Below are 50,616 nucleotides of genomic sequence, written 5' to 3' on the forward strand. Positions count from 1 at the left end.
TTCGCCCAGAACGAGCTGGTCAGCAAGTGTCACGACATCCAGACCGCGGACGCGGTGGACGCCGACGAGCAGCGCGAGCTGGAGGCCCGCGCCGCCGGGCTGAAAGCGGCCAACACCTGGCACGCATCGCGGGCGATTCAGGAGGCGCGCGAGGCCTGCGGGGGCGCGGGTTACATGGCCGAGAACCGGTTGGTCGCGCTGCGCGGCGACACCGACGTCTTCACCACGTTCGAGGGCGACAACCACGTACTGACGCAGTTGGTGGCCAAGGAGCTGCTGACGGCCTACGCCGATGACATCCGCAGCATGAGCCCCGTCGAATGGGTGCGCTTCGCCGCCAACACCGTCGGCGAGCGCGTCGTCAAACGGACTGCGGCAGAGACGATTATCCAAACGATCGTGGATGCCCGGCAGGACAGCGAGGAAGAGGGCAGCCTCTTCAACCGCGGCACGCAGATCAAGATGTTCGAGGACCGCGAGGAATATCTGCTGGCGTCCGTGGCCCGTCGGCTGCAGGCAAAATCCAAGGAGATGTCGGAGTTCGACGCGTTCAACGCGGTGCAGGACCACGTTTTACACGCGGCGTCCGCACACATCGACCGGGTGGTGCTCGAGGCGTTCGTCGCCGGCATCGATGCCTGCCCGCACGAGGAAACCCGCGAACTGCTCGGCATCCTCTGCGATCTGTACGCGCTTTCGGTCATCGAAGACGACAAGGCGTGGTACATCGAGCATCGGTACCTGTCCACCGAGCGGGCCAAGGCAGTTACCCGGGGCATCAACGATCGATGCCGCGCGCTGCGACCGCACGCGGAGACGCTCGTCGACGGTTTCGGAATCCCCGAGCAATTGCGCTACGCTGAGATGCTGCACCCGGAGAACCTCGCCGACGTCGCCGCGAACTGAGTCGCCGCTCCCTCATGTTGTGACACAACACTATTGATTCGGGATCGGGCCGAGCGCCTTCAGCCTGCCGTCCGGGCCGATCCCGAACTTCACCGTCCCGCTGCCGGTGGGACAGCACGGCTGATCGTTGCCCTTCAACCATTGGTATTGAACGGCAACAGTGTCATCGGCCGGCGGTAAGACGGTGATGTACGGCTTGGGATTCGGGGTCGCCGGGCCCAGCGGCGTGTTGTGGTCGAAGAACAGCAGCTGCTGTCCGGTGGACTCGCTGGCGATGGTCGGAATGATCTGCACCCAATACAGACGGCACTTCTTGGCATGTCCCCGAGCGATTTCCACCCAGCTGCTACCGGGGATGGTGATCGGCACCGACGCGATGGCCCGCTGCACCGTCGCGGGCGCCGGCCCGTCGGAGTCCTTGCACGTCTCGGATGGGGTTGGCGGCGAACTGGCTTGGTGCCCGCCGCAACCGGAGGCCAGCAGGATCAACAGGATCACAATCAGCTGACGCACTCGGTGAGCTTAGCGAAGGCTGTGAATGTCCCGTTTATTTGGTCCGAGACCCCGTTCTGATAGCTCAGGCATCGGGCCCCGCGGGTAGCCTTGACCGGGGTCGGCGGGTCGATGATGACCTGTCTTGACCTGGGGTTATGCGGCATTCCCGAAAGTTCACGGACGCGCTTAGGCCGGTGAGAGGAAGCCGTAAAACGGGGGAAACTCCCGATACCCGGTGCCGAAACATCCTCGTCGCACCATTCACGTAAGCCCATTGTGCTCAATGGAGGGAAGGTAGGCGTGGCCACCGAGTCCATGGCGTCCGACAACGATGCCGTGAACACCGTGTGCGCATACTGCGGCGTGGGCTGCGGAATGGTGTTGCAGGTCACAACCGACCCCGAGAGCGGCCGGCGCCACATCGGGAAGTCTGTTGGAAACAAACAACATCCGGCCAACTTCGGCCGGTTGTGCACCAAGGGCGCCACCACGTCCGACTTGCTCGGGGCGCCTGGACGAATCGAATCGGCGCATCTGCGCGCCGACCGTGGCGAGCCACTCGAGCCCGTCGACATCGAGCGGGCAATTGCCCAGTCCGCGCACCGTTTACGCGCGATCATCGACGCGCACGGCCCGGATTCCTTTGCCATGTATGTGTCGGGCCAGATGTCCATCGAGGCGCAGTACCTGGCGAACAAACTGACCAAGGGCTTCATCGGCACCAACCAGATCGAGTCGAACTCGCGGCTGTGCATGGCCAGTGCCGGTGCCGGTTACAAACTCTCGCTGGGCGCCGACGGGCCGCCCGGCTCGTACCAAGACTTCGACCACGCCGACGTCTTCTTCGTAATCGGCGCGAACATGGCCGACTGCCATCCCATCCTCTTCTTGCGGATGATGGAGCGCGTCAAGGCAGGCGCCAGGCTGATCGTGGTCGATCCGCGGCGTACGGCGACCGCGGACAAGGCCGACCTGTTCCTCCAAATCGCCCCCGGTTCCGATCTCGCACTGCTGAACGGGTTGCTGCACCTGATCGTCGAGAACGGGCACACCGATCCCGAATTCATCGCCGAGTTCACCGAGGGGTGGGAGGTGATGCCCAGCTTCCTGGAGCAGTACACCCCCGACGCGGTCAGCGACATCACCGGGATTCCCGAGGACGACATTCGCGCGGCGGCCCGCATGATCGGCGAAGCCAACAACTTCATGAGCTGCTGGACCATGGGCCTCAACCAGAGCACCCACGGCACCTGGAACACCAACGCCATCTGCAACCTGCACCTGGCCACCGGTGCGATCTGCAAACCCGGCAGCGGTCCCTTCTCCCTCACCGGGCAACCCAACGCGATGGGCGGCCGCGAAATGGGTTACATGGGACCGGGATTGCCCGGACAGCGCTCGGTCCTGTCCGCGGTCGACCGGGCCTTCACCGAAGACCAGTGGGGCATCCCACGGGGAACGCTCCACACGGACGTGGGCACCGGCACCATCGACATGTTCTCCCGGATGGCCCGCGGCGACATCAAGGCGTGCTGGATTGTCTGCACGAACCCCGTTGCCTCCGTGGCCAATCGCAGGACCGTGCTGGCCGGCCTGGAGCGCGCCGAGCTGGTCATCGCGCAGGACGCCTTCGGAGAAACGGAAACCAACGAATACGCCGACGTCCTCCTGCCGGCGGCCCTGTGGTCGGAAGCCGAGGGCGTGATGGTCAACTCCGAGCGCAACATGACGCTGTTCCAGCCGGCGGTCACGGCGCCGGGAGATGCGATGCCCGACTGGCAGATCATCGCCCGGGTCGCTTGCGAGATGGGATTCTCGGACGCTTTCAGCTACAACTCGGCCGAGGAAGTCTTCGAAGAGATCAAACGGTTCTCGAATCCGAAGACCGGTTACGACCTGCGGGGGGTCAGCTACGAGCGGCTGCGCCGGGGCCCCCTGCAGTGGCCGTGCGCACCCGGGGGCGCCGGCGACCGCAGCCCCATTCGCTACCTCAACGACGGTGTCAGTCAGGCCCGGCTGGTCCGCGAGGACGGCAGCACTCCCCGGCTGGCCTTCCCCACCGAGAACGGCCGCGCGGCGTTCTTCGCCCGCCCGCACCTGCCGCCCGAGGAAATGCCCGACGACGACTACCCGTTCCTGTTGAACACCGGTCGCTTGGCGCATCAGTGGCACACCTTGACCAAGACGGGCAAGGTCGCCAAGCTCAACAAGCTCAATCCCCGGCCTTTCGTCGAAATCCACCCCGACGACGCGGCACGGCTGCACGTCGCCGAGGGTGACGCGATCGAAATCGCTTCGCGCCGCGGTCGCGCCGTGCTGCCCGCCGCGATCAGCGACCGGGTGCGGCCCGGCAACTGCTTCGCACCGTTCCACTGGAACGACCTGTTCGGCGAATACCTCGCGATCAACGCGGTCACCAACGACGCGGTGGACCCGATCTCGAACCAGCCGGAATTCAAAGCCTGCGCCGTCGCATTGGCTAAAGTCGCCGTCCCGGTGGCGAATCGGGGCACTGAACCTCAGCCATCGGTGGATGCCGACGCACCAGCACCCGCGCCCACGGAGCTACCGAAAATCAGCGTGTCGCAGGTCGATGCCCTCGCCGCCTTGCTCGGTGTGGCAACAAGGCCCGTGCCGGAATTCGATGAGCTCGGCCGATCCTATCTCGCCGGAATGCTGACCGCCCTTCGGTCGGATGCCGGTCGATGCGCGTCCGGCGTGCCGACGCTGCCCCTGAGCGCTCCCTTCGACTCGGGCACCCGGCTGTGGGTGGATGGCCTGCTGGCGGGCCTGTTCTCGCGCAACGACACGACGCGGGCAACGCCGGCCCCCACGGTCAAGCCACCGACCACCGAGCCGCCCGGAGCCAAACCCGCAGAACGCGCGCCCGTCGTCGTGCTCTGGGCATCGCAGACCGGCAACGCGGAGGAACTCGCCGCCGACATCGCGGCGCGGCTGGGCGAAAAACAGCTGCCCGTCGCGCTGCACAGCATGGACGACTTCCCGGTGACCGAACTGACGACGACGCGGCAGCTGCTGCTGGTCACCAGCACCACCGGCGACGGAGAGCCGCCCGACAACGGCGCCGGGCTCTGGCGAGCGTTGACGTCAGACGCCGCACCACGGTTCACCGCCACCCGCTACGCGGTGCTGGCGCTGGGCGACTCCAACTACGACGACTTCTGCGGTCATGGGCGCAAGCTGGATGAGCGGCTGGCCCAGCTCGGCGCGACGCGCATCATCGAGCGGGTCGACTGCGAACCCGACTACGACGACGCCGCGGCCAGGTGGCTTGACGGTGTCATCGATGCGCTGTCCCGCACGCCCGCACCGGTGGGCCACGACGGGGTTGCGCCGGCCGTGGCCACCTCGACGGTCGCCGCGCCGCCCCGACCGGCCGACGGGTCCAGAACGGCCGGGTACACCAAGAAGCATCCGCTGATCACCGACATGGCCCAGAACATCAAGCTGGGCCGGCCGGAATCGGCAAAGGACGTGCGGCAGTTGGTGTTTCGAGTGCCCGAGGGCACGATCAGCTACGAGGCCGGCGATGCGCTCGGGGTGTGGCCGCGCAACAGCGACCAGCTCGTCGATGAATGGCTGACCGTCACGGGCCTGGACGGGCAGACCCCGGTCGAGGTCGGCGAGCACGGTCTGATGTCGTTGCGCTCGGCGCTCACGGAGCGAATCGAGATCGCCCACATCAGCCGGGACCTGGTGCGGTTCGTACAGGAGCGCACCGGCGACCGGAAACTCGCCGAGCTGCTGAAGCCGGAAAACAAAGCCGCGCTGACCGATTGGACGTGGGGTCGCCAGTCGATCGACCTGCTGGCGCAGCACCCGGTCTCCGCCTCGGCCCACGAGTGGCTGAGGGTGCTGAAACGCCTTCAGCCGCGCCTGTATTCGATCTCGTCGAGCCCGAAGGAATGCCCCCAAGAGGTCCACCTGACGGTCTCGCCGGTGCGCTACAACTTCCAGGGAGTCCCGCGGCGCGGAGTCTGTTCGACCTACCTTGCCGACCGCTCCCCCGGCGATCGCGTCGCCGTCTATCTGCAGCCATCGAGCAATTTCCGGCCCCCCGGCGACCCGGATACGCCGATGATCATGATCGGTCCGGGCACCGGCATCGCGCCGTTCCGCGGGTTCCTGCAGGAACGACGCGCGCTCGGGCACACCGGTCCCAATTGGCTGTTCTTCGGCGAGCAGCACGCCGCCACCGACTACTACTACCGCGACGAGATCGAGCAGATGCACGCCGACGGGCTGCTCACCGAGCTGGACCTGGCGTTCTCGAGGGACCAGCGCGACAAGATCTACGTGCAGCACCTGATGCGCAGCCGTGGGGCGGAGCTGTGGCGCTGGCTGCAGGACGGGGCGCAACTCTACGTCTGCGGGACCGCGGACCCGATGGCCAAGGACGTCGACCGCGCGCTGTGCGAGGTCGCCGCCGAACACGGCAGCCTCGACCCCGACGCGGCAAAGGAGTACGTCAGGTCGTTGAGCGCCGGCAAGCGCTACCACCGCGACGTCTACTAGGTGCCGCGCCTCCGCCCGACTCGTAATACGACGGAAACGTCACGCACCTGCCACTGAAACAACCTCACTGCACCATTCACTCATTGGTCGCGCCGAGGAGGGACGTAGTGGCTCTGGATTTTGACGGGCCCCTCGAGGACACCGTGCGGGCCGTGTGCCCGCTGCAGTGCCGGCTGCGGCGTGCGGCTGGCGACGACCAACCCGGCGACCAGGTCGACTGGGCGGGTCTACCGATCAATTTGGACTTCGCGTTCTCGCCCCAGCAGCGCGACAAGGTGTACAAACAGCACCTGATGCGCAAGCGCGGCACACAGCTTCCGCGGCCACAGGACCGGGGCCAATGGTGCGCTTGCGACTTTGCGCCCGACGGCCGACGCGTCTACCCGGGCGACGCCGACTCGATGTCCAGTCGCTAGCCCCCCGCCGCTCTCGTCCGATCGGGCGGAGAAGAAATCACCGGGGTTCAAAGTGGCGTCGGCCTGCGCACCCAACCAATTTGCGGGATCTAATCGCACCCGACGCGGTCGCAATGGCAGTTTGAGCGTGGCCTGCGCGCTATCAACGCCCACACCAGGGGATCACGATTGTCAACCGCCCCCGCAGCACGCGACGGAACCACCGCGACGTCCGGTTTGCTGGCCGCTAGCTTTTGAGGGGTCGGTCGTGAGCAAATCGAGCAGCTTGGAACAACGATGGTGGACGTCTCGGTTATCGAAACCTCGGGATTGGGCGACCGCAGTTACCTGGTGAGCGACGGCGAGGTCGCGGTCGTCATCGACCCGCAGCGTGACATCGACCGTGTGCTGGATTTGGCCGCAGCCCTGCGCATCACCCACGTGCTCGAGACTCACATTCACAACGACTACGTGACCGGCGGCCTGGCGCTCGCCCGAGCCACCGGCGCGGAATACCTTCTTCCCGCCGGGGAAGACGTTGAGTTCCCGCACCGGCCCGTCGGCGACGGCGACCGGATCGACACGGGCGGGCTCCACCTCGAAGCGCTGTCCACGCCCGGGCACACGCACCACCACGTCAGCTATGTGCTCCGCGACGGAGGTGGCCAGACGGTCGGGGTGTTCACCGGCGGATCGATGCTGTTCGGCAGCACCGGAAGGACCGACCTGGCCGGCGAAGAGCACGCCGCCGAATTGTCCCGGCTGCAGTATCGCTCGGTTCGTCGGCTCGCGGACCAGTTGCCCGCGAGCACACCCGTCTATCCCACGCACGGATTCGGCAGCTTCTGTTCGGCCGCCCCCACCGACAGCGACGAGTCGACGATCGGCGACGAACGCCAGACCAATCCGGCACTCACCCAGGACGAACGGGACTACGTCGAACAACTGCTGGCCGAGCTTTCCGCATACCCCGCCTACTACGCGCACATGGGCGTGATCAACAGGAAGGGACCAGAAGCACCGGACCTCTCCCCCGTCGCGCCCGTGCGCCCGGAGGAGCTTCGAGCGCGAATCGACGCCGGCGAATGGGTCGTCGACTTGCGCAACCGGACCGCTTTCGCGGCAGGACATTTGGCCGGCACATATGGCTTCGAGTTCTCCGGCTCGTTCGTCAATTACGTTGGCTGGCTTTACGCGTGGGGCGCGCCACTAACCCTGATCGGAGAAGATGCCGACCAGGTCGCCGAAGCTCAGCGCGAGCTCGCCCGCATCGGCGTCGACCGGCTGACCGGCAGCGCCACCGGCGACATCCGCGAGCTCACTGCCGGATCTGAGCTGCGGAGCTATCGGGTCGCGAGCTTCGAGGATGTCGTCGAGGCGCTCGACGATGCGCGTGTCCTGGTCCTTGATGTCCGCCAAGCCGGCGAGTTCGACGGCGGCCACGTGCGCGACGCGGTCAACGTGGCGTTGCACGAACTGCCCCAACGACTTGGCGAGCTTCCCGAGGACCGCGAATTATGGATCCATTGCGCCAGCGGCTACCGCGCATCGATCGCCGCCGCACTGCTCGACCGTCAAGGTCGGGACGTCGTACTCATCGATGACGAGTACGACAACGCCGAAAAGCTCGGGATAACAACCCCCTAACTCACCAATCTGCACCGGGAGCAATCATGAACACACCGACCACCGACCCGATAACCTCGATCGAGCTGCGCAGGCTGATCGAATCACCCAAAGCTCCATGGGTCGTCGACGTCCGGACCCCCGCCGAGTTCGAGACCGCGCACATCGCCGGGTCCCTCAACGTTCCCCTCGACGTACTGGATCAACACGGCGAGGAAATCGCTCGGCGGCTCGGGCAAGAAGACGACGTCGTGCTGGTGTGCCGTTCCGGGCAACGCTCGACCCAGGCGCAGACGCTGTTGCGCAACGCCGGATTGACCAGCGGGCGGGTCCTCGAAAAGGGGATCACCGATTGGGAGGGCCAAGGTTTCGAGGTGAACCGCGGCGCACAGCGGTGGGAACTCGAGCGACAGGTCCGACTCGTCGCCGGATCGGTGGTCCTGACGTCCGTTCTGGGCAGCGTCGCGGTGCCGCGGCTGAAGTGGGTGGCCGCCCTGATCGGGGGTGGACTGACCTACGCCGCGCTGTCCAACACCTGCGCCATGGCCACCGCGCTGTCCAAACTGCCCTACAACCGCGGTGCGACCTCCGACGTCAACAAGGTCTTGTCGGAACTGTCGGGCTGATCTCGACCCGCGTGTTTCATCGCACCTCGATGGAGATCGTCTGAATCGCGTTGCCGCCGTAGCCAAACCGATTCCATTCGGGTCGTTCGGGTTGCGTGTTGCCCGCCGCGTCGGTCGCCCGTGCCCGCACCGTCGTGGACCCGCGAAGATCACAGCGCGCGAACAACTCCCACCACTGCCAGCTGTGTCGGCGGGGTTCGCCGATCAGACGGGCCGGCTGCCAGGAGTCCTCGCCAACGCAGACGTCGACGCGGTCGATGATCGCCGCCCCCGACCAGGCGACTCCTCGCACGACGATTTCCCCGGCGGCTACAGAGGCACCGTCGAGGGGCTGGGCGATCAGGGCGCGGACCCGCTGCAGGCGAACCGGCTCCCGCACGACACCGCCGTCGCGCTCCCATTCGTAGTGATACCGGTTGGTTTGAAAGAAGCCCTCGAATGGGCGGTCCACCACGGCGATCTCGGTCAGCCATTTGACCGATGCGACGGAATACCAGCCCGGCACGATCAACCGGACGGGACGACCGTGCTGCAGTGGGAGCGGTTCGCCGTTCATCGCATATGCGACGAGCGCACCGGCGTCGCGGGCATCCCGAACCGATAGGGCGCGCTCGAAACGCACCGGCCCGCTCGCGCCGTCGACCGGACCCGAGTCGGCGCCGCGGAACACGACATCGTGGGCGCCAGCGGACAGTCCCGCCCAGTCCAAAATGTCGACCAGCCGGACGCCGGTCCATTCGGCAGTGCTCGCCGCCCCGAGATCCCATTGCTCGCCGTCGACCGGCGGGTCGAAGTGAAGCCGTCCGTTGCCGGCGCATTCCAGCGTGGTGACCAGCGACTGTTTCGGCAGCTGGTATAGGTCGTCCAGGGAAAGGCAGAGGCGCCGCTCAACCAAACCGGTGACCGCGAGTTGATACAGCTGCGGATCGAGCACCGGGGTTGGGAAATGATTGCGAACGTAGAAGTGGGCGGAGGGCGTCACGACGCCCCCGATCAGTTGCTGAAGCGAGGTCTCGCAGTTGAGGGGATCCTCCCTTTGGACAACCAGCCCGGTGTCGCCGCCGTGACTCACGATCGGCAACCCGGCGGCGGCCCACGCGCACATGCCACCCGCCAGGTTGACCGCGTCGAAACCGGAGCGGCGCAACAACGCTGTCACCGCCGCCGACCGTCCCCCCGAGCGGCATACCACGACAATGCGGCGGTCACGAGGCAGTTCATCCTCTCGAGTGCGCACGCGCCCGACCGGGAGAAGCATCGCAGCCGGCGCGTGCTCGGTACACCATTCGTCCTGCTCCCGCACATCGAGCAGCAGTGCGCCCGCGTCGACCAACGCTTTGGCCGCCCGCGGGCCGACCTGCGGTGTGTCCGAAACGATCTCATCGCCGATGGCGATCGGGAACCCGGCAGCCTGCCAGGCTTCAAAGCCACCGACCAGGTCCGCAACGTCGTCGAACCCCGAAGCCCGAAGCCCGCTAACGGCCACCATGGAGCGCCGGCCGCTGGCGCAGTAGACCACCACGGGCGCCGTGGGATCCAAGTCCGAAAGCGAGTTCGTCAGGTTCGGCAGCGGAATCTCCCGCGCGCCGGGGATGATGCCCTGCATCGTCTCGTCGGAGTCGCGAACATCCAGCAGTTGCAATTGCGGGTCCAGGCCGCGCAATTCGGCCAGCTGGCCGATGGTCAAGCGTGGCGAAGTCTCGACCAACTCCGTGCCCGGCGGTTCGAAGATCATCAGGAACCTTCTTTTAGACTTGTCATCGATTGCGCGGGCCCGGTTGCCCGTACATCGCGACCACCACGGTGCGGTCCATGCTGTTCACGGACCACACTCCCATGGAGCTGTTGGCGCAGTCGCGGATGATCGCCATGTCGTCGGGGTTGTAATACCACTGGTTGACCAGCTCCAGGCTGCTGATGGCGATCGCCGGGTTGATCGCGATCGTTTCGGACGCTTTGCCGCGGAAGCCGGCCGCGTTGGCCCGGTCCTGCGGCGTCGACCCGTCGGATCCGATGTCGTCATTGATGTTTCGGTTGTTCATCATGTCGTCAGCGTGCCACTGGGCGGCCAGCGTCAGCGCGTTGTCCCTGATGACGTCGTTGGTGCAGCCCGCCTGGTGTTGCAAGGTGTAGACCGCGGAGACGACGGCGCTGTTGAGCCGCTTGTTGTCGGCATGCGCGCTGGCGGGCGCCAGCAGCGCCGGCGCGGCGAGAAGCACGGCCGCGGGTAGCGCGCGTAACCATCTCATGGCCGTTCCCCTCACACCGGATCGAAGTGCGAAACCAACCATCGGCCGTTGACCTTCGCCAATGCCACGCGGATGACCGGCTGCGTGTCGGTGGGAGCGCCCTCCCCGATGGTGACGGTCTGGTTGACATACAGCAGGACCACGGCGTGGTTCGCCGTCACCGAAACGGGCGCCGCGGCGCTGACTTTGGCGACCGCGGTGATGTGCTTTTCCTTGGCGCCCGGAATGACCACCTGGCGGGTCAGTTCCGTGTAGGCGTCCTTGAAATCGCCGGTCAGCCGCTCGCGGGCGGCGGCCAGATCCTTCTCCACCGAATCGGCCTTATACGAAAGCAAGGCGACGGCGTCTTCGCTCGCGGCCCGCACCGATTCCGCTCGCACTCGCGCGAGGTCATCGGACGAGGCCACCACCCACTTGAGGTAGCCCGCGCCGAGCGCCAGCAGCAACGCCAAGGCGGGTAGCACCGCGTACGCGACAACGCGGGACCATGCGATCGGCGCCCTTGCCCGCGTGGTGCCGGTCTCGCCGTCGGAGCCCTCCTCGATGTCGACTGCATCTGATTCCTCCGGCGTCTTCGCGTCGTCGGCGTCGACCAGTTCCTCATCGTGCGTGGGGGTTTCACTCAACGTCGTCATGGCACGAACACCACGTTCGACACTTTGGCATCGTCACCGACCGTCCGGACCTCGATCCGCATGCGCCACTCTCGTGGCGCCTCCTCACCGGCGGCGGTCCGCGACTTCACCGCGACCGCCACCAGCACCTGCGCGGCGTCGCCGCGCTGCGACTCCAGGCCGGCATCGGTCACGGTGCCTTCCGATTTCGATTGCGCCGCCTTAACGACCTCGATGAACGGCTTGGACCGCTGCTCGAAGTCCTCACGGAAGGCTCCGGTGGCCAGCTCGATGATGCGCTGCACGTCGGCATCGACCTCCGTGTAGTTGATGGTGGTGAGGTTCACCGCACCCTGACGCGCCACCTGCACGAACAGATCGCGCTGTGTTTGGGCCTCGTGCTTCTGGTAGGCCCGGAAGCCAAGCCAACCGGTCAATCCCGCCAGCACAGCCACGACGAGGGCACCGGCCAACAACGCCTGCCCGGTGTGCGATAGCCGCGGGATAATCCGGTGCCGTAAGCGGGTCAGCCGGCCCCTCGACTCGGTTGTCTCCCCGGCGATCTCGTCAGCCTGATCGTCGACGTTTTCGCCGCCTGCTTCGTCGACGGCTGCCGCGGTGACGGCCAGCTCACTGTCGTCCGCGGCGGTCACCCGCTCATCGGTCTGTCTTGCCATCTTGCTCCTTACTTAGGCCGGCGGCACTAGAAGTGACTGCCAGTTCTTGGCACGCGGATGGGCCAGGTCGAATTCGGTGTAGCGGCGCCCGTCCGGGCCTACGTAGTCGCCGTTGGCCGGGTCGTACGTGGCGACGGCGAGCGGCGGCGGCGCAGGCGCCGGCTGCGCGGTGCCCCGCGGCGGTGGAAGCCGCGGGTCTTGTCCCGGCGGGTACATCGGTACGCCCTGCCCGGTGTAGGTGGCGTTCGGGTCGCCCTTCCAGTTGTAGCCGTCGTTGAGCGGCACGTATTCTTCGTCGCTTTCGCACAATTCGACCGTGGGCGCCCGTTTCCACGGCTTGCTCTCACACGGGATGTTGCGCACCCCGCGAACGTTGAACTCCGAATCCTGCGGCACGCGGCAGAACAGATCCGCGGCGGGCCGGTCGGGCGCGTCCACGTTGGCCGGCGACCGGCGCTGAGTCGGCGGCAGATATCCCGTCGTGCAGGGGGGTGGCAGATTGATGTTGAGGTTGAAGTCCAGCTGCGCACCCCGGTACTCCTGTTTGGTGTTCGAGCTGGGCACGACGATTGCGGCCATCGCCGCGATGCCCTGGGGGAACAGCACCAACAGTTGTTCGATGTCATGCCGGTAGACAACGGCGATGTCGCCCAGGCTGACCAGGTTCGCAAACAGCACCGGCAGCGCAGGCGACAGCCGATCGAGCAGCGCGCGACTTTCCTCCACCCCGTTGGTCCCCTGCGTCAACAGGTCCCGAAAGGCGGCGTCCTGCGCCTTGAACTGGGCGGTGATCGCCGCGGTTCGACTCGCCCACCGGGCAATCGAATCCGACGTTTGGATCTGAGAGTCGAGAACCGGAGGCGTCTGGTCGATCAACGCGGCAAGCGGCCCGACGGTCTGCCCCCCGGCAATGGCCAGGGCCGCCGACCCGTCGACGATCCTGGACAGCTCGGGCCCGAGACCACCGACCGCGCGATCCGCCTCGTCAACCACGGTGCGCAGGTTGTCGCGCGGAATCGCCTGCAGCGCACGGTTGGTCACGTCGAGCAGGTGTCCGATGTCGACGGGAACGTCGACTCGGCCTGCGGGAATGACATCACCTGCTCGCAGCGCCCGACCGTGATCGCCGTCCTTGCCGGGCTGGGGGGTGAGCTCGATGTATTGCTCGCCGACGGCCGAGCGGCTGTGCACCGACGCCTGGACGTCGGCGGGCACCTTGACGCCGGACCTGATCGCGAGCACCGCGCGAACCCCGGTCGCGGTCACATCGACCGACTTGACCTGACCGACGTCAGTGCCACGGTAGGTGACCACAGACGTCTGGTAGAGCCCGCCCGACTCGGGTAGGTCGACGGTGACGACGTACTCCCCGATCCCGAAAAGCGTTTCGGGCAGCTTCATGTAATTGAAAGCCATTGCGCCACAAGACAGGACCGTCACCAACGACAGGATCGCCAGCTGTATCCAGGTTCGACGATTTAGACGCAGCATTCAGTACCCCCCGAAGTGATATGGATAGGTCAGGGGGTTGCCCGCGGTAGCGGGGCTGGGCTGCATCCCGATCGTCCGTCCCCACAGCAGCTCGAGCTGGGTGAGGTTGCCCTCCCACCGTGAACCGGTGAAGAACCCGGTGTCGAGGCGGCTCAACGTGAGATCGACGATCAGGGTGAGGTTGGCGTAGTCACCGCGGAACCAATTCCTCGCCGTCGACGCCGGCCACGGGTAGGCCACCAAGCCATCCAGCCCTTTGGTCAGCGACGGTCCCGCGTCGGCGAGCGACCGCAGCACCGGCGCGATATTGCGCAGGTTGTTGACCAGAGAGTCTTTGCTCTGGCGCACGGTGTCGGCCGCGATGGCACTGAACTGGCCGAGCTGGTCGATCGCGTCGGCGATCTTGGTGCGCTCGTCGGCCAGCACCTTCAGCGCTTTCGGCACGGTCGTCAAAGCCTTGTCGACCACCGCGTCCTTGTCCGCGAACTGGCCGACCAGCGAGTTGAGATTCTCGGCTGCGGCGATGATGTCGTCGGTCTGGTCGTTGGTCCGTGCGATGAACTCGTCCAGTTGGTGCAGCAGGCTGCGCATGTCGTTCTCGCGTCCGGCGAATGCCTTGGCGATCGCTTGCGTGATCTCCTGCAGCTGACCGATTCCGCCGCCGTTGAGCAGGATTGAGACCGAAGCCAGGGTCTGCTCGGTGGTGGGATACATGCTCGCGCGCGCGAGCGGGATCAGTGAACCGTCTTTCAGTTTCCCGACCGGCGGCTCGTCCTTGGGCGCCGCGAGCTCGATATGCATCGAGCCGAGCAGGCTGGTCTGCCCCAGCTTGGCCGTCGCGTTGGCGGGCAGGTGGACATCGCCGTTGATGCGCATGGTCACAAGCGCGTGCCAGTCCTGCAGCTCGATCTTGGTCACATTGCCGACGTTGACGTCGTCGACCCGAACGCGGGTGTTTTCCTGAATGGTGACGACATCGGGCATTTGGGCCTGAATCGTGTACGCACCGGGCCCGTTGCCGGAAGTCCCGGGAAGGGTGAACGAGTTCAGCCCCTTCCAACCACCACAGCTGGAAAGCGTTGTGGCGCAGACGAGGCACAGCACCGCCATCAGTGCCCGCTTCATGAGACCCCCGCCGGGAGCATCAGGTCCCGCAACACCTGCGTCGAGTTGACCGTGCCGCTCGGCGCGGGCGGCGGCGGCGCTTCGGCGGGTGGCGGCACGGCGGCCGCGGGTGTCGGCGCTTCGGGCGGCGGCGGGGGTGTATCGGGCGGTGGTGCGGGAGGCGTATACCCCGGCCGGAGCCAGTCCTCGCTGTAGGTGATCTCACTCGGTCGGGCCTGGGTGCCGACGAACGGGTTGAGCCCCGCCGGAATGTAGTTGTACAGACGGTTTTTGATGATCGGGTTGATGTACTGCAAGCACAGTTTGGAGACCCGGTCGAGCCGGGCCCGGGACGCCGCCTCGATCGAGCTGCAGATCCACTGCGGGATGTCGGCGAAGTTGTTCAGCGCGATGATGCCGGTCATCGCGCTCTGCGCCGGCTGGTAGATGTTCAGGAAGTTCTGGAACACCGTCGGCGCGATGTGCAGGATCTGCTTGATGTCCATGCGGCTGTCGTTCAAGGCGGTGGTGACGGAAGCCAGCCGGTCGAACGTAACGCCCATGGCTTCCCGGTTTTCTGCCAGAAAGTCGCGCAAATCGGTCAGCGCGCCGTCGAGTCCCTTGACCGCATTGGCGATTTCGTTCGGTGTGTTCGTCAGCAGCGTCGTGACGGTGGCCAGGTTTTGGTTGAACGAGGCCAGCAGGTCACTGCTGGACGACAGCGCCGAAACCAGCAACTGCAGGTTGCGCACGGTGCTGAAGATGTCGTCGGCGTGATCGCCGAGTGCGGAGATCGCGGCGGACAGCTTGATCACGGTGTCGCGGGCGGTGTCGCCCTGGCCGCGCACGTTGTCGGCGGTGGAGTTGATGAACTCACCGAGGGAATTCACCCCGTCCGGGGAGGTGGGCTGCAACGCGTCGGTCAGTTTTTCCAGCTGCGTGCGAAAGTCATCCCATTCGACCGGGACGGCGGTGCGGCCGAGCGGGATCGACGCGCCGGGACTCAGTCTGGGGCCGCCCGAGTAGGCGGGGACGAGTTGGACGGCCCGTGGAGTCACCAGCGACGGGGACAGGATCGCCGCGCGGGCGTCGGCGGGGATGGCGTATTGCTTGTCGACGGAGAAGGTCACCTTGGAGCTACTGGGTTGCGGTTCGATCTTATCGATCACCCCGACCGTGACCCCGAGGATGCGCACGTCGTCGCCGACGAACAAGCCGTTGGCTTCCGTGAAATACGCCGTGTAGGTGTTCCTTTCGACCTCCTTCCACAGCTTCGAGCCGACCAGGAACGAAGCCACGGCGAGGGTACCGACCAGGCTGACGGCGGTCAGTCGTTGCAGAGTGCGGCGGCTTATCTTCACTGTCCCCCCAGTTGGCCGTTCGCGGGCGGCTGCTCGGGCTCAGGCGGCGGGCCCGGCGCCGGACCCGGCGAGGGTGGCTGAGACCAGATCGGGTGCGGCGCTTGCTCCGGCGGCACGGGCGGCGTCCCGGTCGGCGGGTCCACCGACTCCGACGGCAGCTTCTGCTCGGGGTCCAGGAACCGGTTGTACATGCGGGCGTCGATCGTCGGCCCGCTGATCTGGCCGGGGATCAGGTTCGCCACGTAGGCCTTGAAAAACGGTCCAGAGCCGAGGCATTCGCCGAACGACATCGCGTAGCGTTTGAACTTGGGCAGGCTCGCCTGAATGTCCTGTTTGCGATTGTCGAGGACCTCGAGCACGCCGTTGAGCTTGTCGAGGGCGGGCTTCAGCTGAGTCCTGTTGTCGTCGACGAGGCCCGAAACCTGGTGTGACACCGCGGTGAGATTGTTCATCAGCGCGTCGATGGAGTCGCGTTCGTCCAACAGCGCGGCCAGCAGCGCATTCGAGTCCGCCACCAGAGCCGCGATCTGTTGGCTGCGTCGGCCCAGCACCGTCGAGACCTTGTTCGCGTTCCCCAGTAGGCTGCGCAATTGGGCGTCGCGGTTGTTCAGTGTCTCGGAGAACCGGGCCACGCCTTCCAGCGCCGGCCTGACCTCCGAAGGCGTTTGCCTGAAGGTGTCCGCCAAAGTGGTCAACGCAGAGGATAACTGTGCGGTGTCCAGCCCGCTGATTTCGGTCGTCAAATCCCCGAGCGCATCGGGAAGGTCGTAGGGCGAGTGGGTCCGTTCGAGCGGGATGGTGCCCGAGAGCTTCCCTTCTCCACGTGACGTGAGCTCGAGCATCTTGGCGCCCAATATGGTTTCGGTCTTGATCGCGGCTTCCGTGCGGTCGCCCAACGTGATGAAGTCACGGACGGTGAAGCTCACCCGGACCTTTGTGCCTTCTAATTTGATGCCGGTGACCCTTCCGACGCCCATGCCGGAAACCCGCACCGAGTTACCCGCCCGGATGCCGCCGGCCTCCGAGAAGTATGCCGCGTAGTCGTTGGTGTTCTTGACAAATGGCAGCTTGTCGTAGTTGAAGGCCGCGATCGTCACGCACACCAAGATGAAGACACCCATCGCGCCGATCTTCCACTGGCTTCGCCCGCCGGCTTTGTTCTTGGACTTGGTCATTGGGGCGTGCACCGCCCGCTCGGCTGGCCGAACAGCTTGATGAAGATCGGGTTGCCCCCCTTCCCGTTGACTTTCATCAGGACCTCGCAAAAGTAGAAGCCGAAGTAGTCGCCGTTGAGGCCTTGCCGGGCCAGAACCTGATAGATGTCGGGAAGTTGCTTCAGGAGGTTGTCGACGTAGTCGCGGTCGGAGAGCACCTGCGCGGACATGCGATCCGTCTCGTGCACGACGTCCTTGATGGGCTGGCGGGCCTGGACAAGCAGGTTGGCGACCGACCCGGCCGCCGCATTGACGTAGGCCAGCCCGGTGGAGATCTCATCCTTGCGCTGCGCCAAGCCGTTGACGAACTGGGACAGCTTGTCCAGGCCGTCGGAGAACTCGCGGTCGCGGACGGCAAAGGTGTGCAGCACGGTGTTCAGGTTCGTGATCAGCTCGGTGATCAGCTCGCTGCGCCCGGCCAACGTCGAAGTGAGCATCGAGGTCTGGGCCAGCACCGAAGCGACGGTTCCGCCCTGCCCCTGAAAGATGCGGAGCAATTGACCGGACAAGGCGTTGACCTGATCGGGGTCCAACGCCCGGAACAACGGCCGGAACCCGCCGATCAGCGCATCGATGTCCAGCGCCGGCGACGTCCGTGCCAACGGGATCGTCGCGCCCGGCGGCAGCCGGTGCGAGCCGGGCCCCTCCTCGAGCGCGAGGTAGCGATCGCCGATCAAGTTCTCATAGCGCACAGCGACTTTGGTCCCCTCGGTGAGGCGCACGCCTTTGTCCACCGAGAAGCCGATGGTGACGGTGCCGTCGCGCTGCAGGTGCAGGTCCCCGACCTTGCCGACCTCCACCCCCGCGATGCGGACGAAGTTGCCGGACTTCAGGCCGGAGATGTTCGTGAAGACCGCGTGGTAGCCGGTGCGGTCTTCGAAACGAAACTGGCCGAAGACGGCGACGAGCGTGAACGTGAACACCGCGCACACCGCGGTAAAGGCCACGATGCGCACGATGATGGCGGACATCCTTCGTCTTTTCACGGCGGCGGTTGTCCCCCACGGTAGAAGTAGCGCGGCGCTTCGGGCGGGTTCTTCGTGGTCGGGAACCAGTTCGCCCACCACGGGTTACCGGTGGCCATGTTGGTGCGGATTTCGTTCGGGGCGGCACCCCACCCGGTGTCGGTGACCAGCGCACGTACCGGGAAGTTGGCACTCGGGTCGGGCAGCGACCCACAGCTGGGCTTGCCCCCCGGGCCGCCGGTGGCATTGGTTTTCGGTAGGTGCTTGGGGTACCGGTACGGATCGTCACCGAACAGCAGCCCGGCGTCCAAAATAACGGAATAGCCGTTGCCGCCCAACGCGTCTCGGCCCCCGTGGTCGACGTACCACTGCGCGCCCTGGAACAAGCAGGTGAAGGTCGGCGAGTATTTGTTCAGCAGCGCCGTGGTCGGATCGAGCAGGTTGATCGATCGGACGATGTTGGATTCGTTCCTGCCGATGACGTTGATGCCCCTCTGGCTCAGGCCAACCGCCGACAACAACAGCGTGTCCAGCGACCGCTGGTTTTCGGTCAGGGTGTTGCTGGTCGTCGCCGCCGAATCGAGAATCGACAAAATGTTCTGGGCGGCATCGGAATAGATCGCCGTCGTCTTGCCGAACAGCCGCCAGTCCTTGTCGATGGTGTCCATGCGGGGGTTGACGGTCAGCAGCACGTCATTCGCCCCGGTGATGGCCTGGCCGAGCCGCTCGCCCTTGCCGCGCAACGCTTCCGAGAAGGCCGACAAGATCGCGTTCAACTTCGCCGGGTCGATCGCATGGACCACCGACTGGAGGTTTTCGAAAACGGTGTTGACCTCGACCGTCACGTTGCGCGAGTGCAGCACCGCGCCGGGCTTGAGCGGGGTCGCGCTGGGGTGTTCGGGCACGATCAGGTCGACATACTTCGATCCGAAGGCCGTGGTCGACTTGATCTCCGCCTCGAGGTTGCTCGGCAGATACTTGAACGGGCCGGGCTGCATCTTGAGTTGCAGCTGAGCGGCTTTCACGTCGGTGCCGATCGAGCCCACCTGGCCGACCTGCACGCCGCGGAGCTTGACCTTGGCGCCCTGCTCCATCACGAGTCCGGCCCGGTCCGACACCAGCGTCAGCGGGATCGTTTCCTGGAATTTGCCGGAGAACGCCCCCGCGGTCACCGCGATGATTGCCCCGATGAGGATGAACAGAGTCGGAGCCCACCAGATCGGGTCGATTCTGCTGCGGCGGACACGATTCCGTTGCCCGGGGCCGCTCTCCCTGTGATTGCTCATGCAGTCATCCCGACAGGTTGAAGTTGCCGGACTGCCCGTAGACGGACAACGAAATCGCCAGGCAGACAAACGCCGTGACGATCATCGATGACCGCACCGAACGCCCGACGGCCTCCCCCACCCCGGCGGGACCACCTGTCGCGGTGAAACCGTAGTACGTGTGCACGACCATCACGCCCGTCGCCATGGTCAGGGCCGCCAGAAACGACCAGAACAAGTCGGTGGGGCGCAGGAACGTGGAGAAGTAGTGCTCGTATACCCCGCGCGATTGGCCGTAGCTGTAAATCGTCAGGAACTTGGCCGCGATGAAGGACATCAGCACCGCGACGGCGTAGAGCGGAATGACGACCAGGATCCCGGCGATGATCCGCGTCGACGACAGATACGTGATGGCGCGGATGCCCATCACCTCCAGCGCGTCGATCTCCTCATTGATCCGCATGGCGCCCAGTTGCGCGGTCGCGCCGGCACCGATCGTGGCCGCCAGGGCCAGGCCGGCGGTGCACGGCGCGATCATCCGAACATTCAGGAAGGCCGACAGAAATCCGGTCAGCGCCTCGACTCCGACGTTGGACAGCGTGTCGTAGCCCTGGACGGCGACCAGGGCGCCGGTGGTCAGGGTGAGGAAGCCGATGATGCCTACGGTGCCGCCGATCACTGCCAAAGCGCCTGTGCCCATGCCCATCTCGGCGATCAGCCGAAGCAGCTCGCCGGGATAGCGGCGTACCGCGTCGGCGATGTTGGCCAGGGATTGGCCGTAAAACGCCGTCTGTTCACCGAGCTTGCGGGCGTAATCGGTGGCCCTGGGGCCAAGGCTGATGATCCACGACGGTTCCCGCGCTGCGTCGGTCATTTCGCGGTGACCTTCACGCCGAGCGCGGTGAGCACGATGTTGATGAAGAACAGCGCCATGAAGGAAAAGACGACGGTCTCGTTGACGGCGTTGCCAACACCGGTGGGACCGCCGCCCACCGAGAGGCCCTTGTAGCAGGCGATCAGGCCCGCCGACAACCCGAACAGCGTGGCCTTGATCAGCGACGTCACTACCTGGGGAAGCCCCGTGACGAGGGTCATTCCCGCGACGAAAGCGCCGGGGGTGACGTGCTGAACGAAGACCACGAAAACGTAGCTGCCCGCCAGCCCGGTGACCGCGACCACCGAGTACAGCAGGACCGCGACGAACGTGGCGGCGATGATGCGCGGAACCACCAGGGCCTGAATCGGATCGACGCCGATCACCTTCATCGCGTCGATTTCCTCACGGATGGTGCGCGCGCCCAGGTCGGCGCACATCGCGGTCGACCCGGCACCGGAGACGACCATCGCCGTGACGACGGGCCCGACCTGAGTCACCGACGCCAGACCCGCGCCGGCGCCGGACAGATCACCGGCCCCGATCTCGACCAGCAGGATGTTCAGGACGAAGACGATGAGGACCGTGTACGGGATCGACAGCATGATCGTCGGAAAGATCGACACCCGCGCGACGAACCAGATCTGCTCCAGCAATTCCCGCCACGCCCACGGCCCCCGCACCGCGGCGACCAACGCTTGGGCGCTGAGTAGGAAGAACTCGCCCAACGCATTCATGGGCTTCGCGATGGTGGAGCCGTTCACAAGGCTCGCTCCGCCCGACCGCCGTCCATGTGGCCCAATCCCGTGTTCCATTCTCGTAATGCAATTAATGCGCCGGCAATTAGCCAGCGCGAAAGCACCGGTTGTTGTTACACGCCGACCGCGATGTCCGTTTGCGCGCCTAGATCACGCGAGGAATTTACGGGCAAACCCAATACCGCGTCAGGGTTGGAATCAACACGAAGCAAAATTGGCCAGGGCGAGTAAGACTCGGCAGAGGACCCGTGCCGTCTGCATACGCGGCACACGAGAACAGCTAAAACCCCAGAATGACGCCCGTTCGCTTGGCGACAGATGTCAGACCGCCGGGTGCCCGGCCGGCGGGGCGCGAAGCCGGGCGGGCCAGCATGCGGTGAATGTCACAAATGTCGCGGAACGCCTCGGCAGCGCAGACGCTAAATGGCCACTCGTCGCTTGACGAGTCTTCCGTTGCCAACAACCCAGTTGAGCGTCCACGGCCACCGTCCCGTTCGGCTATCGCCGCCAAGCGACACGGTTCGGATTATCGGTGTTCAAAACAAGGGTTGCGTTCAGGATGAGGCTAAAAGCACCGATAGCAACAGCATTTGCGCCCGGATACGCTTACTCGGGTGACCACCCCGTCCTCCTACCTGGTGTTGGCGTCCCAGCGGAGCGGCAGCACGCTGCTGGTCGAGTCGCTGCGCGCGACCGGCGTCGCCGGCGAGCCGCAAGAGTTCTTTCAATACCTGCCCGCCACCAGCCAGGCGCCCCAGCCGCGCGAGTGGTTCGCCGGCGTGGAGGACGAATCGATCCTGAGCCTGCTTGACCCACTCGACGCCGGGACACCGGACCTCGCGCCGCCCGAGATCTGGCGCGACTACATCCGCACGGTCGGGAGGACGCCGAACGGCATTTGGGGCGGCAAGCTGATGTGGAACCAGACGCCACTCTTGCTGAACCGTGCGAAGAATCTCCCGAATCGCAGCGGCGACGGTCTCCTGGCCGCCATCACCGACGTGGTGGGCGAAGAGCCGCTCTTCATCTACGTGCATCGGCCCGATGTGATTTCGCAGGCGGTGTCGTTCTGGCGAGCGGTGCAGACGCGGGTGTGGCGAGGCAGGCCGGACCCGGCTCGCGATGCGCGCGCCACCTATCACGCCGGCGCGATCGCGCACGTCGTCACCATGCTGCGCGCCCAAAACGAGGGCTGGCGGAATTGGTTCGCCGACGAAGGCGTCAACCCGATGGAGATCCCATACCCGGTGTTGTGGCGCAACCTGACTCAGGTCGTGGCCTCCATTCTGGAGGCGCTCGGCCTCGACCCGCGGCTGGCCCCCGAACCGGTATTGGAACGCCAGGCCGACCAGCGCTCCGATGAGTGGGTGGACCGCTACCGTGCGGACGCCGAGAAGCTCGGCCTGCCAACCTGACCGCGGCCCGAGATCACTGCCGGCTGCGCGCCCAAAATTCAGGGCGAGCTAATCACTTGGTCCGGGCCACCCGACACGCCACCATTCCGTCAGCGGCCATGCGGCACCTAGGCCGCCAAAGGCGAACGAGGAGCGGTCATTGTGGGTGAAAGCGGTCCGAATGACGGACGCGATGAAAAGACCGGGCAACGGACCGGCCGGCCCGCACGGGTTCGATCGGTATCGGTGGACTGGTGGGCGACCGCGGTGGCCGGCGTGATCGTCGCGCTGGCTGTGGCCAACGCGCTTCCGAAGATCCCATGGTGACCCGGATGAGCACCCTTCGCGCCGAGCCCGACGAGACGTCGGCCGAGGCCACTTTCACCAGCACCCGCCCGCTCGACTACGTGCCGGGCATCCTGCTCCTTATCGGGGTCGGGGTGCTGGGTAAGTATGCCCAGGTGTGGTGGAACGCGCTGGCCAAACATCACCACTGGACCGTGCCCGACATCGAATACGTGTTGTGGGCCATCGTGATCGGGCTGCTGATCACCAACACCATCGGCCTGCACCCCATCTTCCGGCCCGGCGTGCTCACCTACGAATTCTGGCTCAAGGTCGGAATTGTCGCGCTGGGTTCGCGCTTCGTACTCGGCGATATCGCCAAGCTCGGTGGCGCCAGCCTGGTGCAGATTCTGGTGGACATGACGATCGCCGGAACGATCATCATCGGCGCGGCGCGCGCGTTCGGGCTGTCGGGCAAGCTCGGCTCACTGCTGGCGATCGGAACGTCCATCTGCGGGGTCTCGGCCATCGTGGCGGCCAAGGGCGCGATCCGGGCCCGCAACTCCGATGTCAGCTACGCGATCGCGGCCATCCTGGCCTTGGGCGCGGTGTCGCTGTTCGTGCTGCCGCCGCTGGGCCACGCGATCGGGCTCAACGATCACGAATTCGGCCTGTGGGTAGGCCTTTCGGTGGACAACACCGCCGAGACCACGGCCACCGGTTACCTGTACTCCGACCATGCCGGCAAGATCGCGGTACTGGTGAAGTCGACCCGTAACGCGCTGATCGGATTCGTGGTCCTGGGCTTCGCCCTCTACTGGGCCGCTCGGGGCCAGGCCGACGAGGTCGCACCCGGCGCAAAGGCCAAGGCCGCGTTCGTCTGGGAGAAGTTCCCGAAGTTCGTGCTCGGCTTCCTGGTGGTCTCCGCGATCGCGACCGCGGGCTGGCTGACCAAGGGCCAGACCGCCAACCTCGCCAACGTGTCGAAATGGGCGTTCCTGCTGACCTTCGCCGGCGTGGGACTCAACACCGACATCCGTCAGATCGCACGCACCGGATGGCGACCGCTGGTGGTCGCGGTCATCGGCCTCACCGTTGTCGCCGCGGTCTCGCTGGGCATCGTGTTGCTGACATCGCGCGTGTTGGGTTGGTACACAGGCACTTAGCCGCATGCGAGAGCCGTCAGCCGACGTTGGTGCCGCCCTCGGCGATCCTGCGCACCGCCCGGAGGAAGACGTCGATCTCCTCGAAGGTGTTGTAGAACGCGAACGACGGGCGAACGGTGGCCTCCAGTCCCAGGCGCCGGAGCGCGGGTTGTGCGCAATGATGCCCGGCGCGGACCGCGATACCCTCCGCGTTGAGCGCCTTGCCCACCTCGAGCGGCTCGTGTCCCGCCAGCACGAAGGACAGCACGCTGGCCTTCTCGGTCGCGGTGCCCACCAGACGGACACCGGGAATGTCGGCGAGGCGCGGCGTCGCGTACTCGAGCAACGAGTGCTCGTAGGCCGCGATGCGTTCGATGCCCAACCGCTGCACATAGCGCAGCGCCTCGGTCAGCCCGACCGCGTCGGCGATGTTGCCGGTGCCGGCCTCGAACTTGGTCGGCGGCCCCTGATATAGCGAGCGTTCGATCGTGACGTCGGCGATCATGTGACCGCCGCCCTGCCACGGCGGCGTCTCCGTCAGCGCCTCCTCGGTACCGTAGAGCGCGCCAATACCGGTGGGGCCGTAGATCTTATGTCCGGAAAACACCAGGAAATCGGCGCCGAGCTCGGAAACATCAACGGGCAGATGCTGAATCGATTGGGCGGCGTCGATAAGCACCCGAGCCCCATAGCGATGGCCCAATTCCACGATCTCGTCCACCGGGACCACCGTCCCCAGCGCGTTGGACACCTGACTGGCGGCCACCAGCTTCGTCCGAGGACCGAGCAGTTCCTCGAATTCGCTCAGCAATAGATTACCGGCATCATCGATCGGCGCAACCTTTAGGATCGCTCCGGTTTTCTGCGAAATGAGTTGCCAGGGAACGATGTTCGCGTGATGCTCGAGATGAGTGATGACGATCTCGTCACCGGGCTGCAGATGCTTTCCACCCCACGCGTGCGCCACCAGGTTGATGGCCTCCGTGGTCCCGCGCACAAACACGACGTTCTCAGAGCTTGGCGCGCCGATGAAATCGGCCACGGTGTCGCGGGCCTCTTCGTACGCGTCGGTGGCCCGGGCCGCCAATTCGTGTGCGGCGCGGTGGATGTTGGAGTTCTCGTGGATGTAGAAATGCGACAGCCGGTCGATCACCACCTGTGGCTTCTGGGTGGTCGCCGCGTTGTCGAACCAGATCAACGGCTTTCCGTTGACGACCTCCTTCAGGATCGGGAAGTCGGCCCGGATCGCGTTGACGTCGAACACCTCGTGCTCATCGGGCAGCCGCGGCACCGTATCGGCGACGCTCAGGAAGGAGTAATTGTGCTCGTCACCTCCGGCCGTCACCGGCGTTGGCGCGGCGCCGTCCGACCAGCCCAGGTCGGGGACCGGGGGCGCGTCGGACCCCCAGGAGGGCACCGAGTACGGCGACGCCCCACGCGCAGCCGCGGGGACCGCCGTGGGCGCCCCGGCCACCGCCCCGGGCACGGTCGGCACGACGCCCTGGCCCGGCACGCCAAAACCGACGAAGTCGCCGAGCACGGCGGTCGTGTCCGGCAGGCCGCCACGGGGCGCGGCGGGAACCGTCTGCGGCGGGGCGTTCGGTTCCGGTGTCGCCGGAGCCGGAAGGTAGATGTCGGTGACACCCAGCGCCGGAATCGGCGCCGGATACACGTCGGCGGCCCCTGCGGCCGCCTGACCGGCTGACGTCGCGGCCGTGGCGTCCGGCACGCCGCCCCGCGGGGCGACCGGCGCCGCCTGCGGCGGGGTTTCGGGTTCGCGCGACGTCGGAGCCGGAAGGTAGATGTCGGTGACACCGAGCGCCGGGACCGGCGCCGAATACACGTCGGCGGCCCCGATGGCCGCCTGACCGGCCGACGTCGCGGCCGTGGCGTCCGGCACGCTGCCCCGCGGGGCGACCGGCGCCGCCTGCGGCGGGCTGTCGGGACCCGGCCGGATGCTGGCCGCATACAGCTGGCTTGCCAGCGCGGCGAGTTCCGCGGCGCTGATGGGCAGGTCGCTTTCGGCGTCTACCGCTCGATACTCACTTGTACTCATGGAACTGGTCCACGGCGACGTCGTCGAGCACGGCGAGCGCGTCGTCGGTGAGAACGGCCAGTGACGTGTAGAGCGTCACCAGGTACGTCGCGATTGCCGACTGGTTGATGCCGGTGAACCGCACCGACAGACCCGGCGCCTGCTCGCCCACCAGGCCCGGCTGGAACAGGCCGACCACACCCTGCCGCTCCTCGCCGGTGCGCACCAGGATGAACTTGGTCTTGCCGTCCTCCACCGGCACCTTGTCCGACGGGATCAGCGGGATGCCGCGCCAGGTGATGAACTGCGCGCCGAACAGGCTGACCACGGGCGGCGGCACACCCCGATAGGTGGCCTCGCGGCCGAATGCGGCGATTCCGAGCGGGTGAGTCAGGAAGAAGCTGGGCGTCTTCCACACCTTGGTGATCAGCGCGTCCAGGTCATCGGGTGCCGGAGCGCCAGCCAGCGTCTGGATGGTCTGCTCCGGAGTCGCCTGGGCCAGCAGCCCGTATTCGGGGCTGTTGACCAACTCGAACTCCTGACGCTCCTTGATCGTCTCGATGGTCAGCCGCAGCTGCTGCGCTATCTGATCGTGCGGACTCGAGTACAAGTCGGAGACTCGGGTGTGGATGTCAACCAGGGTCGAGATGCTTCGCAGCGTGTATTCGCGCGGGCTGGTCTCGTAGTCGACATATGTCTCGGGCAGCGGTTCTTCGGTGCCGGCGCCCGCTTCGGTCTTGATGGCGACCCCTTCGGGGTTGACCACCCGATTGACCCGGTAAAGGCCCGCTTCCACCGGGACCCAGCTGAGCAGGTGCAGCAACCAGCGGGGCGTAATGGTGGAAAGCTGCGGGACGGTCTTGGTCGCGTTGGCAAGCTGTCTAGCTGCAAGATCGCCGAGTGCCTGAGACTCGCTTTGAGCCGACGTCATCGTGGTCCTTCCATGCTCGATCGAGTGCTGCAGCGTGGTGCGGCAGGTCCATGATCACCCGCCGTGACCGGGTTCGCGCGCCGAGCCTAGGAGACTCTCGGAGCGGCGCAAAGCATTACTCCCGCGCTGAATTAAAGGGCCGTAAAGCGACCGCAATCTGACAGTGATATTCGTCTGGGCCTATAGTGGGGGCCATGCAACAGGCCGTTCAGCCGCGCTTCGTTCCTTCGCGCACCGCCGCCTGCTGTTGTTGTCGCTGTTGTTGATTTCCTGACGCTCTGAAGACGCAGTAGAAATCCCGCGCCCTGCCCACCGATGGGGCTACCACCGCCCCGGCCCAGACGCGCGTTCGCCAGCAAAAACTTTCAGGAAGAAAACCATCCATGACAGTGATGTCACTACCCACCCGCGCCTCCGCGCCGGTGGAGACCCGCCACCGGGTCCTCGTCAGGCCGGCAACCGAAGTCGCGCGGATGACGCGCTACCGCGGGGGCACATACTCCCATACCGTGGACACGGTCGTGTTCGACGATGGTAGCTCTGCCCGCACCGACCTGATCAGGGTCAATCCCAACCTCCACGCGTATTCCTTGGACTTCTTCGGCATCGCGCCTCATCGGCCATCCCGCTACCGTCTGGGCAGCTGGTCGGCGCTGCCCCACCTGCGCAGCCGCGACTACGAAGCCGAGGTCGACTGGATCCTGCGCAACTCTTTCCCGATGCGCACGACGGCCGAATTGAGCGAACAACTTCGGGCCGCGGGCGACCCCGCGGGACGGGCCCACATCAGCGAACACGAGGCGATCGCCGCCACCCAGGCCGCGGTTTGGCATTTCACCAACGGTTTGACCCTGGATACTCGGCCCCTTAACGCACCCGTCAAGGTACGCCGGGCGGCCGGACGCGTGTTGACCTTCGAATTCGACGGCGAACCCCAACTCGGCGGTTACTCGGTGTGGGTGGACGCCGATGCTGCGGTCGGCTTGAAACTACAGAAGTCCACCGACGGCGTTGCCTGGCAAGACATTTCGCGCTCGCAGCTGACGGTGGGCGCGGGCAGGGGCCGTCATCGACGCACGCTCGGGGTGGGCAGCACGCTGTCGGCCAGCAGCCACGGCAGCGGCGGGCGTGGCTATCGCCATTACCGCTTGATCGCGACGACCGACGCGGCCAATCCGAAAATCGACCATGTTCGCTTCTGGCTGACCGGCTCCCGCCACTACCGCAATGCCGATCGAATTGTGCACCTCTACAATTATCTGATCACTGGGGCGCGCAAAGCCTCGCGCGATACGGTGGAACCACAACTAGTCGATACCGAAGCAACCGCCAATTCGGAGCTCATAGGACCGTTTCAAGTGCCAATCCCGTTGACGCTCAACGTCGGCGACGGACACACGCTCGTCGATTCCGACGGTGAGACGATCGTCGGCATTGTGCAGGCGGGCGCGGACTTTTACCTCCGGCCCGCACCGGGTACGTCCACAACGACGGTCACCGCGACAGCACCGGAAAGCCTCCCCGGACGGGTGCTGACCGGCGTCGCGCTGGAGGGAGCGGCACATCGATTCACACCCATTGCTTTGACCGTCCCCACGGCCGTGGCCATCGAATTCGACATCAGCTGGCAGACCGACGAGTCATGTACCGACATCGCCTGAGGAAGACAGATGAGCATCGCAGATAACGTCACACAACTGATCGGGAACACGCCGCTGGTCCGGCTGAACCGGGTCACCGAAGGGGCGGTCGCCGACGTCGTCGCCAAGCTGGAATTCTTCAACCCCGCGAACAGCGTCAAGGACCGCATCGGTGTCGCCATGCTGGATGCGGCCGAGCAGGCGGGGCTGATCAAGCCCGACACGATCATCCTGGAGCCGACGAGCGGAAACACCGGCATCGCCCTCGCGATGGTGTGCGCGGCGCGCGGCTACCGGTGCGTGCTGACGATGCCGGACACGATGAGCACCGAACGCCGAATGTTGTTGCGGGCCTTCGGCGCAGAGATCGTGCTGACGCCCGGCGCCGAAGGCATGGCCGGAGCCATCGCCAAAGCCGAAGAGCTGGCCAAGAACGACCAACGGTATTTCATCCCGCAACAGTTCGAGAACCCCGCGAACCCCGCGATCCACCGCAAGACCACCGCTGAGGAGGTCTGGCGAGACACCGACGGCAAGATCGACTTCTTCGTTGCCGGGGTGGGCACCGGGGGCACGCTCACCGGCGTCGCTCAGGTCATCAAGGAGCGCAAGGCGTCGGCGAAATTCGTGGCCGTGGAGCCCGCCGCGTCACCGGTCCTCTCCGGTGGCCAGAAGGGGCCGCACCCGATTCAGGGCATCGGTGCCGGATTCGTCCCACCGGTACTCGAGATGGACCTGGTGGACGAGGTCATCAAGGTCGGCAACGAAGAATCGCTGGACATGGCACGTCGGTTGGCCCGGGAGGAGGGACTGCTGGTCGGCATCTCATCGGGCGCGGCCGTGGTCGCGGCGCTGCAGGTCGCCCGCCGTCCGGAGAACGCCGGCAAGCTGGTCGTGGTGGTGCTGCCGAGCTTCGGCGAGCGGTATCTGAGCACCCCGCTCTTCGCCGACCTGGCGGATTAGCCATGTTCGCGGACATTCGACGTGACATCCGGGCCGCCAGGGAGCGCGACCCGGCCCGGCCGACCACGCTGCAGGTGATCTTCGCCTATCCGGGCGTGCACGCGATCTGGGGGCACCGGATCAACCACTGGCTGTGGAATCGCGGCGCCAGGCTCGCCGCGCGGACGTTTGCAGAGGTCGTCCGCATTCTCACCGGAGTCGAGATCCACCCGGGCGCGGTCCTTGGCTCCGGGTTGTTCATCGACCACGCGACCGGCGTGGTGATCGGCGAGACTGCCGAGGTGGGCGAGGACGTGACCATCTACCACGGCGTCACCCTGGGCGGCAGCGGACGGGACACCGGCAAGCGCCACCCGACCATCGGCGACAGGGTGATCATCGGCGCCGGCGCCAAGGTGCTCGGCGCGATCAAGATCGGCGACGACAGCCGGATCGGCGCCAACGCCGTCGTCGTCAAAGAGGTTCCGTCGAGCGCCGTGGTCACCGGGGTACCCGGACAGGTCATCAGCCGCCACGGGCGAAGCAGCCCGGACGACTCGATGATGCCCGACCTCGTGGGCGTCAGTCTCCAGTCGCTCCTCACCCGGGTAGCCAAGCTGGAGGCAGCCAACGACGGACAACAACAGTCCGAGCGTGTCATCAGGCCGCCGGAAGCCGGCGTATGGCACGGCGAAGACTTCTCCATCTGAGGACCACGTGAGCACTCTCGTCATCGCGGGGACGGCGCTGGTCGCGGCGCTGGGTGTCGCCAGCGTGGCGGGCGCGATGTTCAATCGGCGCTCCGGGGTGCTGCGCGAAGTCAGCCCCGATTCCCCGCCGGACACGTCCGACCTGGGCTTGGCACAAACGGGCCCGACGGTGGTGCACTTCAGCGCCGTGTGGTGTGGCCCATGCGCGTCAGTGCGCCGCGTGGTCGACCAAGTCTGTGCCGATCTTCCTGACGTGTCGCACGTGGAGATCGATATCGACGCCAATCCCGCCGCCGCCAAGCGGCTGTCGGTGTTGTCGCTGCCGACCACGTTGATCTTCGACGCCGAGGGTCGTCAGCGCTACCGGAGCGCCGGGGTGCCGAAGGCGGGCGACCTACGGGCCGTGTTGCAGCCGCTAGTCGCCTAGCCCTCGAATCATCAAGTCGTCGAACGCCTTTCCGCCCGCGCATCGGGTGTGAGCTCGGCGAAGTATTACTCACGGTGAACTTAATGCCTGCATGGAATGCGTTGTCGCCCCGAGCGTTGCAGAGTGGGTTAGTAACGAATCGGAAGGCGTGCCATGACCGAGCTACATCTGGCCGTTGCGCTGGACGGCTACGGCTGGCACCCACACGCGTGGCGATACGCCTTCGCGCACAACGCCACCCGCGGCGGACACCTCAGCGGTCGCTACTGGGCAGCCTTGGCCGAGGTCGCGGAGCGGGGCCTGCTCGATTTCCTGACCATCGACGACTCCTTCGACGCTCAGCCGGGGCGGCGGCCCGAGATATCGCCCCGCCGGTTGGCGGGCCGCGCGGATGCCGTCCTGGTCGCCGCGCGCATCGCGCCGGTCACCACCCATATCGGTTTGGTGCCCGTCGCGACCGTCACCCACACCGAACCGTTTCACGTGTCCAAAGCCATTGCGACGCTGGACCACATCTCGCACGGCCGGGCGGGCTGGCAGGTGCGGGTGAGCGCCACCGCGCACGAGGCCGCGTTAGTGGGACGGCGGCCCGGCATCGAGGCCGAGCAGCTGTTCGACGAGGCCGCCGACGCCGTGGAGGTGGTGCGGCGGCTCTGGGACAGCTGGGAAGACGACGCCGTCATCCGTGACGTGGCCACCGGGCGTTACATCGACCGCGACAAGCTGCACCACATCGACTTCGCCGGCAAATACTTCTCGGTCAAAGGCCCGTCCATCACCCCGCGGCCGCCGCAGGGCCAGCCGGTGGTGCTGGCGCTGGCGCACGCGTCGCGCGCCTACGATTTCGCCGCCGCAGGCTCCGACGTCGTGCTGATCACCCCGCACGACGACGACTCGCTGCGCTCGATCTTGCACGAGGTCGCCCAAGCGGAGCGCCCGGCAGGACGTGCGCTGAAGGTGTACGCCGATCTCGTCGTCTCGCTGGGGGAAGACCCATTGACGCCCCCCGCCGCCATCTCCTCCGACGCGCACATGTTCGCTGGCAGCGCAAGCGATTTGGCCGATCTGCTCCTGCGCTGGCGGGACGCCGGCGTCGACGGGGTGCGACTGCGGCCCGCGGTCAACGCGATCGACCTGCCCGCGATCGCCGATGAGCTGGTGCCGCTGCTCCAGCGTGCCGGAGTGTTCCGCACCGCCTACCGCGACGGCGAAACACTGCGCGAACGCCTCGAATTGGCTCCCGCACCCAACCGCTACGCGGCGGTGGCGCCGTGACCGTGACCCCGCTGTCGATCCTCGACCTGTCCCCGATCACCGCCGGGTGCGACCCCGCGACGGCGCTGCGCAACACCATCGACCTCGCCCAGCACGCCGAACGATGGGGCTACAAGCGCTACTGGCTCGCCGAACACCACTTCGTCGCGGTGGCCAGCTCGTCGCCGGCGGTGCTGATCGGCCAGATCGCCGCGGCCACCGACCACATCCGCGTCGGCTCGGCCGCGGTGCAGATCGGCCACACGACACCGATCGCGGTCGTGGAGAGCTTCGGCATTCTCGATGCGCTGTACCCGGATCGCATCGACATGGGCCTGGGCCGATCCGGGCAGCGACGCACGGAGGCCGCCGCGTCGCCGCCGGCGGCGTCCCCGTCGGCGCCTCGGCCGTGGACCGACGTCGAGGGCATCGTCATCCCCGCGCCGTTCGACCCCACGGCGCTGATGAAGAGCGACCGGATGCGGGCCCAGGCCTCGGTGCTCGCCCAGCCGTGCGCGCAACCCGCCGACTTCGGTGAGCAGATCGACGCCATCGAAGCGCTGCTCGACGGCACCTACAGCGTCGACGGTCACGAATTGCACGCCGTCCCAGGCGAACGCGGGCAGCTGACACCCTGGATATTCGGCAGCACCCGCGGCCAGAGCGCGGATGTCGCCGGTGCCCGCGGGCTGCCGTTCGTCGCGAGCTACCACATCACGCCGGGCACCGCCCTTGACGCGATCGCCGCCTACCGCGACGCCTTCCGGCCGTCCGCCCGGCTGGACAGGCCCTACGTGGTGGTCTCCGCCGATGTCGTCGTCGCCGAGGACAGCGCCACCGCGCGGCACCTGGCGGCCGGCTACGGCCGCTGGGTCCACTCCATCCGTAGCGGGCAGGGCGCGATCCCCTACCCCGATCCCGACCTCTGCGAACCCCTCACCGACGACGAACTCGAGCTGGTGGCCGACCGCACCGCAACGCAATTCGTCGGTAATCCCGACGAGGTCGCCGATCGGCTGGAACTGCTGCGCCGGGTGAGCGGGGCCGACGAACTCGTGATCACATCCGTGACGCACCGGCACACCGATCGACTGCGCTCGCACGAGCTGATCGCCAAACGATGGGGGCTGACCGGATGAGCGCGCGAACGATCAAGCGCCGCAAGCAGATAATTCTCGGCGCGCATTTTCCCGGGGTGAACAACACCACCGTGTGGTCCGATCCGGACGCCGGCAGCCAGATCGCGTTCGAATCTTTCGTGCACCTGGCCCGAACCGCCGAGCGCGGTCTGTTCGACTTCTTCTTCCTGGCCGAGGGGCTGCGGCTGCGCGAACACCGCGGCAAGATCCACGACCTCGACGTAGTGGGCAGGCCCGACACCTTCACGGTGCTCGCCGCACTCGCCGCCGTCACCGATCGGCTCGGCCTGGCCGGCACCATCAACACCACCTTCAACGAACCTTACGAGGTGGCAAGGCAATTCGCGACCTTGGATCACCTCTCCGACGGCCGCGCGGCGTGGAACATGGTCACCTCGTCCGACGCGTTCACCGGGGAGAACTTCCGCCGCGGCGGGTTCCTCGACCACGCCGACCGGTACAAACGGGCCGAGGAATTCATCACCGTCGCCCGGCGGTTCTGGGACGGTTGGGCGCCTGATGCGGTGGTTACCGACGTCGATGCCGGCATCTACGCCGACCCCGCCCGGATCCACACCGTCGAACACCACGGTGCCCAGTTCGACGTCCGCGGCGTGGCCTCTCTCCCCGCCGGCCCGCAGGGCCATCCGGTGTTGCTGCAGGCCGGTGACTCCAGCGATGGCCGAGACTTCGGCGCCCGGCACGCCGATGCCCTATTCACGCTGCACGGATCGCTGGAGGCGGGTCAGCGCTACTACGCCGACGTCAAGAACCGCGCCGTCGCCTACGGGCGGGCCCCCGACCAGCTGAAGGTCCTGCCCGGCGCGACGTTCGCGCTGGGTGACACCCCGGAGGAGGCGGAGGATCACGCGCGTCACATCCGTGAGCAGCAGGTCAGCGGCCCGACGGCGATCGCCTTCCTGGAGCAGGTCTGGGGAATCGATCTCTCCGCCTACGATCCCGACGGGCCGCTGCCCGACGTCGACCCCGTCGAGAATCCCGACATCACCCGGGGACGCGTCCGCCACGGCGACCCGAAGACCGTCGCGGCGACGTGGCGGGCCCGCGCGCAGGCCGAGAACTTGTCGATCCGGCAACTGATCATCGAGGTGACGAGTCGCCAGCAGTTCGTCGGGACACCGGCGCAGGTTGCCGACGAGATCGATCGCCACGTGCAGTTGGACGCCTGCGACGGCTTCATCCTGGTGCCCCATCTGACGCCACGCGGCCTCGACGAGTTCGTCGACAAAGTGGTACCGCTGTTGCAGGAACGCGGTAGCTTCCGCGCCGCATATCGTGGCGCAACGCTGCGCGAACATCTGGGCCTGCCGCCGGTGCCGGGCTGGTCGACTGGCCGCGTGGGCGTCGCGGTGGGCGGCTGACGGCCCCTGCCGGCGCTTCAAACGCTCTTCAAGATGCGTTCACCGCGATCGACGCTACGGTTGCCCTACAGGGCCGAGTCACCGGAAGTGAGATTGCGATGTACGACGCACACGCACCGCGGATCCCGCCGGCACTCGCCGCGCCGAGCCTCAACCGGGGAGTCGGCTTCACGCACGAGCAGCGACGGCAGCTCGGGCTGACCGGACGACTTCCGTCGGCGGTGCTGACGCTCGACGAGCAGGCCGACCGGGTGTGGCATCAATTGCAAAGCTTGGCAACGGATCTGGGCCGCAACCTGTTACTGGAGCAGTTGCACTACCGCCACGAGCTGCTCTACTACAAGGTGCTGGAAGACCACCTGCCCGAGCTGATGCCGGTGGTCTACACACCCACGGTCGGAGAGGCCATTCAACGGTTTTCCGACGAGTACCGCGGACAGCGCGGGCTCTTTCTGAGCATCGACGAGCCCGACGACATCGAGGCGGCGTTCGAAACCTTCGGGCTGGAGCCCGACGACGTGGACCTGATCGTGTGCACGGACGCCGAAGCCATCCTGGGCATCGGCGACTGGGGGGTGGGCGGCATCCAGATCGCGGTGGGCAAGTTGGCGCTGTACACCGCCGGCGGCGGCATCGACCCGCGCCGCTGCATCGCGGTCTCCCTCGACGTCGGCACCAATAACGAGCAGCTGCTGCAGGATCCGTTCTATTTGGGCAATCGGCACGCGCGAGCCCGCGGCGAGGAGTACGACGAGTTCGTCAACCGCTACATCGAGGTCGCACACCGGCTGTTCCCCAAGGCCATCCTGCATTTCGAGGACTTCGGGCCGTTGAACGCGCGACGGATCCTGCGCGACTACGGCGAGAAGTACTGCGTGTTCAACGACGACATCCAGGGAACCGGCGCGGTGGTCGTGGCGGCCGTGTACGGCGGCTGCCATCTCACGGGTGTGCCGATGCGCGACCAGCGGGTCATCGTCTTCGGGGCCGGAACCGCCGGGATCGGGGTGGCCGATCAGATCCGTGACGCCATGGTGTCCGACGGCGCCACCCTCGAACAGGCGACGGCACAGATCTGGCCCATCGACAGGCAGGGCCTGCTGTTCGACGACATGGACGATCTGCGGGATTTCCAAGTGCCCTATGCGAAGAACCGTGCCCAGCTCGGTGTGACTCCCGGGAACCGGGTCGGCTTGGTGGAAGCCATCAAGCTCGCCTCCCCCACGATCCTGCTGGGCTCCTCGACCGTTTTCGGCGCCTTCACCGAGAAGGTCGTGCAGGCCATGACCGCGTCGTGCGAGCGCCCGATGATCTTCCCGCTGTCCAACCCGACCTCGCGAATGGAAGCCATGCCGGCCGACGTGCTGCAGTGGTCCGACGGCAAGGCGCTGATCACCACCGGCACCCCCGTCGCGCCGATCGAATACGACGGCACCACCTACACGATCGGGCAGGCCAACAACGTGCTGGTGTTCCCCGGAATCGGGCTGGGCATCATCGTGGCGGGGGCCCGGCTGCTCACCAAGGGAATGCTGCAGGCCGCAGCGAAAGCCGTTGTGCGACAGGCAAGTCCGTCGGCTCGCGGGGACTCGTTGCTGCCGGACGTCAAGGACTTGCGCGCCATCTCGACGGCGGTCGCCGAGGCCGTCTATCACGCCGCGGTCGACGACCAGGTGGCGACGCGGACGCACGCCGACCCGCGGCAGGCCGTCCTTGACGCGGTATGGACCCCGGCGTACGACTGAGCGGCTTTCCGATGAGACGCCTCGCAGCGCATGCGCGCCGCTCGCCGAGGCTGTAACCCTGCAGGCCCGCACTCGCGCTTTGGCTGCAGATTTACAGGCTCGACGCTGAAAGGTGGGAGAACCGGTCACCGCTTGTCGCGGACGCTGCCGTGGCCAACTGACGCCCGGGCGGATGGTGGCCTTTGGCGCCTTGGTTGAGGAGTTCGGAGCCGGAGGCCATTGCACCGGAGAGACGGCGGCCAGAGCGCCGGACACTGAGTCGGAGCCTTGCTCCCCCGCCTGGACTCGAACCAGGAACCTATCGGTTAACAGCCGAACGCTCTGCCAATTGAGCTACAGGGGATCAACACGATCGCGGGACGACTCTAGCGTACTGGCATATCCGCGCCCAACTGCATAAGGACGGATCGGGCGCGCACGCACCGGGCCGGGTGAGGCAGGATGGAACGGTCGCTAGTCGGGAGGAACGCTTTTGATCCGGTATGTCGTGGTGCTGGGGCTGGGTTACGTGCTGGGCTCGAAGGCCGGGCGCCGCCGCTACGAGCAGATCGTCGGCACCTATCGCGCGCTGACCAGCAGTCCGGTGGCCAAGTCGATGATCGAAGGGGGCCGCCGCAAGGTCGCGAACCGGATCTCCCCGGACTCCGGCTTCGTGACCGTCGCCGAGCTTGACGACCAAACGGCCATCATGGAGCGGGCGGCCGACGAACGGGCGGCCGACGAGGCCCTCACATCGTCAGATCGTCGCCGCTAGCCTGTTCCAGCAGGCTGCGCCGGTAGGCCTCCATCGCGACCAGGTCGCCGAACAGCGCGTGGTACTCGTCGCCCTGCTCGATCGGCGACATGCGCTGCAGCTTGGACTTCACCTCGGCGATCTGCCGACCCATCCAGACCTCCTGCAAGCGGGCCAGCACGCCGGCGATGTAGCGCGGCAGCTTCTCGTCGTCGACCTGGACGGCCTCCACGCCGAGCTCGCTGATCAGCCCCGCGGTCAGGTCCGATCCGGCCCGCTGGCGCACCGCGTCGATCCACTCCCCGCCGGTGACGCCGCTCGACGTTCCGCCGGCGGCCTCGATGGCCGCGCGCACGGCGGCATAGCCGGGGTGGGTGAAGCTCTCGACGGTCAGCGTGTCGAAAACAGGGCCGGCGAGCGCCGGGTACTGCAACGCCGATTTGAGCGCCTCGCGCTGCGGCCAGAGGATCGGGTCCCGGGGGTCCGGGCGCGTGGCCGCGGGGCGGGCGGTCGCCGCGGCGCGGGGCGCTGCGCGGGGCGGCGGGGGGCACTCGGGGCGGAGCCCCGGGCGGGGGCCGGCGACTTCTTGGCCTGGCTGCGCACCCGGTCGATGACCTGGGCCACGTCATCCCAGCCGACCCAGCCGGCTAGCTGGCGGGCGTACTCGTCGCGCAGCGTGGGGTCTTTGATCTGGCTCACCATCGGCACACAGCGCCGCAGCGCGGCGACCCTGCCCTCGGCGCTGTCCAGGTCCATCTCGGCGATCGCGGTGCGGATCGCGAATTCGAACAAGGGGGTACGCCGCGCCACCAGGTCGCGCAGCGCGCCATCGCCGGATTTCAACCGCAGGTCGCAAGGATCCATGCCGTCCGGGGCGACCGCGACGAAGGACTGTCCCGCCAGGTTCTGCTCGCCGCCGAAGGCCTTGAGCGCGGCCGCGCGGCCGGCCGCGTCGCCGTCGAAAACGTAGATCAGCTCGCCCCGGAAGAAACTGTCGTCCATCATCAGCCGGCGCAGCATCGCCAGATGCTCGTCGCCGAACGCGGTGCCGCAGGACGCCACCGCGGTGGTGACCCCGGCCAGATGCATGGCCATCACGTCGGTGTAGCCCTCGACGACGACCGCCTGATGCCCCTTGGCGATGTCGCGCTTGGCCAGATCGATGCCGAACATCACCGACGACTTCTTGTACAGCAGCGTCTCGGGCGTGTTGATGTACTTGGCCTCCATCGGATCGTCGTCGAACAGCCGGCGGGCGCCGAACCCGATCACCTCGCCGGCCGCGGTGCGGATCGGCCACAGCAGCCGCCGGTGAAAGCGGTCGATCGGGCCACGCCGCCCCTGCCGCGACAGGCCGGCCGCTTCCAGCTCCTTGAACTCGAAACCCTTGCGCACCAAATGCTTTGTCAGCGAATCCCATCCGGACGGGGCGAATCCACAGCCGAAGCGGCGCGCCGCGTCGGCGTCGAAATTCCGCTCCGTCAGGTACTGGCGGGCCGGGGCCGCCTCGTCGGATTCCAGCGCCGCGGCGTAGAACTCCGCCGCTGCCGCGTTGGCCGCGACGAGGCGGCTGCGGCTGCCCCGATCGCGCTGCACGCTGGTCGCCGGCCCGGTGTAGCTGATGGTGTGACCGATCCGGTCGGCGAGCAACTCGACCGCCTCCACGAAGGTGACGTGCTCGATCTTCTGGATGAACGCGTAGACGTCGCCGCCTTCGCCGCAGCCGAAGCAGTGGAAGTGTCCGTGATTGGGGCGAACGTGGAACGACGGGGACTTCTCGTCGTGGAACGGGCACAGTCCCTTGAGGGAATCGGCACCGGCGCGCCGCAATTGGACGTAGTCGCCGACGACTTCGTCGATGCGGACCCGCTCGCGGATGGCGGCGATGTCCCGATCGGGAATGCGGCCCCGGCCCCTGGGCCGGGCGTCATCGTCGCCCGCGCGAGGGCGGTGACCCCACGAACCTGCCGGGCTGGACATCGGCTCAGTCTAGAGCGCCGAGCCGGCCGGCTATCCCGTTCCGATGACGCCGCATGCCACCCGTTCCATGGCGTTGTCGGTGTTTTCGGCGCCGTGCAGCATCAAGGCTTTGCCCTCGCCGCCCACCAGCACGTCCCGGGTGAACGAGTCGGTGGTGGTGACCAGGTAGGCCGAGCCGTCCGAACGCACCTCGAGCGACGTCAGGTCGCCGCTTTCGGGCTTGCCGGTGTGCCCGGGCGCGTTGTAGTGGCCGCCGGCGGACAGGAAGTTCCCGGGCGCACCACCGGTCGGGGCGACGGAGTTGGGCTCGCACTTGCCGATCTGATGGATGTGCAGGCCGTGGAAGCCCGGTGACAGGATGCCGCCGGCCACCGTCTTGACCGTTACGGTGACGTACCCGCCGGTGAAGTCGAACGTCGCCGTGGCGACGGACCGCCCGTCCGGCGTCTTCAGTTGCGCGCTGAGCGATTCGCCGTTGGGCGCCGCGGTCGTCGTCTCGCCCGACGACGCCGGCGGGGCGCTCTTGACCGGAGGGGTGGTGCCGGGCTGGGTGCTCGCATGTTGCGGTGAGCTGCAGGCGGTCATGGCGACGACGGGAAGCCCCACCGCGAGGGTGGCGATACCGCTGAATTTGGTCATGCCGGGCAGCCTAGTCCGCGGTGGCGACGACGCCGCCGAGGGATGACGCGCGGCTAACCGGTGGCCTGGCGCGCGTCGATGCGTTCCAGCCGGCCCTCGGTGTATGAGGCGATCTGATCGACGATCACCCGGAGCCGGGCGCGGTCGCCGGCGGCGGTGGTGAACGCCGCGGCGAACACCGGGTCGAGCGTCTGCGGCGCCCCGGAATACAGCCACTGCGCCACCCGGTGGATCCGTTCGCGCTGCACGGCCTGGGTACCCAGATGCCGCGGATCGGACATGATGAACTGCAGCGCCAGGATTTTCAGCAGGGCGACCTCGGCGCGCACCAGGTCGGGCACCAACAGGTCGGCCCGATAGCGCACCAGCGGCCCCGGACCGGCCGCGGCCCGGGTGGTGGCGACGGCCGCCGAGGCGAATCTCCCGACCAGTTCACTGGTGAGCCGCTTGAGCGCGACCGAGGCGGCCAGTGTGGCGTCGTACTTGCCGACCGCGGCGACCACCGGCAGTCCCGAGAGCCGTGCCGCGGCGGCCATGAAGTCGTCGGCGCTGACCCTGGAGAATTCGCTCTCGCCCAGCTTGGCGAGCGCGGCCGCCTCGTCGTCGTCGGCCAGCACGCGCAGGTCGATGCGCTGGGAGACGACGCCGTCTTCGACGTCGTGGACCGAATACGCGATGTCGTCGGCCCAGTCCATCACCTGCGCTTCCAGGCACATCCGACCCTCGGGCGCGCGGGCGCGCACCCAGGCCGCCGGTTCGCGGTCCTCGTCGTAGAACCCGAACTTGCGCTTGTGTTCACGACGGAACCACGGATACTTGGTGACCGCGTCGAGCGATGCGCGGGTCAGGTTGAGCCCCGCGCTATTGCCTTGTTCGTCAAGCACTTTCGGCTCGAGGCTGGTCAGGATGCGAAAGTTCTGGGCATTCCCCTCGAAGCCGCCGTAGTCGGCGGCGACCTCATCGAGGGCGCGCTCGCCATTGTGCCCGTAAGGCGGATGGCCGATGTCGTGGGCGAGACCGGCCAGCTCGACCAGGTCGAGGTCGCAGCCCAGGCCGACCGCCATCCCCCGGCCGATCTGGGCGACCTCGAGCGAGTGCGTCAACCGGGTCCGCGGAGTATCACCTTCGCGCGGCCCGACAACCTGGGTCTTGTCGGCCAGCCGCCGCAGCGCGGCGCTGTGCAGCACCCGGGCGCGGTCGCGGGCGAAGTCGGTGCGGTGCTGGCCTTCCGTCCCCGGCAAACCCGCAGTCTTCGGCGCTTCGCGTACCCGCCGTTGACGGTCGAAGTCGTCGTAAGGGTCTTGCCGATTCGTGGTCACCGACGCACAGTCTGCCAGGGATTGCGGGGGCAGGGACCGCTCCCGTGCACCGCTATTTGCCGGCATTGTCGCGAGGCTAAATTGGCGTCATGCGCACTGCTCGCCTGCTTGGCGTGATCGCGACGATCCTGGCGATCGGTCTGGGCGGCGGCCTGCTCGTGGCCCCCGCCGCCGACGCGCAACCGCCCTTCCGGCTGGCGGGCTATGTCACCGACAACGCGGGAGCCCTCTCGGACTCCGGGCGCGCCGCGGTCACGTCGGCGGTGGGCAGGCTCTACGCGGATCGCCACATCCGGCTGTGGGTGGTCTACGTCGACGACTTCTCCGGCCAGAGCGCGGTGAGCTGGGCACAGGACACGATGCGCGCCAGCGATTTAAGCAACTATGACGCCCTGCTGGCCGTCGCCACCACCGGCCGCGCGTACGCGTTCCTGGTGCCATCCACGGTCAAGAGCGTCAACGCACGCCAGGTCGACGACTTGCGGCACAACAAGATCGAACCCGCCCTGCACAACGGCGACTGGAGCGGTGCGGCGGTCGCGGCGGCGAACGGGCTCAACGTGTCGCCGGGCTCGTCGGGCCGGGTGGCCCTGCTGGTCACGCTGGCCGTCATTCTCGTCGCGCTGGCGGCCCTGCTGTTGGTCATGCGGTACCGCGGTCGTCGGCGGCGTGCGGCCGAATTGGCCGCCGCCCGGCGGGTCGACCCCACCGACGTCGATGCGCTGGCCTCCGTGCCGCTGCAGGCCCTCGACGACCTGTCACGCGCGCTGGTGGTGGAGGTCGACAACGCCGTTCGGACCAGCGCGAACGAACTCGACCTGGCGATCACCGAATTCGGCGCGGACCGGACCCGGCCGTTCACCGAGGCGGTGGACAACGCCAAAGCCACGCTGTCCCAAGCTTTCTCGGTCCGGCAGCAGCTCGACGACAGCGTGCCCGAGACGCCCGCGCAGCGCCGAGAGCTGCTCACCCGGGTAGTCGTGGCGGCAGCGCGCGCCGACCGCGAATTGGAGTCGCAGACCGAGGCCTTCGAGAACCTGCGCGACCTGGTGATCAACGCACCGTCGCGGCTCGACGCGCTCACCCAGCAGTACGTCGAGCTCACCGCCCGCATCGATCCCGCGGAACAGCGGCTGGCCGAGTTGCATGGCCAATTCGACGCTGCCGCACTGACTTCGGTGTCCGGCAACGCCACGGCGGCTAAGGAGCGGCTGGCATTCGCCGACCGCAACATCAGCACCGCCCGGGATTTGGCCGCCGAGGCCGTCGGCGGCCGGCAGGCCGGTTTGGTGGACGCCGTCCGCGCGGCCGAGTCCGCGCTCGGGCAGGCCCGGGCTCTACTCGACTCGGTGGACAACGCGGCCACCGACATTCAGCACGCCATCGATCGGCTGCCGTCGACGATGGCCGACATTCAGGAGGACATCAAGCGCGCCAACGAGTTACTGCACAAAGCGCAGCCCAACATGCCCGCACACACCGGCGACCTGATCGCGGCGCGCGATGCGGCCGCCCGGGCGGTCGACGTCGCGCGCGCCGGGGCATCCACCGACCCGCTGGGCGCGTTCGCCCAGTTGGCCAGGGCGGATGCCGACCTCAACGGGCTGCTGGTCACCCTGGCCCGGGAGCAGGCCGCCGCGGAGCAGCTCAACCGCTCCTTGGAGCAGGCGCTGTTCACCGCCGAGTCCCGGGTGCGGGCGGTCTCCGACTACATCGACACCCGCCGCGGCAGCGTCGGCCCCGAGGCCCGCACCCGGCTCGCCGAAGGTCAACGGCACCTACAGGCCGCGCGGGACAAGCGGGCGACCAGCCCAACCGACGCGATCTCCCACGCCAACGCGGCGTCGACGCTGGCCGCCCAGGCCCAGGCGTTGGCGAATGCCGACGTGCAATCGGCTCAGCGCGCCGTCACTCGTGGCGGGGGCGGCGACATGGGCGCGATGCTTGGCGGAATCATCATCGGCAATGTCCTCAGTGGAGGCATGCGGGGAGGGTTCGGCGGCTGGAGTCCGACGTCATTCGGCGGGTCGTCCGGCGGCGGCTTCATGGGTGGCGGCGGCCGATTCTGAACCGCTCGCGTGCCGCCAGAGGGTCAGCCGGCGGCCGGTGAATGCGGTATCACACCGCCGGTGCGCGGGATCTCGAAGTGGGGTTCCGTCTCGCCTTCCCACCGCTGCCAGTCGTTCCACTGATTGGTCTCCGCGATCACGGCCGGGGCCGGGGCGTCGGCCACCGTGTCGATGGCGTCGGCGCTCACATCCGGCTTCGGTGCCCAGTGGTCGTAGTCATCCGGCGGCACGGCCACGCCCCACTTGAGCGGAACCGACAGGCCACCGAGCATCCCCGACTCACCCCGAACCGCCGACACCGAGTCATCTGGTAGCGGCGGACCAAGAGGCAAAAGCATGTTGCCCCCTTCCACAGCCGTTGTCGGACGCTGTGGCCGAACCCAATAACACCAAGCAGGCACATCGTAAGCCAAACCTGGGGCAAATACCGGAAAAACGTGGATTTGCTTCTGCGCAGCGTACGCGCGGCTTGCGGGCCCAAGTCGTGGAGGGTGGACCGACGCGATAAATACCGCGCCGGCCGAACGCAAAACCCTTGCCAATTGGCGCGATTCACGACGACGGTGTCCCGCGCATTCGCTCCGAGCGCCGAGCCCATGGTGGCTAGCGACGCTAGCCTCTCCTGGCTCGCCCAGAGCGCGGAGCCAGCCCTAGCCGCCCTTCGTCCGCGGCACCACCTTGGGCCGCGACTGCACTACGTGTGGGTTCTCGCCGCCGCGGCGTCCCCTCTTGTCGGTCTTGTCGCCGTCCGCGCCCCGATCGTCGACCGCCATGGCCATGGCCGGCGCAGAACCCGAGGCCGCGGACGGCGCGGACGACGTTGTCCCGGTCGCGATCGGCGTCGGCAGTTGGGCGCCTAGGGCCGGCACGGCAAGGCTGGTCAAGACCGCCGGCACCGGCATCGACCCCTCCCAGGTCGGCGGGACGGTGATCGATCCCACGAACCGGGCGGTGCCCAACCCGGCGGTCGCAACGCCCAGCCCGCCGGCCGACTGCAGCCCTTGGACGCCGCCCGCGGCGGCGTGCGGCACTTCGGCGGCCACCGTGGTGACGCCGGCCGCCGCGGGTGCGACGGGTCCCGCGCTGTGAGCCAGCACCATCATCGGGGACATCAGCGCGCTCGCCGGGTACATCCCGATCGGCGCCAGCGCGGTCATCGTCGTCACCGGCATCGACGACAGCAACGACGTCACCGACGACAGGCCGGGGAAGAACGCCCCCAACACCGACTGCAGCTCGGACACGAATGCGGTGCCCAGCGACGAGAAGGCCCCGAAAGCCTGGGACGCGAAGCTCAGCGGCGCCGTCACCAAGCCACTCAGCAGCGTCGGCGGGATGCTGAACGTCGGCAACGTCGCCGCCACGGTCTGCGCCCCGATGTGATAGCCCACCATCGCGGCCACGTCCTGGGCCCACATCTCCATGTACTCGATCTCGGTCATCGCGATCGCCGGGGTGTTCTGGCCGAAGAAGTTCGTCGCGATCAGCATGAGCAATCGGATGCGGTTCGCCAGGACCTCCGGCGTGGGCACCGTCGCCATGAACGCCGCTTCGTACGCCGCCGCCGCCGCGGTCGCCTGGGCGGCCGCCATCTCGGCTTGCCCCGCCGCCGAGATCAGCCACTGCAGGTACGGCGTCGACGCCGCCAGCATCGCCGCCGACGACGGACCGGTCCAGGGACCGGAGGCCACTCCCGTCACTACCGACTCAAACGACGCCGCCGCGGCCGCCAGGTCAGCCGCCAATGATTCCCAGGCCGCGGCCGCCGTCAACAATGGGCCGGGTCCGGCGCCGCCATACATCAGGGCAGAGTTGATCTCGGGGGGGAAGAAAAGAAAAGCTGGAATCACGACATCCCCAACCCACCGACCGAGTCAACGGCACCCACTACACGCATACGAACCCGACACCACCCATGCCGACTAGACACGTGAGCAACATTCGCTTTATGAGCCTAAGCCAATCGGCTACCCAGAAGCGGCTTTTTATCAAACGTTTAATACCCCGGCGTGGCGAGCGCGCCGACTAACCGGACAAGTGTCCTGAGAACGCGAACAGCCGCCGGTCAGCAGCCCTTGAGCCGTGCGGCGAGATAGTCGGCCACGGCGTTCATCGGGACGCGATCCTGCGTCATGTCGTCGCGCTGGCGCACCGTGACGGCGTTGTCCTCGAGCGAATCGAAATCCACGGTCACGCAGAACGGCGTCCCCACCTCGTCCTGGCGCCGGTAGCGCCGCCCGATCGCGCCGGCGTCGTCGAAGTCGATGTTCCAGCATGCCCGCAATTCGGCGGCCAGATCACGGGCCTTCGGGCTCAGGTCGGCGTGTCGGGACAACGGCAGCACGGCGGCTTTGACCGGGGCCAGTCGGGGGTCCAACCGCAGCACCGTGCGCTTCTCCAGCACACCCTTGGCGTTGGGCGCTTCGTCCTCGGTGTAGGCGTCGATCAGAAACGCCATGAAGGACCGCGTCAGACCGGCGGCCGGTTCGATGACGTAGGGGGTGTAGCGGGTGTCGCTGACTTGGTCGTAGTAGGACAGGTCGGCACCGGAATGCTTTGCGTGGGTTGACAAGTCGAAATCGGTGCGGTTGGCGACGCCTTCCAGCTCGCCCCACGGGTTGCCGGCGAATCCGAACTTGTACTCGATGTCGACGGTGCGATCGGAGTAATGCGAAAGCTTCTCCGGGGGATGCTCGAACAGCCGCAGATTCTCCGGATCGATACCCAGATCGACATACCATTGCAGCCGGGTGTCGATCCAATACTGGTGCCATTCCTTCGCGGTGGAAGGCTCGACGAAGAACTCCATTTCCATTTGCTCGAACTCGCGCGTTCGGAAAATGAAGTTGCCCGGCGTGATCTCGTTGCGAAAACTCTTGCCGATCTGGCCGATGCCGAATGGCGGTTTCTTGCGCGCCGTGGTGACGATGTTGGCGAAATTGACGAAGATGCCCTGCGCGGTCTCCGGGCGCAGATAGTGCAGACCCTCCTCGGTCTCGATCGGCCCGAGGTGGGTCTTGAGCATCATGTTGAACTCGCGTGGCTCCGTCCACTGGCCCTTCGTGCCGCAATCCGGGCAGACGATCTCGGTCATCGGCACCGTGTCGGGGTCGTCGATCCCCTTTTTGGCCGCGTAGGCCTCCTGCATGTGGTCCTGGCGATGCCGGTGGTGGCAGTTCAGGCACTCGACCAACGGATCGTGAAAGACCTCGACGTGGCCGGACGCCACCCAGACCTGCCGCGGCAGGATGATCGACGAATCGATTCCCACTACGTCGTCGCGCCCGGTGACCACCGACCGCCACCACTGCCGTTTGATGTTTTCCTTGAGTTCCACGCCCAGCGGGCCGTAGTCCCACGCCGAGCGGGTGCCGCCGTAAATCTCGCCCGAGGGAAAGACGAAGCCGCGCCGTTTGGCCAGGTTGACTACGGTGTCGATGACGGACGCCACGGCGTGGTGCACTCCCTTTCCGGGTTTGATCGGGCACGCGCGGCGATCGACCGCCGCGCGCAGAGCATCAGTCATGGTAACGATCGGCGCCGGGGTCTTTGACATGCGTCATCATGCATGTGACAGTGGAGGTCGGCCGCCCGCGAGACCTCCCGGCGGATCCCGCCCACAACCTGGCACTTTCCGAGGTGATGACTCTCTCCCATGGCGATGTCCCCCTCTCCGCCTTCCCCGATGCCGACCACCGCGGGTGACCTGAGCGTGGTGGCCCACGAGCACGGCGGAACCGGGTCCGGCGCACTGGCCGACTACCCCGTGCCGCCGCCGCGGGAGATCCTCGACGCCGCCGGCGAGCTGCTGCGCGCGCTCGCCGCACCCGTGCGGATCGCCATCGTGCTGCAGCTGCGCGAATCCCACCGCTGCGTGCACGAGCTGGTCGACGCGCTCGGTGTGCCGCAGCCACTGGTGAGCCAGCACCTGAAGATTCTCAAGGCCGCCGGCGTCGTCACCGGCGAACGGTCCGGCCGCGAGGTGCTGTACCGGCTTGCCGACCACCACCTGGCGCACATCGTGGTGGACGCCGTCGCGCACGCGAGCGAGGACACGCTTTGACCGGCACGAGCGTGCGTTCGACCCGGCAGCGAGCGGCGATTTCGACGCTGATGGACACCCTCGACGACTTCCGCTCGGCGCAGGAGTTGCACGACGAGCTTCGCCGCCGCGGTGAGAACATTGGGCTGACCACCGTCTACCGGACGTTGCAATCCATGGCGGCGGCGGGAATGGTCGACACGCTGCGGACCGACACCGGTGAGTCGGTCTACCGCAGGTGTTCCGAGCATCACCATCACCACCTGGTGTGCCGCAGCTGTGGTTCCACCATCGAAGTCGGCGACCACGAGGTCGAGCAGTGGGCGGCGCAAATCGCCGCCAAGCACGGCTATTCCGACGTCAGCCACACCATCGAGATCTTCGGCACGTGTTCACAGTGCGGGTCGTAGGTTGACCCGGGCCGACCGACCGCGGCACGTCTGAAAAAAGTTCTGAAGAAAAAGTGTCCGACACGCGCCCGCCGCGTGCTCCTACCCGATGAGTGGCCCACGGGCCGAGCCAAGCAAGAACTCCAGGGAAGTGAGCACCATGCGGAACCACCCATCGCCCCATCTGCGGCCCGTGCGCGACGTCGAGGCTCCGTCACTGCAATTTCGCACCATCCATGGCCACCGGCGCGCCTTCCGGGTCGCCGGGTCGGGACCGGCCCTGCTGCTGATCCACGGCGTCGGCGACAAGTCCACGTCATGGGAGCCCGTACACGCCAAACTCGCGCAGCGGTTTACCGTGATCGCACCGGATCTGCTGGGACACGGGGAATCGGACAAACCACGCGCCGACTACTCCCTGGCGGCCTTCGCGAACGGCATGCGAGACCTGCTTGCCGCGCTTGACATCGATCGCGTCACCCTGGTCGGGCATTCGTTCGGTGGCGGTGTGGCAATGCAATTCGCCTATCAATACCCGGAGCTGGTCGAGCGCATCGTGCTGGTCAGCAGCGGTGGCGTGGCCCAGGAGGTAAGCATGGCCCTGCGGTTGGCGGCGATGCCGATGGGCAGCGAGGCCCTGGCCATGCTGCGCATTCCGGGCGTGATGCCGGCGATGCGACTGTTCGGGCGGGCCATGGCGACCGTGCTGGGCCCCACCAACCTCGGGCACGACATCGGCGACGTGGTGAATCTGCTCGAGGGCTTCCGGGACCCGCGCGCACTCTCGGCGTTCGCGCGCACGTTGCGATCCGTGGTGGACAGGCGCGGCCAATTCGTCACCATGCTGGACCGAAGCTATCTGGCGCAACCCATTCCGGTGCAAGTGATCTGGGGCGAGGACGATTTCGTGATCCCGGTAGACCATGCCCGGACAGCCCATGACGCGATACCCGGGTCACGCTTGGAGATCTTCGAAAACTCGGGGCACATGCCGTTCAAGGACGACCCGGATCGCTTCGTCGAGGTCGTCGAGCGGTTCGTCGACTCGACTCGACCGGCTCGGCACGATCGAGATCGCCTGGGCTCGTTGCTGCGGACCCGCGTCGGCGACAACGGCCGGGAATCGGTCACCGTCGCGCTGACCGAATCGGCGGTGTCCTAGGGCCCTAACCCGTCAACGTGCGACGTATCCCGGCGCCCGAATCCAGCACCAGCAGAACCAGAGTGCGCAGCGCGTGATCGCTCAGGCCGGCGCCGGGAAAGTTATAGCGCAGCATCACGTCGGCGCTTTTGGCAGCGCTCTTGCCCGAATTACGTTGCACGGCTTTATCGTTGATCTTCTCGACGAGCGTGACGCTGCCGAAGTTGCTCTCGCGGGCCTGTCTGGCTACCTGATCGCTGATCTTCTTGGTCAGCGGCAGATCCCAGGCCACGACCTGCGTCAACGACACCAGGTCGAGGTCGTCGGCGATGTTCACCACCCGTAACGAGGCGATGGTCCCCCCATGGCGCACGGTCAGGGCCCCGTCGGTTTCCTCCTCGACCGGAAGGACTTCGCCGAGCACCGTCGCCAGACGATCCTGCAGTGATGGCATCGGATCCTCTCCGTGAGGACCCGTTGCGGTCCCCACTACGCGCTTCCGAATCTTCGATTGCGAGAAGCGTATTCCTCGCAGGCAGCCCAGAGGTCGCGACGGTCGTAGTCGGGCCACAGTTTGTCCTGGAAGATGTACTCCGCATAGGCGGCCTGCCACAGCATGAAATTGCTGGACCGCTGCTCCCCCGAGCTTCGCAGGAAAAGATCGACGTCGGGGATGTCGGGTCGCTGCAGGTGCTGCGCCACCGTCGCCTCGGTGATGCGCTCGGGGTTCAGCCGGCCCGCGGCTGCCAAGCGGGCGATTTCTTTTGTGGCTTCGGCGATTTCGGCGCGGCCGCCGTAGTTGACACAGTAGTTGACGGTGATGACGTCGTTGTCCTTAGTCATCTCTTCCGCGATCGCCAATTCATTGATCACGCTGCGCCACAGGCGTGGGCGCGAACCCACCCAGCGGATCTTGACCCCTATGGTCTTGAGGTTCACCCGGCGCATGCGCACCACATCGCGGTTGAAGCCCATGAGGAAACGGACCTCCTCGGGTGAACGCTTCCAGTTCTCGGTGGAGAAGGCGTACAGGCTGAGCCACTTGATCCCCACTTCAATTGCGCCACAGACGATGTCAATGACGACCGCCTCGCCCGCCTTGTGGCCGTCGGTACGGGTAAGCCCGCGTTGGGTGGCCCAGCGGCCGTTGCCGTCCATCACGATCGCCACATGATTGGGCAGTCGGTCGGCCGGGATCCGGGGCGCCGCCGCTTTCGAGATGTGCTGTGGCGGCCGGCTCGGGCCACCGCCTGGGGCAGGCGGCAGCTCGGGAAATACCACCGGCCAGGTCGACCTTTCGGGGAAGACCGGATAGTCGTCGGGGGCGGGAGGCAGCTGCGGGAAGGCGGCGGACGCCGACTTCCGCTCGGCCTTGCTAGCCACAGTCCAAATCCTGCTCGATCAGCGCTGCTGCACGTCGTTCGGCGATGGTGCGGTCGACGTGATACGTCCGTTCCACCAGTGGCAACGTTTTGAGCTGCCGCTCCAGGTGCCATTGCAGGTGCGCGGCCACCAGCCCGCTGACGTAGCTGCGGTGCGATTGCGTGGCCTTTTCGGCGAACTCCCAATCGCCGTCGTGCAGCGCGGACATCAGGTCCAGCACGCCCGGCGGCGGTGTCGTCGAACCGGCCGGACGGCAGTGCGGGCACACGCTGCCCCCGGCGCCGACATGGAACGCCCGGTGCGGTCCCGGTGTGGCGCACCGCGCGCACTCGGTCAGCGCCGGCGCCCATCCGGCGATGCCCATGGCGCGCAGCAGGTAGGCGTCCAGCAGCAGGTCCCGGGACCGGCGGCCGTCGGCCACCGCCCGCAGCGCGCTCACCGTGAGCCGGTGCAGGGCCGGGGCGGGAGCCCGCTCCTCACCGGCGAGGCGTTCGGCGGTTTCCAGCATCGCGCACCCGCAGCAAATTCGGCGCACGCCTGGAGCCATTCGCACACATCGACGCGCAGCTGCATCCCGGCCGCAATCTCGACATCGTCACCCAGGTGGTTTCGATCGACGCGTTCGCCACCGACATCGTCAGCGATTACGGCCGCTACACCTGCGGGTGCGCGATGCTGGAAACCGCCGAACGCCTCGCCGGTGAGGAGCGGGCTCCCGCCCCGGCCCTGCACCGGC

At 66.9% G+C, this 50,616-nt stretch carries 42 protein-coding genes, 1 tRNA gene and 3 pseudogenes; 21 read left to right on the forward strand and 25 right to left on the reverse strand.

The window, feature by feature from the left end:
- On the forward strand, positions 1-906 hold a 906-nt coding region (locus A5704_RS16845), incomplete at its 5' end, for an acyl-CoA dehydrogenase (RefSeq protein ID WP_255396411.1).
- A gap of 30 nt (positions 907-936) precedes the next feature.
- Here A5704_RS16845 and A5704_RS16850 read toward each other — a convergent pair.
- Positions 937-1,404, reverse strand: coding sequence for an LppP/LprE family lipoprotein (locus A5704_RS16850; protein ID WP_067748578.1), 468 nt, complete (start codon positions 1,402-1,404; stop codon positions 937-939).
- A 312-nt stretch (positions 1,405-1,716) separates the two neighbouring features.
- On the opposite strand from A5704_RS16850, the gene A5704_RS16855 reads away from it, so the two are divergent.
- The 4 genes from A5704_RS16855 to A5704_RS16870 all read left to right on the forward strand — a co-directional run bounded on the left by A5704_RS16855 (position 1,717) and on the right by A5704_RS16870 (position 8,584).
- Positions 1,717-5,937 carry a bifunctional nitrate reductase/sulfite reductase flavoprotein subunit alpha gene (locus tag A5704_RS16855; RefSeq protein ID WP_067890074.1) on the forward strand — a complete coding sequence of 1,407 codons (4,221 nt, stop codon included), beginning with the start codon at positions 1,717-1,719 and terminating at the stop codon, positions 5,935-5,937.
- A gap of 107 nt (positions 5,938-6,044) precedes the next feature.
- Positions 6,045-6,353 carry a hypothetical protein gene (locus A5704_RS16860; RefSeq protein ID WP_156737691.1) on the forward strand — a complete coding sequence of 103 codons (309 nt, stop codon included), beginning with the start codon at positions 6,045-6,047 and terminating at the stop codon, positions 6,351-6,353.
- 279 nt (positions 6,354-6,632) lie between these two features.
- Positions 6,633-7,979 (forward strand): rhodanese-like domain-containing protein, encoded by a 1,347-nt coding sequence (locus A5704_RS16865; RefSeq protein ID WP_067890079.1) that lies wholly within the window; start codon positions 6,633-6,635, stop codon positions 7,977-7,979.
- Between the two features lie 26 nt (positions 7,980-8,005).
- The gene (locus A5704_RS16870) at positions 8,006-8,584 is read left to right on the forward strand and encodes a rhodanese-like domain-containing protein (protein ID WP_067748480.1); all 579 of its coding nucleotides are present in this window, start codon (positions 8,006-8,008) and stop codon (positions 8,582-8,584) included.
- Positions 8,585-8,600: 16 nt separating this feature from the next.
- On the opposite strand, the gene A5704_RS27790 is transcribed toward A5704_RS16870, so the two are convergent.
- Genes A5704_RS27790 through A5704_RS16930 form a run of 12 tightly spaced genes read right to left on the reverse strand, consistent with a single transcriptional unit; the run spans position 8,601 to position 21,162 of the window.
- Positions 8,601-10,319 (reverse strand): molybdopterin-dependent oxidoreductase, encoded by a 1,719-nt coding sequence (locus A5704_RS27790; protein WP_082954894.1) that lies wholly within the window; start codon positions 10,317-10,319, stop codon positions 8,601-8,603.
- 22 nt (positions 10,320-10,341) lie between these two features.
- Entirely contained in the window at positions 10,342-10,833 is a 492-nt protein-coding gene (locus A5704_RS16880) for a CAP domain-containing protein (protein ID WP_067782622.1), read from the reverse strand.
- Positions 10,834-10,844: 11 nt separating this feature from the next.
- Positions 10,845-11,468 carry a hypothetical protein gene (locus A5704_RS16885; protein ID WP_231969167.1) on the reverse strand — a complete coding sequence of 208 codons (624 nt, stop codon included), beginning with the start codon at positions 11,466-11,468 and terminating at the stop codon, positions 10,845-10,847.
- Complete coding sequence (locus tag A5704_RS16890; protein ID WP_156737692.1) at positions 11,465-12,124, reverse strand: Mce protein; 660 nt, start codon at positions 12,122-12,124, stop codon at positions 11,465-11,467. Before A5704_RS16890 ends, A5704_RS16885 begins: the two co-directional genes overlap by 4 nt.
- 12 nt (positions 12,125-12,136) lie before the next feature.
- Positions 12,137-13,615, reverse strand: coding sequence for an MCE family protein (locus A5704_RS16895; RefSeq protein ID WP_067890033.1), 1,479 nt, complete (start codon positions 13,613-13,615; stop codon positions 12,137-12,139).
- On the reverse strand, positions 13,616-14,740 hold the full coding sequence (locus tag A5704_RS16900) for a virulence factor Mce family protein (RefSeq protein ID WP_067890036.1): 1,125 nt from the start codon (positions 14,738-14,740) through the stop codon (positions 13,616-13,618).
- Positions 14,737-16,080, reverse strand: coding sequence for an MCE family protein (locus A5704_RS16905; RefSeq protein ID WP_067890044.1), 1,344 nt, complete (start codon positions 16,078-16,080; stop codon positions 14,737-14,739). The genes A5704_RS16900 and A5704_RS16905 overlap by 4 nt, the downstream gene beginning before the upstream one ends.
- Positions 16,077-17,255, reverse strand: a complete 1,179-nt coding sequence (locus A5704_RS16910) for an MCE family protein (protein ID WP_067782613.1) — start codon at positions 17,253-17,255, stop codon at positions 16,077-16,079. Before A5704_RS16910 ends, A5704_RS16905 begins: the two co-directional genes overlap by 4 nt.
- Positions 17,252-18,265 carry an MCE family protein gene (locus A5704_RS16915; RefSeq protein ID WP_067748466.1) on the reverse strand — a complete coding sequence of 338 codons (1,014 nt, stop codon included), beginning with the start codon at positions 18,263-18,265 and terminating at the stop codon, positions 17,252-17,254. Before A5704_RS16915 ends, A5704_RS16910 begins: the two co-directional genes overlap by 4 nt.
- 11 nt (positions 18,266-18,276) lie before the next feature.
- On the reverse strand, positions 18,277-19,545 hold the full coding sequence (locus A5704_RS16920) for an MCE family protein (RefSeq protein WP_067890047.1): 1,269 nt from the start codon (positions 19,543-19,545) through the stop codon (positions 18,277-18,279).
- A gap of 4 nt (positions 19,546-19,549) precedes the next feature.
- A complete protein-coding gene (locus A5704_RS16925; RefSeq protein WP_067748462.1) occupies positions 19,550-20,398 on the reverse strand; it encodes an ABC transporter permease in 849 nt (282 codons plus the stop codon).
- Positions 20,395-21,162, reverse strand: a complete 768-nt coding sequence (locus A5704_RS16930) for an ABC transporter permease (protein WP_067890050.1) — start codon at positions 21,160-21,162, stop codon at positions 20,395-20,397. The genes A5704_RS16925 and A5704_RS16930 overlap by 4 nt, the downstream gene beginning before the upstream one ends.
- Positions 21,163-21,770: 608 nt before the next feature.
- Between A5704_RS16930 and A5704_RS16935 the strand changes: the two genes are divergently transcribed.
- Both A5704_RS16935 and A5704_RS16940 read left to right on the forward strand, forming a co-directional pair.
- On the forward strand, positions 21,771-22,571 hold the full coding sequence (locus tag A5704_RS16935) for a Stf0 family sulfotransferase (RefSeq protein ID WP_197508499.1): 801 nt from the start codon (positions 21,771-21,773) through the stop codon (positions 22,569-22,571).
- A 299-nt stretch (positions 22,572-22,870) separates the two neighbouring features.
- Positions 22,871-24,001: a YeiH family protein gene (locus A5704_RS16940; RefSeq protein ID WP_067890053.1), complete on the forward strand. Its 1,131-nt coding sequence runs from the start codon at positions 22,871-22,873 to the stop codon at positions 23,999-24,001.
- A gap of 16 nt (positions 24,002-24,017) precedes the next feature.
- Here the strand turns inward: A5704_RS16940 and A5704_RS16945 are convergent, their stop codons facing one another.
- On the reverse strand, positions 24,018-26,036 hold the full coding sequence (locus tag A5704_RS16945; protein ID WP_067748454.1) for a family 2A encapsulin nanocompartment cargo protein cysteine desulfurase: 2,019 nt from the start codon (positions 26,034-26,036) through the stop codon (positions 24,018-24,020).
- Entirely contained in the window at positions 26,023-26,946 is a 924-nt protein-coding gene (locus A5704_RS16950; protein ID WP_067748452.1) for a family 2A encapsulin nanocompartment shell protein, read from the reverse strand. Before A5704_RS16950 ends, A5704_RS16945 begins: the two co-directional genes overlap by 14 nt.
- Before the next feature lie 383 nt (positions 26,947-27,329).
- Between A5704_RS16950 and A5704_RS16955 the strand changes: the two genes are divergently transcribed.
- The 8 genes from A5704_RS16955 to A5704_RS16990 all read left to right on the forward strand — a co-directional run bounded on the left by A5704_RS16955 (position 27,330) and on the right by A5704_RS16990 (position 36,185).
- Complete coding sequence (locus A5704_RS16955) at positions 27,330-28,607, forward strand: thioester domain-containing protein (protein ID WP_067782601.1); 1,278 nt, start codon at positions 27,330-27,332, stop codon at positions 28,605-28,607.
- A 9-nt stretch (positions 28,608-28,616) separates the two neighbouring features.
- A complete protein-coding gene (cysK, locus tag A5704_RS16960; RefSeq protein WP_067890056.1) occupies positions 28,617-29,549 on the forward strand; it encodes a cysteine synthase A in 933 nt (310 codons plus the stop codon).
- Positions 29,550-29,551: 2 nt separating this feature from the next.
- On the forward strand, positions 29,552-30,238 hold the full coding sequence (cysE, locus tag A5704_RS16965) for a serine O-acetyltransferase (RefSeq protein WP_067748446.1): 687 nt from the start codon (positions 29,552-29,554) through the stop codon (positions 30,236-30,238).
- A gap of 7 nt (positions 30,239-30,245) precedes the next feature.
- The gene (locus A5704_RS16970; protein ID WP_067748444.1) at positions 30,246-30,665 is read left to right on the forward strand and encodes a thioredoxin family protein; all 420 of its coding nucleotides are present in this window, start codon (positions 30,246-30,248) and stop codon (positions 30,663-30,665) included.
- 153 nt (positions 30,666-30,818) lie between these two features.
- Positions 30,819-31,940 carry an LLM class flavin-dependent oxidoreductase gene (locus A5704_RS16975; protein WP_067890059.1) on the forward strand — a complete coding sequence of 374 codons (1,122 nt, stop codon included), beginning with the start codon at positions 30,819-30,821 and terminating at the stop codon, positions 31,938-31,940.
- Positions 31,937-33,058, forward strand: coding sequence for an LLM class flavin-dependent oxidoreductase (locus A5704_RS16980; protein ID WP_067890062.1), 1,122 nt, complete (start codon positions 31,937-31,939; stop codon positions 33,056-33,058). Before A5704_RS16975 ends, A5704_RS16980 begins: the two co-directional genes overlap by 4 nt.
- Positions 33,055-34,440: an NtaA/DmoA family FMN-dependent monooxygenase gene (locus tag A5704_RS16985; protein ID WP_067784360.1), complete on the forward strand. Its 1,386-nt coding sequence runs from the start codon at positions 33,055-33,057 to the stop codon at positions 34,438-34,440. Before A5704_RS16980 ends, A5704_RS16985 begins: the two co-directional genes overlap by 4 nt.
- A 98-nt stretch (positions 34,441-34,538) precedes the next feature.
- A complete protein-coding gene (locus A5704_RS16990; RefSeq protein WP_067890065.1) occupies positions 34,539-36,185 on the forward strand; it encodes an NAD-dependent malic enzyme in 1,647 nt (548 codons plus the stop codon).
- 270 nt (positions 36,186-36,455) lie between these two features.
- On the opposite strand, the gene A5704_RS16995 is transcribed toward A5704_RS16990, so the two are convergent.
- Positions 36,456-36,528 (reverse strand) — tRNA-Asn (locus A5704_RS16995).
- 129 nt (positions 36,529-36,657) lie between these two features.
- Here A5704_RS16995 and A5704_RS17000 point away from each other — a divergent pair.
- Positions 36,658-36,939: a hypothetical protein gene (locus A5704_RS17000; RefSeq protein WP_067748435.1), complete on the forward strand. Its 282-nt coding sequence runs from the start codon at positions 36,658-36,660 to the stop codon at positions 36,937-36,939.
- On the opposite strand, the pseudogene dnaG reads toward A5704_RS17000, so the two are convergent.
- From dnaG to A5704_RS17015, 3 genes and pseudogenes are all read right to left on the reverse strand, one after another.
- Positions 36,914-38,898: pseudogene (gene dnaG / locus A5704_RS17005) on the reverse strand (DNA primase). The gene A5704_RS17000 and the pseudogene dnaG sit on opposite strands and share 26 nt — an antisense overlap.
- A gap of 30 nt (positions 38,899-38,928) precedes the next feature.
- Positions 38,929-39,537 (reverse strand): superoxide dismutase family protein, encoded by a 609-nt coding sequence (locus A5704_RS17010; protein WP_067748433.1) that lies wholly within the window; start codon positions 39,535-39,537, stop codon positions 38,929-38,931.
- 53 nt (positions 39,538-39,590) lie between these two features.
- Positions 39,591-40,856, reverse strand: a complete 1,266-nt coding sequence (locus A5704_RS17015) for a deoxyguanosinetriphosphate triphosphohydrolase (protein ID WP_067890068.1) — start codon at positions 40,854-40,856, stop codon at positions 39,591-39,593.
- An 89-nt stretch (positions 40,857-40,945) separates the two neighbouring features.
- On the opposite strand from A5704_RS17015, the gene A5704_RS17020 reads away from it, so the two are divergent.
- Positions 40,946-42,925, forward strand: coding sequence for a YgcG family protein (locus A5704_RS17020; protein ID WP_067785066.1), 1,980 nt, complete (start codon positions 40,946-40,948; stop codon positions 42,923-42,925).
- 23 nt (positions 42,926-42,948) lie between these two features.
- On the opposite strand, the gene A5704_RS17025 is transcribed toward A5704_RS17020, so the two are convergent.
- The 3 genes from A5704_RS17025 to A5704_RS17035 all read right to left on the reverse strand — a co-directional run bounded on the left by A5704_RS17025 (position 42,949) and on the right by A5704_RS17035 (position 46,388).
- Positions 42,949-43,197, reverse strand: coding sequence for a hypothetical protein (locus A5704_RS17025; RefSeq protein ID WP_067748427.1), 249 nt, complete (start codon positions 43,195-43,197; stop codon positions 42,949-42,951).
- Between the two features lie 378 nt (positions 43,198-43,575).
- Entirely contained in the window at positions 43,576-44,775 is a 1,200-nt protein-coding gene (locus A5704_RS17030; protein ID WP_067748425.1) for a PPE family protein, read from the reverse strand.
- A 215-nt stretch (positions 44,776-44,990) separates the two neighbouring features.
- On the reverse strand, positions 44,991-46,388 hold the full coding sequence (locus A5704_RS17035; RefSeq protein WP_067748561.1) for a glycine--tRNA ligase: 1,398 nt from the start codon (positions 46,386-46,388) through the stop codon (positions 44,991-44,993).
- A 192-nt stretch (positions 46,389-46,580) separates the two neighbouring features.
- Here A5704_RS17035 and A5704_RS17040 point away from each other — a divergent pair, with 192 nt between their 5' ends.
- The 3 genes from A5704_RS17040 (at position 46,581) to A5704_RS17050 (ending at position 48,518) form a co-directional block, all read left to right on the forward strand.
- On the forward strand, positions 46,581-46,988 hold the full coding sequence (locus A5704_RS17040; protein ID WP_067748423.1) for a helix-turn-helix transcriptional regulator: 408 nt from the start codon (positions 46,581-46,583) through the stop codon (positions 46,986-46,988).
- The gene (locus A5704_RS17045; protein ID WP_082950230.1) at positions 46,985-47,377 is read left to right on the forward strand and encodes a Fur family transcriptional regulator; all 393 of its coding nucleotides are present in this window, start codon (positions 46,985-46,987) and stop codon (positions 47,375-47,377) included. The genes A5704_RS17040 and A5704_RS17045 overlap by 4 nt, the downstream gene beginning before the upstream one ends.
- 139 nt (positions 47,378-47,516) lie before the next feature.
- Positions 47,517-48,518 (forward strand): alpha/beta fold hydrolase, encoded by a 1,002-nt coding sequence (locus tag A5704_RS17050; protein ID WP_067890101.1) that lies wholly within the window; start codon positions 47,517-47,519, stop codon positions 48,516-48,518.
- A gap of 4 nt (positions 48,519-48,522) precedes the next feature.
- On the opposite strand, the gene A5704_RS17055 is transcribed toward A5704_RS17050, so the two are convergent.
- From A5704_RS17055 to A5704_RS17065, 3 genes and pseudogenes are all read right to left on the reverse strand, one after another.
- The gene (locus tag A5704_RS17055) at positions 48,523-48,951 is read right to left on the reverse strand and encodes a hypothetical protein (RefSeq protein WP_067890070.1); all 429 of its coding nucleotides are present in this window, start codon (positions 48,949-48,951) and stop codon (positions 48,523-48,525) included.
- Positions 48,952-48,986: 35 nt separating this feature from the next.
- Positions 48,987-49,880 carry a decaprenyl diphosphate synthase gene (locus A5704_RS17060; protein ID WP_067890072.1) on the reverse strand — a complete coding sequence of 298 codons (894 nt, stop codon included), beginning with the start codon at positions 49,878-49,880 and terminating at the stop codon, positions 48,987-48,989.
- Positions 49,873-50,409, reverse strand: a pseudogene (locus A5704_RS17065) (DNA repair protein RecO); the annotation flags it as partial. The pseudogene A5704_RS17065 and the gene A5704_RS17060, both read right to left, overlap by 8 nt.
- 26 nt (positions 50,410-50,435) lie before the next feature.
- Here A5704_RS17065 and A5704_RS27795 point away from each other — a divergent pair.
- Positions 50,436-50,616, forward strand: a pseudogene (locus A5704_RS27795) (DNA repair protein RecO); the annotation flags it as partial.

The sequence above is a fragment of the Mycobacterium sp. E735 genome (genome assembly GCF_001666955.1).
Taxonomy (GTDB): Bacteria; Actinomycetota; Actinomycetes; order Mycobacteriales; family Mycobacteriaceae; genus Mycobacterium.

Coding starts and splice junctions, on each gene's coding strand:
- A5704_RS16855 (WP_067890074.1), top strand. CDS start 1,717: ATGGCGTCCGACAACGATGCCGTGAACACCGTGTGCGCATACTGCGGC.
- A5704_RS16870 (WP_067748480.1), top strand. CDS start 8,006: ATGAACACACCGACCACCGACCCGATAACCTCGATCGAGCTGCGCAGG.
- A5704_RS27790 (WP_082954894.1), bottom strand. CDS start 10,319: ATGATCTTCGAACCGCCGGGCACGGAGTTGGTCGAGACTTCGCCACGC.
- A5704_RS16880 (WP_067782622.1), bottom strand. CDS start 10,833: ATGAGATGGTTACGCGCGCTACCCGCGGCCGTGCTTCTCGCCGCGCCG.
- A5704_RS16885 (WP_231969167.1), bottom strand. CDS start 11,468: ATGACGACGTTGAGTGAAACCCCCACGCACGATGAGGAACTGGTCGAC.
- A5704_RS16890 (WP_156737692.1), bottom strand. CDS start 12,124: ATGGCAAGACAGACCGATGAGCGGGTGACCGCCGCGGACGACAGTGAG.
- A5704_RS16895 (WP_067890033.1), bottom strand. CDS start 13,615: ATGCTGCGTCTAAATCGTCGAACCTGGATACAGCTGGCGATCCTGTCG.
- A5704_RS16900 (WP_067890036.1), bottom strand. CDS start 14,740: ATGAAGCGGGCACTGATGGCGGTGCTGTGCCTCGTCTGCGCCACAACG.
- A5704_RS16910 (WP_067782613.1), bottom strand. CDS start 17,255: ATGACCAAGTCCAAGAACAAAGCCGGCGGGCGAAGCCAGTGGAAGATC.
- A5704_RS16915 (WP_067748466.1), bottom strand. CDS start 18,265: ATGTCCGCCATCATCGTGCGCATCGTGGCCTTTACCGCGGTGTGCGCG.
- A5704_RS16920 (WP_067890047.1), bottom strand. CDS start 19,545: ATGAGCAATCACAGGGAGAGCGGCCCCGGGCAACGGAATCGTGTCCGC.
- A5704_RS16925 (WP_067748462.1), bottom strand. CDS start 20,398: ATGACCGACGCAGCGCGGGAACCGTCGTGGATCATCAGCCTTGGCCCC.
- A5704_RS16940 (WP_067890053.1), top strand. CDS start 22,871: ATGGTGACCCGGATGAGCACCCTTCGCGCCGAGCCCGACGAGACGTCG.
- A5704_RS16945 (WP_067748454.1), bottom strand. CDS start 26,036: ATGAGTACAAGTGAGTATCGAGCGGTAGACGCCGAAAGCGACCTGCCC.
- A5704_RS16950 (WP_067748452.1), bottom strand. CDS start 26,946: ATGACGTCGGCTCAAAGCGAGTCTCAGGCACTCGGCGATCTTGCAGCT.
- A5704_RS16955 (WP_067782601.1), top strand. CDS start 27,330: ATGACAGTGATGTCACTACCCACCCGCGCCTCCGCGCCGGTGGAGACC.
- cysK (WP_067890056.1), top strand. CDS start 28,617: ATGAGCATCGCAGATAACGTCACACAACTGATCGGGAACACGCCGCTG.
- cysE (WP_067748446.1), top strand. CDS start 29,552: ATGTTCGCGGACATTCGACGTGACATCCGGGCCGCCAGGGAGCGCGAC.
- A5704_RS16975 (WP_067890059.1), top strand. CDS start 30,819: ATGACCGAGCTACATCTGGCCGTTGCGCTGGACGGCTACGGCTGGCAC.
- A5704_RS16985 (WP_067784360.1), top strand. CDS start 33,055: ATGAGCGCGCGAACGATCAAGCGCCGCAAGCAGATAATTCTCGGCGCG.
- A5704_RS16990 (WP_067890065.1), top strand. CDS start 34,539: ATGTACGACGCACACGCACCGCGGATCCCGCCGGCACTCGCCGCGCCG.
- A5704_RS17010 (WP_067748433.1), bottom strand. CDS start 39,537: ATGACCAAATTCAGCGGTATCGCCACCCTCGCGGTGGGGCTTCCCGTC.
- A5704_RS17020 (WP_067785066.1), top strand. CDS start 40,946: ATGCGCACTGCTCGCCTGCTTGGCGTGATCGCGACGATCCTGGCGATC.
- A5704_RS17025 (WP_067748427.1), bottom strand. CDS start 43,197: ATGCTCGGTGGCCTGTCGGTTCCGCTCAAGTGGGGCGTGGCCGTGCCG.
- A5704_RS17040 (WP_067748423.1), top strand. CDS start 46,581: ATGGCGATGTCCCCCTCTCCGCCTTCCCCGATGCCGACCACCGCGGGT.
- A5704_RS17050 (WP_067890101.1), top strand. CDS start 47,517: ATGCGGAACCACCCATCGCCCCATCTGCGGCCCGTGCGCGACGTCGAG.
- A5704_RS17055 (WP_067890070.1), bottom strand. CDS start 48,951: ATGCCATCACTGCAGGATCGTCTGGCGACGGTGCTCGGCGAAGTCCTT.